Genomic DNA, 54,757 nt, shown 5'->3' with positions numbered 1-54,757 from the left:
CTTTGGCCCGTAGGCATCATGCGGTATTAGCCATCGTTTCCAATGGTTATCCCCCACATCAGGGCAATTTCCTAGGCATTACTCACCCGTCCGCCGCTCGACGCCGTTATCGTTCCCCGAAGGTTCATATAACTCGTTTCCGCTCGACTTGCATGTGTTAGGCCTGCCGCCAGCGTTCAATCTGAGCCATGATCAAACTCTTCAATTTAAGATTTTGTCGGCTCAATGAATACTGAACATTACATAAAGTAATGTTTGAATTGACTGTGCTGAATCCGAAGATTCAATGGTCACTTCGTTTCATTGAAACCTAAATTGTTTCCGAAGAAACTATTTGGATTATCATCAACGAGTGCCCACACAGATTGATAGGTTCTTATTTTTAAAGAGCTTTTCTAACATTTTCAGCAACTTAGTTGCTCGTCGTTAGGGGTGCGTATCTTACTTCACACCGTGAGAGAGTCAAGCATTTTTTCAAATTCTTTTTCTCTCTTCCCGACTCGCTGTGTGACTTTCGTCTCACTCCGTGTCGGTGGATGCGCAGTATAGGGAGTTGAGAAATTAGTACAAGTGTTTTTTGCAAATAAAAAACCAACCGGTCACAAATTAGCCAAAAGTGCGATATTTGCATATTTCTTCGTCACATTTGAGACATATCACAGCAATTGGTTGGAAAAACACCAACCATATACGTAAGATTCATGTGTCTATTCTGTTAATGGGCAATCGATCTCTTTATCACTATGTGTAGTAATTAAAATGACGTCTAAAAAAAATCTGATTTTATGTGTTGGGCTGGCCATCGTTGGGGGAATCATCTTCTCTCAATTCATCATCCCACCAGCCTTGAGCTTCCTCATTGGTGTTATCGCTACTGCTTTTCTTTTTTCATTTTCTAGCAAAACACCTGTTCTTCAATCTTCGGACCCTGATCCTTCAACTAAAACGCTGTATGTCGGCAACCTTCCTTATAAGGCCAATGAGAGTCATGTTCGCGATTTGTTTGCTGAATATGGACAGGTCTACGCGGTACGCTTAATGAAAGATAAGCGTACTGGAAAAAGAAGAGGGTTTGGTTTTGTAGTGATGGCTGCGGCAGATGCCAAGCCAGCTATCGCTAAACTTAATGAAAAGGAATATATGGAGAGAACGCTAAAAGTGAGAATTGCGAACGATCCTAAACATCCGGATGGTGGTAAACCTGAACAGGATTAAAACCTAGCTTCTTTAAACAAATGTTCAGTGCATCTTCCTGCCAAGGAGTTGCACTGGCATAAATCGACTTACTTCCCTCTTCTGTATCCTCAATTTCATCACTTAATAGCAATGCTTTTACTCGACGTGCAATCGCTGCGCCTGAATCAATTAAAGTAACGTCCCCACCCAAAGCTTGATGAATCTCCTCTTTGATTAAAGGGAAGTGAGTACAACCGAGCACCGCAACATCGACTTTATCGCGAAGGGGAAGCAGGATATTTGTCAGTTCGTCGAGAGAAACGCTGTTGCCTCGCAACTTCTCTTCGGCCATATCTACCAAGCGAGTTGATCCCACCATCTCAACTGGTTTGCCTTGCGCAAAGTCCCGTATTAACTCGTGAGTATATTGGCGTGTTACTGTCGCCGGAGTGGCGATCAGCCCTACTCCTTTTGATGCTAAAAGCGATGCGGGTTTAATCGCAGGGACAACACCAACAACGGGAATCGATAAATTTTCGCGTAAGGAAGGAAGCACTATGGTGCTCGCCGTGTTGCAAGCAATGACAACAATGTCGACTTGGTGTTCTTCGACTAATGAAGAGACCAGTTGGTTAACTCGTGAAATGAGTACAGCCTGATCGAGTTCACCATAAGGGTAAGCCTGATTATCGAATAAGTATAAGTAGTCTAGCTGGGGCAATAGGCGATGTATCTCTTGGAATACAGAAAGGCCACCAACACCGGAGTCAAAAACTAGGACTTTTTTCTTACTTGCTACTCGCACGAGCCTTACCTAAAGAACAGAAACGTTGCGATCATACTGCGTAGATTTGTTTTGGCAATGCTTTAGCATGGTATCTTTGATGGCTGAATCTATCTCCAGATTCTACATCTCGCTTCGTCAACTCGATATGTCCTTGAAAAGATGGCGAACACGTGACCAATGTGTGAAATTCACCATTTTCCCCACAGGGATCAATTTGACTTGGTAATGACTCTATTAGGGCTTTGTCATACCAGCGACCACACCATTCTGGAGGGAGAACTCTTCCGTCGATGGTGATTAACATAGTTTGAATACCACGCTCTATGATTTCCATCGCTAGTTTTTCGCTGCTCTCCCCTAATAGAGGAAAGACGCATTCCCAGCCAACAGGTTCAATATAGCTGCGTCGGTAATCGGCAATGCCATTACAAAACATATCACCAAATGCGACAGCTTCTATGTTCAGACCACTACTGTGTAATGCATTAACGATGGTTGATTGATAAATGTCGTTACTCGGAAAGACTTCAGGCAGTTCGATAGTAATGAGCGGAAGCGCAAGTAAGTCTGCTTGCATTTGTACGACTTCAAGCGGAGTTGCTTGAAAAGGGACTTCTTTCCCTACGTAAGTCGTGTACAAACCGATAACTTGATAATTTGGATTCTCGTTAAGGCGCTCAAGCGTTAATGTCGAATCTTTACCGCTGGACCAACTGATCACCACTCGCTTGGGTTTCTTCATTCGATTTTCCACCACAAAATATTAAAAACCGCCCGAAGGCGGTTTGTGCTCATTCACGATTAGAATTCGTAGCCAACGTTGAGATAGTACGCTCGCTCTGCAGCAGGGTAACCTTTTGCCATCTCATACTCTTCATCAAGTAGATTATCGATACGAGCGCTAATAGAGGTCGACTCATTCGGATAGTAAGTCACCGCCGTATCAACCAACGAGTAAGAAGAAAGCGTAATATCTTGTGAAGGCCAAGTGCTGTAATCCACATCTGGACGCTTACCGACGTACTGATAGCTAACCGACCAATCCACTTTATCGAAGCTCACTAAAGCATTCCACTTATACATTTCTTTAGCGCGACGCTGCAACTGATGCCCTTTATCGTCTTCAGCATCTTTGTAATCTGCACTCAACTGGTGCTGCACAATCCCTGTATCAAACTCAGCAACAAGCTCCACACCTTGGATATGTGTTTCACCATCGACATTCAAATATTTGTATGTGGTTGGATGGTAATCGATAAGATTCGTGATTTTATAGTCATAACCCGTGACGGACCAAAAAACGCCTTGGACATCACCGCTGAATGCTAGCTCCCAAGCATCTGACTCTTCCGGCTTCAGATCTTTCTCACCGTATGTTGGGTCATACTGCTGATATAGGTTTGGAGCCTTAAACGCAGTACCAAAAGAGGCTTTAACCCCAAACTCTGGTACAAACTGGTAACCAGCCGCTAAACTGTAAGTGAACTCACTACCGTATTCTTCGTTATCATCAAGGCGAGCACTGCCCTCAAGCATTGCTTTATCAATACTGGTGGTTGCCATACCAAACAGAGCGCCATTGGTACGATCAAACGTTTTATTCGCACTCTTGTCTTTATAAGACTCGTTGCGCCAATCAATACCACCAGCCAACGTCGTATTGTTGTTTAGCAAGTAACTGTTGGTCCACTGGACATTTTGCTGCTCAAGTTCATCTTCAGTACCTGAGTGTTTGCCTTTTGCTTGCTCATAGTTCCAAGACTTCTGTTTCTGTGCTGTTACTTGTAGTTCTGACATCACATTATCAGACTGATACTTACCGCCCAGAGTGACAGAAAGATCGTCTTTTTCTGCTTCGTAGTAACCGCGACTGCCGTAGCTGCTGTCATATTGATAAACATTTTCGTAAGCACGTAGGTTACCAAATGCAGACCACTGGTCATTGAAGTTGTGCACGTAACCTAGCAGACCATTCTTTGTATCAAAGCCATGGCGATCGCCGTCATTAACTCCCGGTACAGGACGAACGTTATAACCATCATCACTTTCACTACCAAGCGCGATATTTAGCTGGCCGCTCTCTGTGACTTTAATACCAGATGCCACACTCAATTCCTGGTAATCTAAGCTGCCTAAACCCGCACTTAACTTCGTTCCTTCTTCGTCAGCACGCGCAATGGTGATGATATTGATCACGCCACCAATCGCTTCTGAGCCGTAAAGTGACGCACGCGCACCACGCACGTACTCAATACGTTGAACGTAAGTAAGTGGGATTTGGTTAAAGTCCACAGCGCCCTTCGCTGCTCGTGCAAAACGTACGCCATCAACCAGTACTAAAACTTGGTCGGAACTGGTTCCACGAACAAATAAAGACGCTAACTGACCACGACCACCATTTTGTGAAACTTGAATTCCGGTAAGGCGACGCAATACATCTGGTAGGGTTTTCGCTTGAATGCGATCGATGTCTTGTCGAGTAACTACTTCGACATCTGCCAACGTACGGCTTTCGGCTTGCTCAAAACGGTTTGCCGTAACAACGATGGTTTCGTCAGTGGAGGTTTCTTGGGCCTGTAGATAAGAGACAGGTGAAAGCAGCGATGCCAAAGTGATCGCCAGTGCGGATTTTCTCATTGTATTGTCCTAAATCGCGTAATTCCTTCCGAGCCCTGTCATCATGACAGTCCAGTGCTGTGGCTCAGTTGTTGGCAGGTATTCGGACTCAAGAGCACGGGTGTACCGCCTACTTGCTCGACTTCCCACATAAACTAATGCAGTGTCTGATGAGCGTTCGTTCTCTTTTACCGCTGCGCGTCAGTTCTGGATTCACACCAGATTCCCATTTCAGCCATCTAGATTGCTAGATAGCACCAACTTGAGGCAAATATTATTCAGCTATTGATTATTTGTCCAGCCAATATTGCCCTTAGAAGTTGTAACGTTTTGATTGATTTTGCTTTCTACTCTGCCTGTACGCACTATCTTTAAATCAATTCCAGTACAAAACTGGACATCCTATTGAGATTGAATAAAATCTGCGCTCTTAAATTGAATGCACCATAAAAGGTAAGATCATGGCTACTCTTGATGTAAACCCACAACGCTACCAAGAACAACTGGCTGAAAAAGTCGAACGTCTCACGGATATGTTCGCGCCATACAACATGCCAGAACTGGAAGTGTTTGAATCACCAGAGCAGCACTACCGCATGCGTGCTGAGTTCCGTGTTTGGCATGAAGGCGAAGATCTTTACTACATCATGTTCAACCAAGAAACTCGTGAGAAGTACCGTGTTGACCAATTCCCTGCAGCAAGCCGTCTGATCAACGACCTGATGCCGCTATTGGTTGAAGCGATGAAAGACAACGACTCACTACGTCGTAAACTGTTCCAAGTGGATTTCCTATCGACGCTAAGTGGTGAGATTCTGGTTTCACTCCTTTACCATCGCCAACTTGATGAAGAGTGGATTGAAAACGCGAAAGCCCTTAAACAGCGTTTAAATGATGAAGGCTTTAACCTAAACATCATTGGTCGCGCTCGTAAGATGAAGATTGTCCTAGACCGAGACTACGTTATCGAGAAGCTCGATGTAAATGGTCAAAGCTACATCTACCAACAAGTAGAGAACAGCTTCACTCAGCCGAACGGCAAAGTCGCAGAGAAGATGCTGGAATGGGCGGTCGACTGTACCCAAGAAAGCACTGGCGACCTACTAGAGCTTTACTGTGGTAACGGTAACTTCTCGCTGGCGTTGGCACAGAATTTCGACCGCGTACTGGCAACTGAGCTAGCGAAGCCATCTGTGGTATCTGCACAGTACAACATCGCCGCCAATAAGATTGATAACGTACAAATCTTACGTCTATCGGCAGAGGAATTTACTCAAGCGATCGAAGGTAAGCGTGAATTCCGTCGTCTACAAGATGCAGGTGTGGATCTGAAGAGCTACAACTGCAACACGATTTTTGTCGACCCACCACGTGCTGGGATGGATGTCGATACTTGTAAAATGGTGCAAGGTTACGAGCGCATCATGTACATCTCTTGTAACCCTGAGACTCTAAAAGAGAACTTGGACACTCTATGCGAAACACACAACGTAACGCGTTTTGCTCTGTTTGACCAATTCCCTTATACCCACCACATGGAAGCGGGCGTGCTATTGGAACGCAAAGCGTAACCCACCGCGTCAAATACAAAAAAAGCGAGCTCAATGGCTCGCTTTTTAATTTGATTCGTTTGCTTATTCCGCAGAAGTCTTCTTGCTGACAAAACCTAGCTTCTTACCAATCCATGCGAGTAAGATCATTGAAACCATGATCGCAAAGAAGTTTGAGCCTGCTTCTGGGTATTGCGCTTTAATAAACGCAGAGTGACCAAACGCACCTACGAAGAAACACGCCAAGCCAACTAATGGGATATCTTCTGATACCGGATTATTTAGGTACTCTTGGTAAAGAGCTTGTACAGCCAGTACGAGTGCAATCAATGGGAAGATTGAAAAAGACACTTCACTCATGGTCAACCATGACAACAAAGCATCACCACACATACCTGCAACCAGTGCCAAAATCAGCGTTTTCTTTTCAGATTTATTTCCATTCGACATTATTCTATCCCGCCTTTTAATCGGTTACGTTCACGTTCTTTGCGATACCAATAGGCCCCTTTGGCTATCATTCGCAATTGCATGATCAATCGCTCGGCGAGTTCATCGCGCTCACGTCGATCTAAATCTAAAGCTTCAGCCCCCGAACTGAAAACCAAAGTCACAGACGCTTCTGCTTGAGTATACGCCTCTTCTCTGGTCACGCCGGTGCTCATTAAATACTCGGTTAATTCTGCCGCAAAATGCTGGATTTCTCGAGCAACAGCGGTACGAAATTCAGCAGAAGTGCCGGAGCGCTCACGCAACAACAAACGAAAAACGTTCGGACTACTTTCAATGAATTCCATAAAGGTTTCGACCGAGGTACGAATTACGCTACCTTCTTTCACAATACGTTGACGCGCCTGACGCATCAGTTGGCGTAGTAGCAAACCGCCTTCATCAACCATGGTTAAGCCTAGCTCATCCATATCTTTGAAGTGACGATAAAAAGAAGTCGGTGCAATCCCTGCCTCTCGGGCGACTTCTCGCAAGCTAAGGCTGGAAAAGCTGCGATCCGCACTTAATTGACTAAATGCCGCATCGATCAATGATCGACGTGTCTTCTCTTTTTGCTGTGCGCGGATTCCCATCGATTTCATTCTTAACTTGCTCTTTTTCTGTAGGGTACAAGAGCCTCAATATAACGCAATTTGCTCCTACGGAGAAAGATATGTTGCTTCGCTCGCTCTGAGCGCCGAGAACGTTACTATTGGCATGCATCTAATTGCAATGTTCTCGATGCAATTTATAGACATACAACATACCAAATCACCCTTTTGGTCGATTCTGCGTGATCACTTCCACTCTCTAACAGGCATTACGTGTACCAATAGAGTAAATGAGTTAAAATCGCGCTAAAGCAATGTTAAGCAAATATAACAAGGAAGGCATCATGGCGCATGTTAATCACTATGACGTGATCGTAATCGGTAGTGGCCCTGGCGGAGAAGGGGCTGCAATGGGATTAACCAAAGCGGGACTGAATGTTGCCATTGTCGAGAAAGAAAGCAGTGTCGGCGGCGGTTGTACTCACTGGGGAACTATTCCATCAAAAGCACTGCGTCATGCCGTTAGCCGCATCATCGAATTTAATAGCAACCCGCTATTTTGTCGAAACAACACCAGCGTTCATGCAACATTTTCTGACATTTTAGGTCATGCTAAATCGGTCATTGATAAGCAAACTCGACTTCGTCAGGGCTTTTATGACCGTAACTCATGCACACTTTTGTTCGGAACCGCGCGATTTATCGATAACTACTCAATTGCAGTGATGCAAAGCGACGGTACAGAAGAAATCTATTCAGCGGATAAGTTTGTCATCGCGACGGGTTCTCGTCCGTATCAGCCTAACGACGTAGATTTCTTGCATGAGCGCATCTACGACAGTGATTCCATTTTGAGCCTGAAACACGACCCTCGCCATATCATCATTTACGGTGCGGGCGTTATCGGTTGTGAATACGCTTCTATCTTCCGCGGCCTTGGAGTGAAAACCGACCTTATCAATACCCGCGACCGCTTGTTGGAGTTTTTGGATAACGAAGTGTCAGATGCGCTGTCTTACCACTTCTGGAACAGCGGTGTGGTAATTCGTAATGATGAAACCTATGAAAAAATAGAAGGCACAGAAGATGGCGTGATTATTCACCTACAATCTGGCAAGAAGATGAAGGCAGACTGCTTGTTGTATGCGAATGGTCGAACAGGTAACACCGATAAGTTGAATTTGGGTGCAGTGGGTCTGGAAGCGGACTCTCGCGGACAACTAAAAGTAAACCGTAACTACCAAACCGATATTGAACACATTTACGCTGTAGGCGATGTCATCGGTTACCCTAGCCTTGCAAGCGCCGCTTATGACCAAGGGCGATTTGTCGCACAAGCCATTACGAAAGGTCAGGCAGAAAACTATCTGATTGATGATATTCCAACGGGTATCTACACCATCCCAGAGATTAGCTCTGTGGGTAAAACCGAGCAAGAGCTAACAGCTGCGAAAGTACCGTATGAAGTAGGACGCTCTTCCTTCAAGCATCTAGCTCGTGCACAGATCGCAGGGAAAGACATCGGTAGCTTGAAGATATTGTTCCATCGTGAAACCAAAGAAATTTTAGGAATTCACTGTTTTGGCGAACGTGCCGCGGAAATTATCCACATCGGTCAAGCCATTATGGAGCAAAAAGGCTCAGCGAATACCATCGAGTATTTCGTCAATACCACCTTCAACTATCCAACAATGGCCGAAGCGTATCGTGTCGCTGCGTTGAATGGTTTGAACCGCTTGTTCTAATCTATGCTTCTTGATAGCAGACAGAAAAACAGCAGGCTTGGACCTGCTGTTTTTATATCAACATTGTGCTAGGAAGGTATCCTTGTGCCATTGGTAGAGAAAGATAACCCCTAAACCAATACCCCGCATCAACATAAAGCTCGTCATTGCAAACCACAGCGCGTGATTTTCCCACTCGGCGAACAAGTAAAAGACAACAAAGAAACTGCTAGTCGCGACAAACATACTATTGCGCATGTCTTTGCCTTTGGTTGCACCGACAAAAATGCCATCCAATAGAAAGCACCACATCGACGCAAGTGGCATCACCACCAGCCAAGGTAGATACACCGCTGCTTGCTGTTGTACCGCCTCAATTGAAGTGATCATGGCGATCAACTGGGATCCCGCCAAACCAAAGAGCGCGGTCAGTCCTAAACAAATAATCAAACTCCAAAAGAAAGTGCCGACAAGCGATTCACTCAATTGTTGCCTATCTTTGGCACCAATCGCCTTCCCGACCATGGCCTCCATTGCGTAAGCAAAGCCATCCATGCCATACGAGATAATCATCAGGAAGCTCATCAGAACCGCATTTGTAGCGACAACCTCATCACCAAAGCTCGCACCTTGGAACGTCATAAAGCTAAAAGCCGCTTGCAGACACAAAGAGCGCAAGAAAATATCGCGATTCAATTTCACGAAGCGCCCTAAACCGTGTTGAGTGCTGGCTAGCAACTTTTGAGGTGATGGTAATTGTCTCTCTCGCCAGGTTTTCCAGACACACATGAGACCAAAACCCATGCCTGAGTAGTCAGCAATCACTGATGCCAGCGCAGCGCCTTCTACTTTCCACCCCAAACCAATCACAAACAACAAATCGAGGGCAATATTAGTCACGTTGGTGATGATCACCATCCACATTGGTGCTTTGGAATTTTGCGTTCCGAGCAGCCACCCCAACAACACAAAGTTCATTAGCGCTGCGGGGGCACTCCACACTCGGATAGAGAAATATTGCATGCCATAGTGTTTTACCTCTGCGCTGGCGTCACTCCAGCCAAAGATCAAATCAGCAATCGGGTTATGGGCAATAAGGAAGACTAACGCAAACAGCAGCGCCATAAGTGAGCCTTGCATAAACACCAAGGCAAGTTGCTTTCGGTCTTCACCGCCGTAGGACTGCGCCGCCAACCCAGTAGTCGACATACGCAAAAAACCAAGCAGCCAAAACGTCACGCTGATCATGGTGCTGCCCAACGCAACACCACCCAAATACCAAGCGTGGTCTAGATGACCAATCACCGCTGCATCGACCAAACCGAGCAATGGAACAGTAATATTCGACAGCACCATAGGTATCGCTAAAGCTAAGACTTGGCGATGAACTTTTGGGTTAGATAAAGGAGAGAAGATTGAATTTGTCACAGGCACCTCATCAGTAAGATCGACGAGTGTACCTGAGCGCTTAACGACTAGCCAATTACCACTTGATGTGAACGAGGACTGGCGTGAGGCGATGCTTCAACATTGGAATCTTATTAAGCCAACGCTGCCAAGCTTTCCAACGAGAACAGAATCTATCGAATGGCGAGAAAGCTTTCACCCATTGTGCCCATGGTAACCATTGCAATATCTGTGCTGCAGGCGCTTCAAAGCCATGAGCATAACGATCAGAGCCAAGCTTTTGCCCCCACTTGGTTTCCGTTAAATCTCCTGCCAGCACCATACACAGTTCAGCAGAAACAAAATGTCGACCTAAGGTTTGAATAAATTTCGCGACTTGACGCTCTGTGCAATCGAGCAGTGCCATTTCACATAAAATGAGTACCGGTGCTTGCTCTGGAATGGCTAACGTCTCTAGCCACGACATTTCATCCACACTGCCACAGCGATGTTCATAACGTTCATTTTTGTGGAACAAACGCTGACGCCATACCAAATTTTCCGTCACATCCAGCTCTATCCAATGGCAGCGTCCATTATCCAAACGATAAAAGCGGGTATCCAGCCCCGCTCCGACATTGATTATCCAGGCATCGGGATACTGCTGTAAGAAGTGGCTAACCTGCTGGTCACAAAGCTGAGTCAGCGTCACGTGCAGCAATTGCTTCTGCGCAATATCACCACTCAAACAATCCGGCGCCATCTTACAGCTCAAACACGCTTTAGCAGCTATCGGATCGTACACCAAGCCATTGTCGACCATGCTTTCACGGCTACGCAATAACAGTGGCTTCAATAGATGGTTAGGAACTTGATGTTTAGACTGAGACATGGGCATTTCCTGCGCCAGAGAGAAAACATAGACATTAATAAAGATGATAATGAATATCAATTACATTATCAAGCTTATAAATTGGTCAAAACAAACAAGGTCAAGATGATGAGCAAGCTTTTGGAGGAAGTAGAAAAAGAGAAAAGAAGAGAAAAGACAAAACAGCCCAGATCAACTGGGCTGCTTAAATACACTTACATCCAATCGGTATTACGAATAATACCAACGGCTAAGCCTTCAATCGTAAGGTGCTGAGACGTTAAGTCCACTTGAATTGGGGCAAACTCTTCATTCTCAGCATGCAGTAATATGGTTGAACCTTTGCGCTCCAAACGCTTCACAGTCACATCATCATCAACACGCGCAACGACAACTTGACCGTCTCTCACGTCTTGGGTTTTATGCACCGCGAGCAGATCGCCATCCATAATCCCGATGTCTTTCATACTCTCGCCATTTACACGAAGTAAGAAATCCGCTTGCGGTTTGAACATCGCAGGATCGACTTGGTAGTGCGCCTCTACGTGCTCTTGAGCCAAGATTGGCTCACCCGCTGCGACTTGACCAATCAAAGGCAAACCCTGCTCATCATTGGCTGCGTCTTCAAGCAGGATACGAATCCCACGAGAAGCGCCTGGAATAATTTCAATTGCTTGCTTACGAGCAAGCGCTTTTAGGTGTTCCTCTGCGGCATTCGCAGAGCGGAAGCCAAGCTCACGCGCAATCTCTGCACGAGTTGGTGGCATTCCGGTGTCGTCGATTTTACTTTTAATCAAATCGAAGACTTGTTGTTGGCGTGGCGTTAACGGCTTCATGTCTCACCTGTCTTTTTATACAGTTAACTGTGAGTATATCCAGTAAATGCTCAAATGAAAACCCAATTGGTTGTTTTTTAATTTATTTGTGGGGAGCTTTCAGCTTACCAATTAAGTTCATTCTTTATTCGTTTAAAACACCGACTTTTCAGTTAATCAAGTCAAAGCAATAACTTAGGGGTTCGACTAATTTACAGCCAATAAAATTAAAAGGTTTGACCAGTTTCTGGTATCCTTGCAGCGCTTAAATTTTATCGCCTAGGCTTATTTCTATTGCCGTACTCATCTCTTTTTATAGAGAAGACATGCAAAGCGGAAACTGAAATAAGGTTAGGCCTGTTTGAATACCTATTGAGGCTGTGAACTTTATGTCTTCTGGACAATCATTTTCACGTTCATTACTAAAACTACCTTTATCGGTACTGGTAAAGGGCACCGCAATCCCGTCGAACCCGATTGAAGATCTGAACATCGACCTAACTAAACCGATTGTATATGCCCTGCCGTTCCGCTCGAACGTGGATTTGCTGACACTGCAAAAACAAGCCATGAGCCTTGGTCTACCCGACCCGCTCAGCCCGCTGGAAATCAATGGCAAAACGCTGAACCGTTTCGTCTTTATCGCTGCGCGTCCAACTGTGATGAACAACGATAATGATGTCCCAACCGATTCTGTCTCTCTGTTCACTGACTTACTGGAACTGCACAAGCTGGATAGTGAGTTAGATGTTCAAATGATCCCTGCAACCGTGCTTTGGGGTCGTAAGCCAGGTAAAGAAGAGAACCAAAAGCCTTACCTTCAACCGATGAATGGTCCGCAAAAAGCCAAAGCAGTAATGGCGGCGGGACGCGACTGCTTAGTTCGCTTTAGTCCCGTGGTATCTCTGCGTTATATGGCAGACTCTCACGGTACCGACAGCGCAATTGCGCACAAACTGGCTCGCGTGGCGCGTATCCACTTCTCACGCCAGAAACTGGCTGCTTCAGGCCCAAACTTGCCACAACGCCAAGTGTTGTTTGCTCGTTTACTAAAATCTCCAGCTATTGAACTGGCGATTGCTGACGAAGCCAAGAGCAAAAACATCTCGATTGATAAGGCACGTAAAGAAGCCCACGACATCATGGATGAAATCGCCGCCGACTTCTCCTACAGTCTGGTGAAAAACGGCGACCGCATCCTGAGTTGGTTATGGACAAAACTATACCAAGGTTTGCACATCAATAACGCCTCGACTGTGCGTCGTTTAGCGCAAGACGGCCACGAAATTGTGTACGTTCCGTGTCACCGTAGTCACATGGACTACCTGCTGTTGTCTTATGTTTTGTACCATGAAGGCATGGTGCCTCCGCACATTGCGGCAGGCATTAACTTGAACTTCTTCCCGGCCGGTCCTCTTTTCCGTCGCGGTGGGGCGTTCTTTATTCGTCGTAGTTTTAAAGGCAACAAACTGTACTCAACCATTTTCCGAGAGTATCTAGCTGAGCTGTTTGCCAAAGGCTATTCAGTCGAGTACTTCAGTGAGGGTGGTCGTTCACGTACAGGTCGCTTACTGCAAGCGAAAACGGGTATGCTGGCTATGACCATCCAAGCAATGCTACGTGGTCTAAACCGCCCAGTAACACTAGTGCCGGTCTACATCGGTTACGAGCACGTAATGGAAGTGGGCACTTACGCGAAAGAGCTGCGTGGCAAACGCAAAGAGAAAGAAAACGCAGGGCTTGTACTGCGTACTCTGCGTAAACTGCGTAACTTTGGTTTGGGCTATGTGAACTTCGGTGAGCCAATTCAGCTCAACCAATACTTGAACGAGCATGCTCCTGAGTGGACGAAAGACATCGACAGCATGGGTGGTAACAAACCACAATGGATGAATCCTGTGGTCAACGACCTTGCTAATAAGATGATGACACACATCAACGATGCGGCGGCAGCAAACGCGTTGACCTTGTGTGCAACCGCACTGCTTGCTTCTCGTCAACGTGCACTTTCTCGTGACTCGCTGATCAATCAGATTGAGTGTTACTTAAAGCTACTCAAAAATAATCCGTACTCAAGCACCTCCACTATCCCTACCGAAAGTGCTGAGGAGTTGGTCGATCATGCAATTTCGCTTGATAAGTTCGTGATTGAAACCGATAGCATGGGTGACATCATTTCGCTGGACCGTAGCCAATCGATCCTGATGACTTACTATCGCAACAACATCATTCACTTGTTCGCTCTGCCGTCATTAATTGCCCAAATGCTCATTCGTCAGCGCAACCTTTCGGTAGCCAAGATTCAAGCGAATGTCGCGCAAATCTACCCATTCTTGAAGAAAGAGCTGTTCTTAAGTTACCAAGAAGACGAGTTGGATGAATTGGTCGTTAAAACACTGCATGAATTTGCCGATCAGAAAATGATTAATTTTGATGGTGATAAGCTGGAAATCAATCAATCGAACAACCAGCCTTTGGTTCTGTTAGGTCGAACGATAACTGAAACGCTGCAACGCTACTCTATCGCGATGAACTTGCTTGTTGCTTACCCTGAACTCGGTAAATCGGACCTAGAGCAGAAGAGCCAAGATATTGCTCAGCGCCTAGGGCGTTTGCACGGTATTAATGCGCCAGAATTCTTCGATAAAGGTGTGTTTACCGCGATGTTCAATACGCTCAAACAGCAAAAATACCTCGATAACGATGGTAACTGTGACACGAAGAAAACGCAGCAATTTGCACGGCTACTGTTCACTCTGCTTTATCCAGAAGTGAAACTGACGATCGAAGAGAGTATTCACCAACTTCGGTCGTAACCGTTTTACCTTCGTCCAATAAGAAAAAAGGCATCCAATCGGATGCCTTTTTCTATTTCTTCGCTTACCAAAATGCGACCAGTAACCCTATCGCTATCACCATGCCAACATAATTGTTGTTAAGGAAAGCCTTAAAGCACAACTCACGCTCACGGTGACGAATTAAGTGCTGCTGATAAACAAACAACGACGCTGCAATCAAAAGGGTCCAGTAGTAACTTTGTCCCAATTGATAGAACTGCCCTAACCAAACCAACATCGCGAGTGTAATCAGTTGCAACACGCCAATAATAAGCTTGTCATGACGACCAAACAGAATTGCCGTCGATTTAATGCCAATCTTTAGATCATCATCTCGGTCTACCATCGCATATTGAGTGTCGTACGCAATGGTCCACAAAGCGTTAATGAGGAACAAAAACCAAACAATCAATGGTAATTCCCCAGTTTGTGCAGCCCACGCCATTGGAATCGCCCAGCTAAAAGCCAAGCCTAAAAATAGCTGTGGAATATGAGTGTAACGCTTCATAAATGGATAGATGAACGCCAACACAATACCAGCGAAGGATAGCTGAATCGTCAGCGGGTTCATGGTCAGCACTAACAAAAACGAGCTGATACCCAAAACCAAAAATAATCCAATCGCTTCTTTTGCTGTCACTTTCCCTGATGGCAGTGGACGTTGCTTAGTACGCTTTACATGGCCGTCGACTTTGCGATCTGCAAAATCATTAATCACGCACCCCGCACTACGCATTAGGAATACCCCCAATACAAACACGATGAATACATCCCAACTTGGCATCCCTTGGGCTGAGATAATTAGCGCCCAAATCGTTGGCCACATCAGTAACAGTGAACCAATCGGGCGATCCATGCGCATCAGTTGCCAATATGCTTTGGCTTTTTCTGCGGACATTTACACTGTCTCCTTAGCGTAAACTGGTGAATTAGATAAGAATAACTCAGCAACTAGCATCGGTTTGTGATTCATCCACAACCTTGAGCGTCGCGCTAACAAACGTCCTTCTGGTACAGCTACCCATCCCATTTGCAAAGAGTCCCGCTCAACGTTATCTGCGCTGAACACCGTTAGTCCTAATGGGATATCCCCTTGTTGAGCCAAATCATACTGCTGATCAACTAAGGTTGAGCGAGGAATCAATGTCCGCCCAATAACCCAGTTATTATTGTCACCGCACAAAATTACCTCTCTCAGTAAGCAATCTTGTTCGGACAATAACTGGCTTTCGTCCTGTTTTAATGTCGCTGCAGTGACGATCTGATTTTGTAGCAATTCTACCGTTAACGCTTGGCAGTGCTGTTTTAAACGACGTGACAAAGACCCTTGCTCTTCAAGCCAGTGCTTGGCAAATTCATTTGGAAATTCGAATTCTTCGGGGTTTTGCCACTCTACTTCCAATAAAGAAGCAAGATAGAGTGATGTTGGCTGATTCATACTAGTATTCAATTGGAGGCTTTATGCGTACAATAAAGCAACAACTTACCGTCCATAGTAATGTATGTAACCGTAAGTTCCGTTATTTGTTATAGACGGCCCATTGTATCAAGACTGAAGCGATTCGAATATCGCGATCCAGAGAAAGAAAAGTTAGAAATATGTACAAACGTTATATAGCCCAAATTATTTTTGCGTTAACCATACTATTCGCCGCACCAAGTTGGGCTGAAACGGAAGAAGCTGGACCTAAGTTGGCATACTTTACCCTAGAGCCTGACCTCACTACTAACTTTTACACCAAAGGCAAAAAGTTAGGTTATGTGCAAGTGCGCATCGACATCATGGTAATGAGTCAACAAGATTTATCAGTTGTTGAGCATCACCAACCTTTGATTCGCGATGCAGTGATTGAATTATTGGGTAAGCAAACAGAAGATACGATTAAGTCCCTGTCTGGCCGAGAAGATCTGCGCAAAACCTTAGTGACGACCCTCAACGAAACGCTTTTGCCTGAAACAGGTAAAACCATCATTGCCGATTTGTTGTTTACAAAATACCTTTATCAATAAACCCAAATCCGTTTTGAACATAAAAAAGACCGCTCTTGAGCGGTCTTTTCATTTCATCTGCTTTAGGCTTGCTGTTGGTATTTCATCTTGCCTGAATCAAACAGCGCAATCGCCATCCCCGACAGTAGCCCAACTAAGTGAGCGGTGTTTGCAATCGCCATAAATGGCTGCACAAAACCAAGAACTAACCATACCAACATAAAGACGATAATTGGCTTGGGTAGTGTAAGGCCTAAATGTGGCAAGCGGTAACCCAATATCCACAAATAACCAAGCAGTGCATAGACCACGCCAGACAAGCCACCGAAGTTAGCCCCTTCAACATAGAACTGGCCTGCCCCTGAAAGCGCTGCCGACACCACAAAGAGTTGCAATAGCTTACCGGAACCGAGACGACGTTCGATGTCGCCCCCCAACTGCCACCACCATAGTAAGTTAAACACGATGTGAGTTACTGAAAAGTGCAGTAACGCATGACTTAGCCATCGCCACACTTGCCATTGTTGCCCCTCAAAAGCTGGGAAGTGCAACAACTTAAACACGCCATTGCCAAAGCCAAACATTTGTAACAAGTAGATGATGATACAGACTGTCATGATCAGCAAAGTCATGGGGCCAGCTTTCGCTTTGACCATGCTTATGATACTCGGGCTGGAATAATGAAATGTGCTCTTACGAGTATCGGCAACGTCCCACGAGGCGGCGCTGTATCTTGAATCAGACGGGTTAGCAAGGAACAGCTTAAGTTCGGCTTCCGCTTCTATTTCATGCTGGCTATCAGTCAGCCACAGCACAAATTGCCCATCCCCTTCAGGCATCATTTCGATGTCAATTTGGCGAGAGGCCATATAATCAATAAAGGCTTGCGCCATACGTGGATTATTTAACGTTACCAGTCTCTTCATTAACTTCTCACTATCGGTAGTTCTGCTCGATACCAGGCTTCAAAGCCACCATCTACACTGTACACCTGTTCAAAGCCTTGGTTAACTAAATATTGCGCCGCACCTTGGCTACTAATGCCGTGGTAACACATCACCAGAATAGGTTGTTCGAACTCCACTTCATCCATAAACGCAACGATCGTATCGTTAGTTAAATGATACGCGGACTCCGCATGCGCAACGGCAAACGATTGAGGGTCACGGATATCTACAAGCTTCGCATCACCCTGCTCGAGCAGCGCTTGCGCACCTTGTACATCGATATGCTTAAACTGATCCATTTACTTTCTCATTGTCTTATTAATATACCCAAGCAACCTCGAACCTAACGTACTAATCAGCACCCGTGGTACAGCATAAAATCCATATTTGAAGCTGCTTGGGTATACTGCCGCTATTGTAACCTATCCAACGGCAAACTTAGACACATGGATAATCAGGGTTTTCAAAAGTGTACACATTCCAACCATTTGTGGATAAATCTGTGAATTGCGTTGATAAAGTGTATTTGGATCTTTTGATCCACAATATGTAGTGATGATCCTGATCTAACTGTGTGTATATCTATAACTATCCCCAGATGGAAAAGTGCTTGAATCCCTTATTTTGTCCAGGTTTCGAACAGTTGATAAATAATTACTTCACAGAGTTATACACAGGTAGCACATAAAATCCGGATCGCAAACGCTATCGATTTTCGATCGACAATAAAAAAGCCGAGATCACATGATCTCGGCTTTCTATGAAAATCTTACTTTCAATTAGCAGTGGAAATTAAAATTCACCCACAGCCAATTTTAGTTTCTTCATTGCATTTTTTTCTAGCTGGCGAATACGCTCGGCAGAAACACCGAACTCATCAGCTAAGTCTTGCAATGTTGCTTTCTCATCATCTAACCAACGAGAACGCACGATGCGCTGACTACGCTCATCCAAACTCGCTAATGCATGACCCAAGCGATTGTTGGTATGCATTTCCCAGTTGGCGGCTTCAATGTTGTCGGCCACATCAGACGATTTGTCTTCTAGGTATAGCATCGGCGCTGTGTAAGCGTTTGAGCTGTCGTCTTCATCAGTTGGCATATCAAAGGTTGAATCCACCGCCGCTAAGCGTGATTCCATCTCGCGAACTTCAGAAGGCTCAACACCTAACTCGCGCGCAACGGTTTCTACTTCACCGTTGTTAAACCAACCCAAGCGCTTTTTCGACTTACGCAGGTTGAAGAACAATTTACGTTGCGCTTTAGTGGTCGCAATTTTCACGATACGCCAGTTACGTAGCACGTATTCGTGGATCTCTGCTTTGATCCAGTGGACAGCGAAAGAAACCAAGCGAACCCCTACTTCTGGGTTAAAACGCTTAACGGCTTTCATTAGACCGATGTTACCCTCTTGCACAAGATCCGCCATTGGCAAACCGTAGCCAGAGTAACCACGAGCAACGTGAACAACGAATCGTAGGTGCGAGAGAATTAGACCTTTTGCAGCCTCAATCTCACCTTTATAGTGTAATCGTTCTGCCAGCTCACGCTCTTCGTCTGCAGTCAGCATTGGGTAGCTGTTTACTGAGCGAATATAGCTATCAAGGCTATCTTGCGTGACTAGAGCCATCGGATACGCTTCTTTTGTCATTCAATTCCTCATCAATCTCTGATCTGGAGCATTACATTGCAATTTAGCTTCGATATCTTGAACTCAAAATGAACAAGTTTCAAGAAGGGGAAGCAATTATCCATAAACATTTGGTCTAAGCAAGGGTTCAAAATTAGCTAGTGCTAATGAAATCCAAGTAATAAGACCGCCATCACTTAAACTGGTTCAATTTCTTTTAAATGTCGTTGCGCAGAAAAACGCGCCGCAATACATCCCAAAAGACTCCCAATGATGATTAATAACAAAGATTCATCCCAACTTAGACCAATCAGGCGGAACTGGCTATCGTACAACGCAGCAAGGTCTTTCACCGCACTATTCATGACAATGGTCACTAAAGCCGTTACCAACCACGCAATAGTGGCACCTAACACGCCAAACCACATACCTGTGTACAAGTAAGGGCGCAGAATAAAACTGTCCGTCGCACCGATCAGTTTCATGGTTTGAATCTCTTCTTTATTCGCCAGCACATTAAATCGCAATGTATTGCCAACGATTAAAAATACCGCACCGAGCATCAGCACTGTCAGGGTAATGACAATAATACTCGCGAGAGTTTTGATGGCATCAAGACGCGCCAGCCAGTCTTCGTCAAGTCTCACGTCGGTCACATCTTGTTGCTCTCGAACGTCTTTGGCTAATGACTGAATATCACTTTTTAGCTCCGAATCTGGCGTAATCACCAACACACCAGGAAGCGCATAGCCACTTAAAAGACTGATAGCTTGGTCGAACCCTGCATATTGGCTTAAATCAGATAGACCTTGTTGCGGTGAAATATATTCTACCTCTTTTACCAAAGGCCAAGTTTCAATTTGATCTTTGAGAACCATCACTCGCGCATCCGGCATGCCTTCAACTAAGTAAGCACTAACTTGTGAAGGAGAAGCGACATCTTCCGCTGCCCCTGCAACGTTTTTCCCCAATAGATACAAACAAGCTGGCATGGCAAGTGCCATGGAGATGACCGCTAGGGTCAGAATGTTGCCTAGTGGTCGTTGCCATAAGGCGCTAAAAGAGGATTTAGCTTGTTTTGCGTGGACAGAGAAAAAACCATCGGTATTCGCACGCTTGGCACTGCGGCCTTTCCCCTTCTTTTGGGAGTGCTTGTTACCTGCCATAGTCTTCTACCTCACTTAGGAAGCCTTGGTTCAATTCAAAATGACGATACTGTGGGCGAGTGTTTACTAACCCCACATCGTGCGTGGCAAGTAGTATAGTCACGCCCGCACGGTTAAATTCTTCGAATAGACGCAACACACGGTTGGATAATTCTGGGTCAAGGTTACCCGTCGGCTCATCAGCCACCAGCAACGTTGGTCGATTAACCACAGCACGGGCAATACCGACGCGCTGTTGTTCACCACCAGAAAGTTGACTAGGTAGACAACGAGCTTTATCGAGTAAGCCCGTTTTATCTAACGCCGCAGAAACACGGCGTTTGATTTCGTTTTCAGAAATCGATTCGATACGCATTGGCAGAGCGACATTGTCGTACACACTGCGATCCATCAATAGGCGATGATCTTGAAAAACAATCCCAATATTGCGGCGCAAAAAAGGGATGTCTTTGCCTGGAATACGCGTGATGTCGTGGCCATTAAAATGGATTTTGCCATCGGTTGGTCGCTCTATCGCGCAGATCAATTTCAGCAAGGTACTTTTACCAGCCCCGGAATGTCCGCCTAAAAACGCCATTTCACCGCGCCTCAGGTGAAAATCGACTTTTTGCAGTGCTTGTCGACCACCTCGGTAAGCTTTGCTTACTTGCTGAAATTTGATCACCGTTGATTTCCTCTAACTCTTTTTATTCTTCACGACTAAACAGTGCGTCAATAAACTCTTGAGTTTCAAATGGACGCAAGTCTTCGATACCTTCACCCACACCAATGTAACGAATTGGAATACCGAACTGATCAGCAATAGCGAAAATTACGCCGCCCTTGGCTGTACCATCCAGCTTAGTCAAAGTAATCCCGGTTAGAGGGGCAACATCACTGAAAAGTTTCGCTTGGCTAATGGCATTTTGTCCTGTACCTGCATCAAGCGTTAGCATGATCTCATGTGGTGCAGAGTCATCAATTTTCTTCATCACACGTACAATCTTACGCAGCTCTTCCATTAGGTTCGCTTTGTTCTGTAGACGACCTGCTGTATCAGCAATCACCACATCCACACCACGCGCTTTTGCCGCTTCAATCGCATCATAGATAACAGAGGCACTGTCTGCGCCAGTATGTTGAGCAATCACAGGAACATTATTACGTTCACCCCACACTTGTAGCTGCTCAACCGCTGCGGCACGGAAAGTATCGCCCGCTGCAAGCATCACTTTTTTGCCTTGAGTTTGGAACTGCTTCGCTAACTTACCGATGGTCGTGGTTTTACCCACGCCATTTACACCCACCATCAAGATGACGTAAGGCGTTTTGTTGCTATCGATTTCTAGTGGCTGTTCGACTTTAGAAAGAATCTCGGCCATTTCTTCTTTCAACAAACCATAAAGGGCTTCGCCGTCTTTCAGATCGCCACGTGTGGCTTTTTCTGTCAGGTTGTTGATAATTTTTGTTGTGGTATTCATGCCCACATCAGCAATAAGCAGTTGCTCTTCTAGCTCTTCAAATAAGTCTTCATCGATTTTCTTACCGCTGAACAGACCGAAGAAGCCAGCACCAATATTTGCTTTTGTTCGGCTTAGGCTGCGTTTAAGACGAGCAAAAAAGCTTTCTGTTGGCTTTTCTTGTTCTTGAACACGAGGCGCGGCCGATACGACTTCTGGCTCCTCTGCCTCTGCCTCTGCTTCTGCTTCTGCTTCTGCTTCTGCTTCTGCTTCTGCTTCTGCTTCTGCTTCTGCTTCTGCTTCTGCTGGGGCAGCCTCTGATTGTTTCTCTTCTTCTTCAAGTTCTAGCGTAGCTTCCGCTTGCTCAGCAACCGCTTCGGTTTGCTGCTCTTCAGAAGGCGCTTCCACTGCTTCTTCTTTTACTGTTTCTTCAGTTTTTGGTTTTGGGCTTTGTTCTTCGTCACCAAAACCTAGCCACGAAAGTAATCCGCGCTTCTTTTTTTCCGTCATCTGGGGCTATCCTAGATTGTTCTTTTATCTATTAATGACTCTTTTTTGACAAGATTATTATCTGTCTAAAAAAGGCTAATGACAAAGTTCTGAAAACTTTCCGATTAGGTAATTCTAATCTTATTAGTGTTACACTCTGTCATCTTGAATATTCTGGGCTGTATCCAAGCTCCAAGCTCATTGCTTGGGCGATTAGATATAGTATCACTTTATTAGCGGTCAAAAAATCTATGGTAAGACGTCGCCAGCAAAACTCATCACAAAAAAAGCCAACAACGGGCTTTGTTCGCATTATTAGTGGCTTATGGAGAGGCAGAAAACTTCCTGTACACGATGCTGAAGGCTTACGCCCCACGACCGATCGCGTCAAAGAAACGCTGTTTAACTGGTTAGCTCAAGATGTACCACAGGCAAAATGTCTCGACTTGTTTGCTGGCTCTGGCGGCTTGGGATTTGAGTCAGCTTCACGCCAAGCAGAGCAAGTGACCATGGTTGAGCTAAACCCACAAGCTTTCCAACAGTTACAAAAGAATGTTGCCTCTCTTAACGCGAACAACATCCAAGTGGTAAATACCGACGCACTGAGTTTTTTGAAGCAACCGGGTTCTGCTCACCATGTGGTGTTTATTGACCCACCGTTTCGCAAAGGTCTATTGGATGAGACCGTGGCTCTGCTAGAACAAAATGGCTGGCTCGCGGAAGATGCGATGATTTATATTGAAACAGAAAAAGAACTCAATATTGCCGACTTACCAGAAAACTGGCAATTACATCGAGAAAAAACAGCAGGCCAAGTGAGCTATCGTCTGTACGAACGTACCTCCGCATAACGCCTCGATTTAAAAGGATACTTAAATGAAAGCACTAATTATGCTGGCCAAAGCGGCTATCGCCTTTGTTTGGTTAGTATTAATCCTAAATATTTTTATGCCCTTTCCCGGCAATGCCGCGATTGCGCTATACATCATGACCGCTTTTTTGTTCATCATGCACGGTTTACAAATGGCCATCTTCATTGGTGCATTTGGCGACAAAATAAAAATGAGCAGTTGGGAAAAATATTCAATCCTGATTTTTGGTATTTTTGCCCTACTCGATATTCGTCGTAAACACATGATGTAATCGCTCAGATACGAAAAAGCCGCTCTTGTGAGCGGCTTTTTTTCTGCGTTTCGTTCGTCACCCAATGTAACTTTTTACACCATCCAAGAACATTTGAGTGGAGATCATCACCAGTAACAAGCCCATTAAGCGTTCTACCGCCTTCAACCCACGTTCACCCAACAAGCGATTAAAGAAGCCATAAAACATCAGTATAAAAAATGTTGCGCCCCACGCAATTACGACTGATGCTGACATTTCCAACATTTTCTCTGGATGTTGCGAAGACAGTAAAAGCAAGGCTGCAATCACTGAAGGGCCCGCGATCATAGGAATGGCCATCGGAACAATAAAGGGCTCCTCGCCTGCTGCCAGTCCAGTGATGCTGCCGGCACTCGGGAAAATCATCTTAATCGCAATAATGAAGAGAATAATGCCACCTGAAATGCTGAGCGTTTCTGGCTGGACATGCAAAAAACTTAAGATGCTTTGTCCTGCAAACAGAAACAGCATCAAGATCAGTAAGGCAAACAGTAGTTCACGAATCAATACCTTACGACGACGCTTGGGATCGATATGTTTGAGAATAGACAACACAATCGGCAAGTTACCGAGAGGGTCCATGATTAGAAACAGCATGGTCGCTGCAGAAAGAATGTCCATATTCTGGCCTCACCTAAAAAATGGCGGCCAGTGTATAGCAAACTGACAACATGAGCATATGACTGAGGGCGAAAACACCATATTCACCCTCGATCTTAGCCGCCGTTTAGTGATTGCAAACTCGCACCATATTGACCACAAACTTACGTTCAAGCTCACGAATTTTGTCGCGCTTGAGCAAAAATGCTAGTAATGCATCTAAGTCTAGATCATTCAGTTTACAGGTGTGAAAGCGAACGCTAGCGCCAAAGTGCTGTGTGAGGGCTTCGCGCTCCATTGGCGTTTCTCTAAGTAGGTTTAGCAGCTCGTGAGCATGGATTTCACTCATTATTGACTCCAGTTATTAAGAACAATGCGTTCAGTTTACTGAAATCCTCAAGAGCTGCTTTGACTTAAATTAGTAAATGATTGAGGCAACAATGAGGGCATGAGCAAAAAAGTAACTACCACTCACCCACAAATAGGCGTGTTTCATCGGTTTTCGATAACCGTGTATCGCGTATGCCAGCGCCGAATAGATCAGAACTAAGGTTCCGCTAAAACCGATAGCATTGGCGTAACTCGGCACTTGTAACCAAACTTCACCGGCTGCCCAAGCAAGTTGAACCAGCATCATCCCCATGATCACAACAGGGAATACCAGAGAGTCGAGTTGAGGTAGCAACAAAAAGAACGCCACGATACTCGCTGCAAGCAACAGGGCCAACAGCCACCAGACAATCTCACCATTAAGCTGCACCCAAAATGACTTGCTGTAGCATACCTGAGCGACCAGATAAGCCGAAAAATAGATTAGCTTACGAGTTTTAAACGAGTGCAGCGTATCTGCCACCATAGACACAATCAGCCCACCCGCAATCCAGTAGGTATATGTTGCGGATGCACCTTGAGTTAACACCAACACAAGAAGAAGTAGCAGAGTAAAGATTTTAAACACGAGGGATTGTGTCGGGTTAGCTTGCTTTGCTCCCAACACGGAATACACACCTGATAGCCCTATCGCCAGCCAACTCCACATGCAGTATACACCTTTTACTTAAACTCGCCGCTAGTCTAGGTAGACCAGTTTTGATGTAAAGACACAATCTACGAAAGTTGGATCTCGCTAGCGATTCGAAACATTTTGTAACCCTCAGCCTACGTAATAATAAAGCCGATGAGCCTGAATGATGCCACTAAACATTGGGGCCAAGCTTTGCTCATCAGCCGAACCCATCAAATCACACGACACAATAACCAGCGCTTTCTAAAACTATTTAACTGAAAAACAGATAAGTGCTCCAGGTAAGCCGCCATTTCACAAACTGACGATTAAACCACCAGGATGTATGTAATGCAGGCAACAAGAATAAATAACAGACACAAAATAGAAAATAGTCTTAGTAGCGCTCTAAGAGAGGAGGAGCTACTGATGATTAGGGGTAAAAACTAAGAAAACTGACCTTAATTCAGTAAAAAAAATATCAGACAAGAAAAGTAAGTCAATGATAAATAAAATCATAATTTCAATAACAGATAAAAGTGCGGACTTCATAAACCATAAAATCACTAAACACTTTTGAAGCCCATATTTTCTCATAAGGTACGAAAATCTCACTCCATGCTTTCGATTTGACGATGTAACCTCATAGCACATTTTTTAATTTTCTCAATTTTTGAGAAATACAGACAAAATAAAGACCCAACATACCATTCGAAACAAAAAACAATTACAAAGCCAACACCACAAACCATTTAACATTATAAAATCAAACACTTAAAACAAGAAAGGATAAAAACAAAACAATGTGAACACTTTAAATACAGGACAAAAAACATAGTTTCATTAGTCAGAATCACGTAAAACCAGACAAGTTAAGTGTGGTTTTTGAAAAGATTAACGAGCATATGTTGATCAAACCCCAAAAACAGTGCTATATTAAATTCATCGAGTTCATCAAAGATTAAGGGGTAGTGTTATGATTTCATCTTCTCAAAAACAAGGGCTGGTTATGATTGCAGTGGTTGTGGGTTTAATGACACTGCCAATGATGTACTAACCCAATGATTTAAAATAAAAAAGGACGCAAATGCGTCCTTTTTTATTTATCTGTATAGCTCTACTGAATGTGCTTAGACAAAATATCCCAGTGCATATAGTAGAAACCAAGAGCGGCCAGCGTAATCAACGTCATTAGCAAAATTGCTGTACGCCAAATAAAGCGAGAGCTTCTTGGTGTCAGCTCTTTTTCACAAGCATCACATGCCGCCATAAAGCCTTTACGATCATCCAGCTTGTAATCGTCTTCGTGCACCACTTTATTACGCACTGTCGCGATGAATCGAAGCTTTGCTATCACGTCATGCGGTAAACGTTCTTCACAACTATTAATAAGTTGGTGCAACCCTTTCCCTTCTGCATGGTACTGAGTACGCAAAAGTTTTTCGATCGTTCGGGTACGCATGACTACTTTTTCAATATCTGACATCGTAACCCTCCTTACCAGACCCTTCCTATGTTCATTATTTTTATTCTTCTATAAATTTAGAGCTTTTTCGAGCCGTTAAGTGCAATTTTACTTTCAATTTGTGCCCTTGAGCTCATATAGCCAGACAAGTGAAAGCTGCTTAGTTCAGCTTTAGTGACGTAGCTTGCAGATGAAGCAACGATTTCATCGCGTCCCCATTGAGATAAACCGTGAAGTGCGCCGAATAAAATTCATGTCCCTTTCATTAGATTATGAATAAGTTACCTCAACTCATCGTTTCGTCAGCGAGTTCTGTAGAATGGGACCCGATAAAACATTGGAGGTTAATATGCCAATCTCACTTATTGTCGCCCTATTCGCCCTTATTGCTTTGGGCGCGTGGGTGTTTTTCCGTTTTTATAGTAAGCACTATGTGGGCGAAGACGCTCCAGAGCAAAGCGCGCAGGTAACGGTTTTAGATAAACAAGCGATAGACATACCAAACGCACCACCAGGTCAAGACGATCAAGAGTATTGGATTTACGTTCAACGTGGTTCTATCGGTCCAAAGCGTGAATTCCAAATTGGAGTGCATTACTACCATGCACTCAACCCTGGAGATAAGGGAACACTGACCTATCGCGGCAACAAGTTCCTTCACTTCGCTATCAAACGTTAAGGCAGTAACCAACGAGTCTTGGCAGAACGAGAAAAGAGATAGCTCATCGCCAAGGCTCCAGCTCCACTTAGAACGATCCAGACTGGAATCACCCACGCAGGATGTCCTGTGTACCAACCGAACTCTTTCATCGGCCATAAGAAAATAGGGTGAAGTAAGTAAATCCCTAAGCTGTGCTGACTGATCACACTAACCACTTTTTGTACTTTTGGTGATAAGCCTTCACCGAAGTAACGCCCGATCATAAAAATCATCGAAGCCGCTAGAATCACATTCAGTGTTTTATAAGAGAGCCAACGCCCAACCGTATACTTCTCCGCCTCTAAGCTATTTGTCACAACCATCGTAAAGGTCACTGACAACGCCACGAGTCCTAGCCCAACAAATAAGGTCACCATAGAGCGATTCGAAGGTACCTTTTGAAATAAAACATACCCCAGTGGAAGGTAACCCATATAAAGCCACATCTGATTACTCCAAGGGCCATCAATCTTGAACAAGAACAGTGTGCTGGTGAAAAGCCAAAATGCGAGATAGGTATACAAGACGTTGTCATCCACGTTGCGTACCATCCATTGAAACAGCGGAATCACAAAATACAGTGGTATAAAGTAATAGAAAAAGCCGAGATGGTAATACGTTGCGTGGAATGGGCTATTGCTTAATACCTCTTTTACGGTTTCAAAATCAAAGCCTTGAGAAGTCCAGCCTGAAAGGTATGCATAAAACATCGACCAAATAATAAATGGAACTAAAACTTTGCCCAAACGCCTTTTGATATAATACTTACCGTCAAATGGTCGAGTGTCACTGAGCATTAGCGCTCCGGTGATCAAAATAAAAACTGGCACTGCCCAGCGGGTTACGCTATTCACGCCTACCGCTGTCAGCCATTGGTCAAATGGAATCACTCCTAACTCATTTCGATACGGTGCCAAGACGTGAATGGCGATCACTGCTACCGCTGCGAAGCAGCGCAATAAATCAAAAAACAGAACCCTTTCTCTCATACCTTTCCCTACTTTAAGTCGCTTATCGTTTATAGCATAGGGTAAATCTCAACCAGTGAAATGGTTAACAATCTGTTTTTGCTTATTTTTAACTCAACAATGACCTACAACGGGGATTTCATCACCACTCTAATCACTTAACGAGAACCAAAAACCAAGCATCAGTATTCACTCTCCATGCCAAACCGACACAATCTGATTACACCAAACGGCGCATAAGAAACAAAAATGGCTCCGATTTGGAGCCATTTATACCATCTACAGATAGCGATACTGGGGGTAGTTACGCAGTAGCAACATTAGCTTTTGGCAACTTAATTGAAATCAGCGTCGTCAGTGCCAAGAAAGCAAAAGAAACCCATAAGCACGCTGTAAGACCAGCCTCTTGGTAGATCCAACCCGATAATACCGTGCCAATCAAACGTCCCATCGCATTGGCCATGTAGTAAAAACCGACATCCAACGAGACGCCATCGCCTTTAGCGTAGCTCACTATCAAGTACGAGTGCAGCGAAGAGTTAATGGCAAACACAGCGCCAAAAATCATCAAACCTACCACAATCACCAATTCAGGCTGCCAATCGATTTGCACACCATAAGCAATACCAGCCGTAATTAACGCTAGGATTCCTGCCCACACCAATGCTGCACTACCATCAGGCACACGACCTTGCGCTTTGCCAGTAATACGCGGCGCAAAGCCTTGCACAAACCCATAAGCAATGACCCACGCAGCGAGAAAGCTACCAACCCACAAGTGATCCCAGCCAAACACGCTACCAAGATAAATAGGCAGAGCAACGACAAACCACACATCACGAGCACCAAACAAGAACATGCGTGCTGCGGATAAAATGTTTATCGATTCAGACTTGGAGAATATTTGGCGAAACTTAGGTTTACTCTTTGCTTTACCCATGTCCGCTTCTAGCCAGATCATGCTGCAAACAAACACTAATGTAAGTACACCCGCCATAATAAACATCGAGTTTTGAAAACCCACCCAAGACAGCAGCAAGCCACCAACAAAAAAGCCCGCTCCTTTGAGTGCATTCTTCGAGCCAGTCAAAATCGCTACCCATTTGTAGAGCGCACCTTGCTGCTCGTCTGGTACTAGCGTTTTAATCGCGCTCTTAGCACTCATTTTGTTCAGATCTTTGGCAATCCCCGACAGAGCTTGCGCTGCCATCACCCAAGGAATGGTCAGCCATGCATTTGGTACTGCGAGCATCAGCAACGCAAACACTTGCATCGCTAAACCAATGTTCATGGTTTTATTTAGGCCTAACCTTGCGCCCAACCAACCACCAACCAGGTTTGTCACCACACCAAAAAATTCATAGAAAAGAAACAGTGAGGCAATAGCTAACGTGGAATAACCTAAGTCATGAAAATAGAGCACCACCAGCATACGCAGTGCGCCATCGGTCACCGTAAAGTTCCAATAGTTAAACGTCACTAACATGTACTGACGAATACTTTTGCTTAATTGAGAAATCATATTGACCTCATATGTACAGCGATAGAAGTATTTAGATCATCATGTTCTAAATACTTCCTAACCTGTACAGCAACATTGACCAATACAATGTTGCTGTGATTTTCAAAAAATGCCCCAACATCAATAAAAAGAAAAATACAATTTAAAAACAATGCATTAGTTAATGTTAATGGCATTTTTTGTAAACAGTCGTATCCTGAAGAAGCTCGAATTTAGCTTTTGGATCATGATGAACCAAAAGCTATTTAAGCTGATCAAGCGTCTTGAGCCACGCGTTCGATGTACTCAACTTGCACAGGTTTTGTAAATGCACCAGGGCGCAATGCCTGCACTTCTCGCACGATATCTTCTAACTGCCATTCCTTTTCTAGGAGTAGGTGAGCAGCGAACAAACCTGTGCGCCCCGAACCACCCATGCAATGCATCGCAACTTTGCCACCTTGAGCAAGAATCGCGTGCAGTTCCGGACTGGCTTGTCGCCACTTCACCGCAAACTCTTCATCTGGTGCGCAGTCGTCTTCAATCTCGATCTGGAACCATTTCATACCCAGTTGCTGAGTGGCTTCCCCCAATGCAGAGACATTCTTCGCAGCTAATTCACTATCATCTAATGCAGTAACGACCGCTTGAACACCCTGCTCTTTCAACTGTTCTAACGACGCATGCAAATCGACACCTTTCGTTCCTGGGCACGGTGTTAAGATTAAAGCACCGGAGTCCAAATCTAATTGCCATGTAGGATGAGACATTGTGACCCCCTTTTAAGCCAAACCAACGTTACGAACCAGCTCTGCTGTGCGCGTTGCATAACCCATTTCGTTATCGTACCAAGCGTAAATCTTAACCATACGAGAACCCACAACCATGGTTGATTGCGCATCAACGATGGTTGAACGTTGGTCGCCTTTATAATCGATAGAAACTAAAGGACGCTCTTCGAAGCCAAGGATGCCTTTCAAATCACCTTCAGATGCTTCTTTTAACAGTGCATTCACTTCTTCTGCTGTGGTATCACGCTTCACATCAAAAATGATGTCTGTTAACGATGCGTTTGCTAGAGGTACGCGAACCGCATGACCATTAATTTTGTCTTTTAATTCTGGGAAAATTTCGACAATCGCCTTCGCGCTACCCGTCGTGGTCGGGATAAGGCTCATGCCACATGCTCTTGCACGGCGTAGATCTTTGTGTGGCGCATCCAAAATAGTTTGCGTATTCGTCAGGTCGTGAATGGTCGTAAAAGAAGATTTTTCGATACCCAATTTCTCATGAATGACTTTAACCACAGGTGCGATACAGTTAGTCGTACACGAAGCTGCTGTCACGATACGATGTTTTTCAGGGTCGAAAATATGGTCGTTCACGCCCACCACAATGTTCGCGATACCTTCTTCTTTCACAGGTGCGCTTACCACGACACGTTTCACACCTTGCTCTAGGTATTTATTTAGGAATGATGTTTTGCGATGTACGCCTGTCGCTTCAATCACAACATCACAATCAGACCAGTTCACCGCATCGATATCGCGTTGTTGAGTCGTGGCGACACGCTTGCCGTTGATGACGAGCTCACTGCCTTCGACCTGAACTCCATGATGCCAACGACCTTGCACTGAATCGAATTCTAATAAGTGACCAAGCGTAGCTGCGTCACCTGCGACATCGTTGATTAACACAAACTCCAATTCTGGCCAATCAAATGCCGCTCGCAGCGCTAAGCGACCAATTCGGCCAAAGCCATTAATTCCTACTTTAATTGTCATAGTTTTACCCTCTAATCTTCTACCTTGAATCTCTATTCGCTGTTAACAGCAAGCCTCACGACTTTTATCGTGTAAGCGTGTGATGTCGTCTTGGTATTCCTGCTTCAAACAGTTTGATGCCACTAAGTCTTCAATTAACTTTCGCATCCAACCTGGTAATTGCTGTGATAACTCGTAATACACCCATTGTCCTTGGCGTTTATCCACCAAGATGCCACTGGATCGTAACTGAGCAAGATGACGAGAAACTTTCGGCTGGCTCTCTTGCAGAGCAAACGCCAAATCACCAACGCAAGTTTCACCTTCACGGGCCACGAGCATTAAACAACGTACGCGTGTTTCATCGGATAACAGCTTAAAAAACTGATGTGGAAGCATAATGAACATACCTATATATGGATATGCGTATATGTTTATTTAATTAAGGTATATCGTCAAGAGGAAACCGTCCATCGTCATAAAAGTTTCACATCTAACGAACAGCTTGATTGTAAAGAGAGAGATTCAAAGAGATAAAAGATAAGACCAGAAATTATGCAGTCGCGACGCTTTGACTCCAGCGAACCGCTTCACCTAAGGAGAGCTTCACTTCCTCTAAAGGCAACCCCAATTGCATCGTGATTTTTTCAACCCCTGACCAATCGGCACGCTCGTAGCACTCTTCAAGGGAAATAAGTGCACCATAAACCCCTTTGCGATGTAATAGCGCTTGTTGTACTGAATGACTAAGCGGTAACTGCCTAACTAAAGATTCCACCGAAAGATCCAGCAACGCATCTAGAATCGACAGCAAACCAACCATGAAACCTTGTTCGTTGAGATGAGAGAATGGCTGATAGCGCGACATCAATTGGCAAAATTGAGCTCGTTGCAATGAAAGGTGATACAGCTCTCGAGGCTTGTTACTGGAGATATACGATGCCACAACCAAAGAGACAAACTGCTTAAGGTTATCCTGGCCAAGATAAATCAATGCCTGACGAAAAGAGCTGATTTCGACAGCCAAATTCGGCGCTTGCGTATTTACAAAACGCAATAATTTATACGACAACGCGACATCTTGCGTAATGATGGACTCGATACGAGTAAAGTCAGGCTCAGGAGCACAAACTTCACGAAACAGTTGCAATGCCAACACTTGCTCAGGACTGACGTATTTAGTCTGCGAGACGAGTGGCTTGCTAAAAAAATAACCTTGGAAAAATTTAAAGCCAGCCGCTTTCGCTTGCTCAAACTCTTCTGCGGTTTCAACACGTTCTGCTAAAAAGTGGTATTTGACGCGTTTGGCAAGGTGTGTTTTGACCAGTTCACAGGCCTTTTCAAGCCCCATCGCCATAATGTCGAGCTTCACAATATGCACATATGGCAAAAAACGGCGCCATTCTGGTGTTAGGGTGAAGTCATCCAAAGCGATCAAGTAACCTTCTCGATAAAACTCACGAATCGCATCAAGAAGCTCATCCGTAGGTTGGCACGTTTCCAACACTTCGATGACAATTTTGTTTTTCGGCAAACTGCGCGGCAAACGTCGCACCAAGCTTTGATGAGGAAAGTTAATAAAGCATCTAGAAGAGGCAATCACTGGGTTAGTACCCAGCGATAGGAAGTTTTCGACGATCAGTCGGTATGTCGCTCGATTTGAATCAATATGTGAAGGGTATGCGTTACTCTCCCCGTCTCGAAACAACAATTCATAACCCAGCGTCTGTCTTTTTCGGTTAAAGATCGGCTGGCGAGCGACATACGTTGTATTCATGCTAAAGAAGGACCTATAAATGGCTTATGACTTTGCAGCTGCTAATAATGCACCACAACCCATGAACATTGAACCGAATACTTTGTTTATTTTTCCCATGATTTTATCGGAGCGAATAAAGCGTCCCATTTGTGCTGCCAAGCTCGTGTAACCCAACATTACACACGCATCAATCACGACCGTAGTGACGCCAAGCACCAACAGTTGCGTGATTTGGTCTTTTGCCGGGTCAATAAACTGCGGGAACAACGCCACCAGAAAAACAATCGATTTAGGGTTGGTGAGGTTAATTAACACTGCCTTGTACAACAGCGCCGTGCCTGACATCTCGTTGTGGTTTTCAGCTGCGACTAAGCTTGATGTGTCGCGCCATTTCTGAACCCCCAGCCAAACCAGATAAGCGGCACCAACCCATTTAATGACAGAAAATGCGGTTGCTGACTGCGCGACAAGCGCACCAATACCCGCCCCCACCAGCGCGATGTGGATAACTAAACCAATTTGTAAGCCAATAATGGCACCCAGTGATTTACGGGTACCGTAACTCAAACCATTACTGATTGAGTTCACCGTGCCAGAGCCCGGAGCCAAACTAAAAACGATTGCTGTTACTACATAAGCTAACCAGACATGGGTATCCATTGCATTTCCTCACTAATTCTTCGATGATACATCGCGTAAACAACGTATCTTCAGGTAATCAACTAATGGCGACTAACCATTCACCTTTGACTTATACTCAAGAGACATTATTTGAGCAAGCAATTGGTGGTCCGATCGCAGCACTTTGGCAAACTCGCCAAGAGGGCTTTGTTAAAGGGACTGAGAAAAAGAACATTTACTGGTGCAAGCTAACCAACCCAGAGCATAAAAAAGCCGTGCTCATCGTAAATGGACGCATTGAGTCTTCCTGGAAATACCAAGAGCTGTTTTACGATCTCTACCGCCAAGGTTTCGATGTCTATTCCTTTGACCACCGCGGACAAGGTTTATCAGATCGTTTATTATCTGACTCAGATATGGGTCACGTCTATGACTTTACTGATTATATTGATGATATGGACATCGTCGTAAAAAAACACGACCTTAGCGAATATCAACAATGCTTCATCATCGCGCACTCTATGGGCGGCGCGATCGCCACACGTTACCTGCAAACTCACCCAGAACACCCTTTTACTGGTTTGATTCTAAGTGCGCCCATGTTTGGCATTAACCTGCCATGGTACCTATCACCAATAGCGATTCCGGTCACACAAATTATGTCAGCGGTATCGACTTTGCCACGCTATGCACCAGGACATCAGGCCTACTTCCCTAAGCCCTTTGAAGATAACCCACTTAGCCAAAGTTACGGCCGCTACCAATGGTTCCGAAACCTATATACGGAAAAACCGGAACTGCAAGTCGGTGGGCCAAGCACTCGCTGGGTTTGGCAAGGGCTCATGGCCGCTAAGCAGTGCTTTTTATTAACTCGCCAAGTCAAAATACCAGTAATCCTAATCCAAGCCGGAAACGATCGGATTGTTAGCAACCTCGCGCAAAAGCGTTTTATTGATAAATTGCGGAAAACCAACCCGCACGCGGAGCTGCTTTCCATCGAAGGCGCACAGCATGAAATCTTATTCGAGACCGACAAGTATCGTAATCAAGCGCTCGATGCGATTTTCCGCTTTATGAATGACCCTAAATCGCCATCAAACGAACAAGCACAATAAGAACTCTAGGCGACCATTTCACGACTAAGATTAAAGAGGAAATGTCTACACATCGATTTACCCTCTTTTTCATCCTCATTTTGGCGTACACTGCTTGAACTTGGCTACTTTGACACAGTGTTTAACCGCATAGTGCTACGGGCCCAAGTTCCCCCGCATTCGGAGCAGTACGATCTAGTCAGTCTGCTGTACTCCGTTTGCAATTCACCTGTTCCACACTATCCAAACCGTTTACGAGGACTTCATGAGCACATCGCTACCTTGCAAAGAGATCACCAAAATCGTTGCCTCTGATCTGGATGGCACGTTACTCGCACCAAACCATCAGCTCAGTGCTTACTCAAAAGAGACGCTAAAAGCGCTGCATGAAAAGGGTTATACCTTTGTCTTTGCAACCGGCCGTCACCACGTAGACGTTGCGAGCATCCGTCGCCAAGTTGGCATTCCAGCTTATATGATCACGTCGAATGGTGCCCGAGTGCATGACCAGGAAGATCAGCTAATGTACAGCGAGAATGTCCCTGCGGAACTGGTACAAGGCGTGATCGACACGATCAAACATGATCAAGAAATACTTATTCACATGTATCAAAATGATAGCTGGTTGATGAACAAGGATGATGAAACGTTACGTGACTTCCACGATGAATTCACTTACGTCTTATTTGATGAAGACCAAGCCCCAACTGACGGTATTGCGAAAGTTTTCTTCACGCATCCAGGAGAAGACCACGAACGTTTGGTCGTATTTGAAAACAAACTACGTGAGCAGTTTGGTGATAAGCTGAACATCGCATTTTCAACGCCTTGGTGTTTGGAAGTAATGAGCGCTGGCGTATCTAAAGGCCATGCTCTTGAAGCGGTAGCGAAAAAACTCGACCTCACGTTAGAAAACTGCGTAGCATTTGGTGATGGCATGAATGACGTAGAAATGCTGTCGATGGCAGGTAAAGGGCTAGTTATGGGTACATCACACGAAAAAGTGATGAAAGCTCTACCAAATAATGAAGTGATTGGCAGCAATGCGGAAGATGCGGTTGCACACTACCTACAAGAACACTTGCTGTAAGCTTCAATACTCCAAATAATGAAGGGCTGCACATTCGCAGCCCTTCTCTTTTATCGCTGACTTGGCAGCTTCTCTTTGCCAAGAATCGCGTCCCATTCTTCTTCTGTCACGGGCATAATCGACAAGCGATTTCCACGTTTCACCAACGGCATGTTCTCAAGTTCTGGCATCGCTTTCATCACCGACAACGGAATCACTCGCGCCGTTTTACGTACAAACTCGACATCCACCATAATCCAACGCGGGTTGTCTGGGTCTGACTTTGGATCGTAGTAATCGCTTTCGGGATCGAATTGGAAATGATCGGGATAGGCTTCTCTCACAACTTTAGCAATACCTGCCACGCCAACATGTTTACAGGAAGAGTGGTAAATCAGAACTAAATCGCCCACCTTCACTTGGTCACGCATCATATTGCGCGCCTGATAATTACGAACTCCCTCCCAACATGAAACCTTTTGGGTTCGAAGCGTGTCAATAGAAAAGGTATCTGGTTCAGTTTTAAATAACCAATATGCCATAATGCCATCCGATGCCGATTGAGTAACAATAATGAGGAAGATATAACATGAAGGCTTTGAAAAACCCAGTGGCGCTTGCCACCCTGCTGGTTCTGCAAGCATGTAGTTCACAGCCGCCACAATCTGGTGCTGCTGACCCAACCTCTCCACCAGCAACCTTAGATAAGCCTGAAACCATTCAACCTCAAACTTTTATGCTACGCGGAAAAGTGATCGTCGGTCACGAGAGCCAATACATCATGCCTTGCGGCAGCGACAAGCAATATTGGTTGCAACTATCACCACAACAAATGCAACGAGCAATTCAGTTAAATAACGAGCCTTACCAGACTATGTATGGCGAGGTTATCGGCCACCTCAACCAACCGGGCATCGATGGGTTTTCTGCTGATTTCGATGCTAACTTTGTCGTGGAACAAGTGAACTTCCTCACAACGGAAAATCCAAACCGTTGTCAGCAACCAAACAAACCAACTCGCGTGTTTGGTAATGAGCCTTCTTGGTCGGCAAGCTTTGAGGCTAATGGACTAACATTCCAGCAAATCGGCAAACAAACCACAAAATTAGCGATTAAAAGCAGTCAGCTTCAACCTCGCCAGCGCACTTATCAACTACAAGATGGTGAGCTTCGCTTAACAGAAAACCTCTGCTCAGACACAATGAGCGATTCTTTGTATGGCTGGAAAGCAACACTAAAACATGATGGCGAGACGTATCAAGGTTGTGGTATGGCTGCAAACGTCGATGCAACGCTTGGCTGGGCTAATACCTATGTCGCGACCTCAACCCAATCACAAGGCTTTGAAGTACAAATGACCTTAAACCCAGACCACAGCGCCACAACAAAATACCGTTACGCCAATGGACAAGCACCATTAATCGAGCGTGGTTACTGGCAACAGTTAAGTCCGTCTCAGGTTCAAGTTGTCATGACGCATCATCAACAGCAAAGGCTAATGTCAGAGCGACTGTTTACTCGAGAAGGCAATCAGCTCAAAGCGACCAAAGAAAAAGTCGGTAACTTAGTATACCCAATCGCCGATGGTGGTTTAGTCCTTTATCCTGCCACCGTTCGTGATGAAGGCATCATGCAACCAGCCGAAAAACGCACCAACAACCCCATCGGTAGTGCTGACGTCCCTTCTAGTGCAGAGTTTGATTCAAAAGTAGATGCCGCGGTGCGCAACTACTTCTTTATCCATCAAACCACCCCCAACAATAACCAATACCGTTGGCTAACTTACGACCTCAACAGCGATGGTAACGAAGAGCTATTGGTACAGTTGGATTGGTGTGGTTCCGGAGGCTGTACATTGCTGATATTTGAACATCACGAAAAGGAATGGCGATTTAATAGCCGCATTACACTAGTGCAAAGCCCGATTATGCTCGGCCAACAAACCTCTCATGGTTGGCGAGATCTGATTTTTAATGTCAGCGGTGGCGGAGCTAAAGCGGCTCAACACGTGATGCAATACACTGGGGTTAGCTACCCACTCAACCCAAGCATGGCACCAACGGCAACGCCGAACCAAGTCAGTGGTGTGCGTCTGTTCTCTGATGGGATAAGCCCGGTGCGCGAAGGAGTTCGTCTGTAATGTCACAACCGTGTCCAACCTGCGGTTTTCAATTCAATTGTATGTGCTCGCTAATGCCGAAACTTACCAGTGAGCACAACATCCTGCTGTTAATGCATCCGAATGAACTGAAGCGTGATACTAATACCGGCCAGCTACTAGAGCAGTGCCAACTCAACATTGAGCGAGTAATCTGGGATCGCAAACAGCCACCAGCAGAATTGCTCACTCTATTAGCTGATCCGTCGCGGTATCCGGTGTTGCTCTTCCCCTGTGAAGAAAGTATCACACTCGAACATGTGGTACTCCAAAGCCAGCAACAAACCAAAACTCCGCTGTTTATTATTTTAGATGCCACCTGGCAAGAGGCGAGCAAGATGATCAATAAGAGCCGTTGGTTAGAAGGTATCCCTACTATGGGATTGTCTGCGTCGGCGGACTCACAATATCAGCTGCGACGCAACCAACAACAAGGTAATTTGTGTACGTTTGAAGTCGCTGCACATTTGCTCGGGCAACTTGGAGAACAAAACAACCAACAACAAATGCAGCGCTTTTTTGCCCATTACCTCGCTCTGTTCCAAGCAGAAAAGAGTGGACACGCTCTTAAGCGTTAACCATTAAGCTCAGTAGAAGAACCAAACAAAAAACGCAGCCTACGCTGCGTTTTTTACGACAAGAAGTTTCACGTGAAACATCATTAAAACAGTCGAGTCGGCTCGCCAAGATAGTAACCCTGCAAATAATCCACCCCCATGTCTTGTGCAATGGTACACACCTCCTGATTGTGGACGAACTCCGCCACCGTCTCCGCGTTAAACACCTGGCACAAACGCACCAACTGGGAAGCGATCTTGCGCTGTTTTAAGTCTTTATCAATATCACGAATCAAGCTGCCATCGAGCTTTATGACTTCTGGCTCCAACTTTAGGATTTCATCGATATTCGAATAACCGGACCCAAAGTCATCAACAATGATACGCGCCCCTAAGCTTCTAAAATGACTGCACACTTCTATCATTCGGCCGTAGTCTTTGATCTGCTCAGATTCCAACACTTCTAAACCAATTCGCCTTGGGTCATTTAGCTGGCTAATTTCATGCTCTAAAAGCATTAAAGTTTTATCACTGAGCAAATCTTGCGGCGATAAGTTTATAGAAAAGTCACCTTGCTTATCTCGCATATAATGCAACGTAGAATGAATCATGTGCCGACTTAGTCGAGTGTAAAGATGCGTATCAGAGATAATCGGCAGAAAACGCCCTGGCGCAATCACCGTTCCATCGGCTTCCAGAATACGAACCAAACATTCTTGGCTTGCCAATTTGTGGCTACCCGCATGCACAATAGGTTGGCTATAAGTGATGATATTCTGTTTAAGAATGGCTCTACTGACGCAACTTAGCCATCCAAGTTGCTCTTTACGCACATCCTCACTGACTTCAATATCTTTCGCATTACAGATATGGGTATTACTGCGTACACCGGAGCGCCTCGCTTCGATGCCTTTGAGTAAGAGCTCATCTACTGAAGCGGATGGAAAGTCTCGACGACTCACTAAGCCGCCGCATAGCGAGATAGAAAGATAATCTATTTCACGTAGGCCAATTGGCTCAAAATTAGTTTGTTCTACCGCGTCAGCAAAACGCGTAAAGTGCTGTTTGATGGTCTCGCTGCTTTGATCAGCTTTAAATATGAACGCCCACTCACCAACCCCAATACTATAAAGCTGCAAAGCCGTTGGCATGCCGAAACGCTTTCGTAGTCGATTCGTAAAGTGCATTGAGAGATCTTTGAGTAATTGATCTCCCACTCGGTAGCCGTATTTTTCGTTGATATGACTAAAGTTAAGTAGCTTTAGAGTCAACAAATGCTCATCCAAATCGATGTTACTCAGCCGCTCTTGCAATGCGACCCGGTTTTGTAACCCCGTACGACTGTCGCGTCGATAGCTTTCTTGTAACTTGCGCGTTTGGCGATCGAGTTGATATCCCATATGCGCGTTCATATGGTTGAGATCGCCGATCGCATTTCGAATCAAGCTAAACAACGGTGAAATAGAGGAGCTAACGGGCGACTTAGGCAAGTTCAATGTTTGCACTTCGTCTCCCTCTCGCATCGCTAAATACGTCAGGCTGTGATGAAGAATTTCGGGCTGACCAATACCACCATGCAGTTCCCCCATACAGTAACTACCAAACGTCGTCGCAATATCTTTGAAGGCTTGGACTTCGTCGCTGCTGTCAATAAAGTCTAACCGTGACGCGCAGTTAAAAATCATAACGACTTCAGGTTGGTGCATGGCTAACTCAACCACACCATGCCGCACTTGCTCGAGCGTTAACGAGGGATGGTTATAGCAAAATTGCACTTCGTCACCAAGACACCAGGGCCTGTCGAAGCTCATACTGCCATCAGCGTGTAGCTCCGTTACCGTACAAACTTCCTTTCGCCCTAAGCTTTCTCGATACAAAGGAAAGCTGAGCAGTTGACTCAGCGTCACGTCATGGCCATCCGCCAAGTAACGCTTGTATACTTCCAGCGCTTTCTTCTCACCTAAACAATACAAGCGCGTACCTTTTGCATGAGTGACTTTGTGTGGCATGCCAATCGGGTTCCATTCCGAATACGCATCAGTCCATAACTTCAAAGTATCACTGTGCAAAGCTACGGCAACCACAGCGTTATCGTAAACTCGGTTTTGATATAGCACCCAGCAGCCATCGTCAATACTCTGCGCCAACCCTCCAGAAATCACTACTTCTTCACTGGCGAAGGTTTGAAACAAGGGATAGTCACGTCGTTCAATTTGCACAGCAAAGCTGAGGATCACCTGTGAATTATGCTGCATTAGAAGAGAGCGCTTGAGCTCCCCGCCATCAATGTCAGGGGAGTAAGAGTATGTTTGTACCGCAGAAGTCAGCGTGGTTTGCTCAAATTCAATCACACTCACTAGGCAACCAGAGGTAAATATCTCCCCTTCCAGAATCACATTACGCGTACTATGCCCCATAACATGAGCATTCGGCAGCGACGACAAAACGGCGTCTGCAAGTGTGGTCGTAATTTCGCGCGATTGCGTCGACAATATTTGTACTAAATATTGTTTATCTGAGGAAGTCGGAAAAGTGACTAAAAAGTCATTCAGTTGACTGACATCGTGAACCAGTTTTGAAAAAGCTCGCATGGACCTACCACTGCCGTAACACTATCTTCACCACGACGTGTGGCGTTACTATTTTTATTTAATAGAGAATAATTTACGTTGCTTTGCGCTGCTTTTCTAGACACAAAATGAGATTAGAATGGATTAATGCGAAAGCAATTAAAAAAGTGTGAGTAACGGCTGCAAACTATTGATTTCAATATCAGGTAAAGTACGTGTTTTTGAATGGTTAATGACATTTTTATTCATATCATTAAACCAACAGGCTGCAAAACCAGCCAACTTTGCACCATGCACATCCGTGGTTAGATGATCACCGACATGCAGAATATTCTCCGCAGGAATATCCAAGAATCGCTTCGCTTTAGTAAACATATCGGTTGCGGGTTTCGCCAATCCATCTGGTCCTGCTTTAAGTACCTGTTGGAAATAAGGCGTAAGACCGATGCGGTCTAAATCCACATTACCGTTGGTGATTGCCACCAACGGGATGTGCTGCGCGAGTTCCTCCAGTACATCGAGGCTTTGCTGCGGCACTTCAAAACGGTTACGCCAGTCTAACGCAACGTCTACTGCGGCTTTCGCGGCGGCATGTGCTGCGTCTTCGTCGTAGCCTACTTGGGAGAAGGCTTGCTGAAGTTGCACTAAACGCCATAAAGTGACATCGCTCTTCAGCTCGGGTTGTTGCTGCACAACACGCTGCTTGAGAGCAAACCAATCCGCTTTGTTCATATGAGCAACCGCTGGATGATGGTGCTTGAGCCAAGATAGCAACTCACGCTCCATGCGAACTATCACAGGATAGTTGTCATAGAGGGTATCATCTAGGTCAAAGGTCATTGCCTTAATAGGCTCGATACGGCGATAAAATTTCATACTTCGGCTCACTCCCCGTTCTTTTTACGTGCGCGTGGGTGGGCTTGGTCGTAGGCTTGCGCCAAATGTTGGAAATCCAAGTGCGTGTAGATTTGGGTCGTCGAAATGTTCTCGTGCCCTAAAAGTTCCTGCACCGCACGTAAGTTATTGCTTGATTCGAGCATATGTGTCGCAAATGAGTGACGCAATTTATGCGGACTAATATGGCTTGCGACAGACTGTTTCTGCCCCCATTCAGCCATGCGCTTTTGCACGCTACGATGCGAAATACGCGTTCCGAGCTTAGATACAAACAAGGCGGGCTCACCTGGAGCGGCTAAATCACCACGAACGCGTAACCACTTCCCGACCCACTCGGTTGCCATCCCAGAGAACGGCACTTTACGTTCTTTATCGCCTTTACCAATAACACGAAGCTCACCACTACGCAGTTGTACATCACGTACATCCACACCCACCAACTCAGCCAAACGTAAACCGGCGCCGTACATCAGCTCCATCATGGCGCGATCGCGCACAGCCAACGGGTCGTCCTCGTTGACTTCAAGTAATTGGCTCACTTCGTCAACATCGAGGTTTTTGGGCAACGGGCGTTTTTTGCGAGGTGCTGAAACCCCTTTGGCTGGGTTAGCCGACATCTCGCCACGCAGAATAAGGAAATCGAAAAAGCTACGCAGCGATGAGAGTCGCGTTGCCAAACTGCTGGCTTTCATGCCTTCTCGCATGCCCTTACCTGCTAATTGGCGCACCCAACCAGCATCCACTTGAGACCAATCTTTGAGCCCCATTTCAGCTAGGTGCTGCGCCATTGTTTCTAGCTGCTGTTTGTAATTGCGCTGAGTATGTAGGCTAAGCCCCTTTTCGCTTCGTAAGAATTCATAGAAGCGCTCAAGAGGCTTTTGCAGACTATTTGGCAGAGGAGTGTTGGGAGTTGTCGTCATCGTAACTTTGCCATACCAGTGTTTGAGCGAGATGTGCCACTACTAATGATAGGTGACGCAAAAACAAGGTATCCATATCTGGCTGAAAATGGCCGCCATCTTCACTAGAAAAAGCAAGCACGCCCAGAGTTTGCTGTTTCACGAGCGGCAGTACCACATAGGACCCCATTTCCGGTACTTCCATGTTGCCAAACAAAGCTTCACGATCCACTTTGCGAAGGCGTCCTAAGTACGCATCTTTGCCATTTAAGTGAGTGGTCGCAAAGCGTTGATAACTTTCCTTACTCAATTGAATCGATGCGTCGCATTGACTAAACAATCGAACAAACGCACGTAAGCCCAATGCTTTGGCTTTCTCTTCGATAGAATGAATGACTTGTTTAAAGTCACCACACTTTAGAATCTGCCCCTGCAAATCCATAAATTCGTAAAAGGTGCGATCATTGTTCGCCGCAAGCGACATTAGTGTAGTGATCTCTTCCTCTAACTCTTCAATGCGCTGACGTTGGCGATTCATTTGGATGTGCACCAAAGATACCGCGCCTAAGTCTGAGTGTGGGAAAGATAAACGATCCACAAGCTCCGGACGTTGCACAAAAAAGTCTGGATGATCTTTGAGGTACTCTGCCACTACTTCAGCCGTTAAGGCATCTGCTTCTACTTGAGACAAACCGTTTCCTTTTTCTTCAACTAGCAAGATAATTGACCATCAAATACATGCGTTGTAGGTCCGGTCATAAACAACGGCTTGCCAGGACCTTGCCATGCAATTCGCAATTCACCACCAGGTAGAGAAACCTTAACGTTTTCATCCAACAAGCCCTGCAGAATCCCAACCGCGACTGCCGCGCATGCACCACTACCACAAGCTTGTGTCTCTCCTGCGCCTCGCTCGTAAACTCGAAGACGAATATGGTCACGACTCATCACCTGCATAAAGCCAGCGTTGACGCGCTCTGGGAAACGCTCATGCGACTCGAGCAGCGGACCGAGAGTTTCCACTTCTGCCGTATCCACATCGTCGACCACGGTCACTACGTGCGGGTTACCCATGCTCACAGCACCACAAAACAAGGTATTGTCGCCTGCTCGCATGATGTAAGTTTTCTCTTTTTGCTTCGCTTTGAAAGGAATTTTGTTCGGTTCAAACTCTGGCACGCCCATGTTGACCGTCACTTCCCCATCATCTTCGATGTTGAGAATCATCTTTCCTTTCTTGGTGCTCACGCTGATGCTGTATTTATTGGTCAGCCCCTTCAAGCGAACAAAGCGGGCAAAACAGCGTGCACCGTTACCACACTGTTCAACTTCACTACCATCGGCATTAAAAATCCGATAATGGAAGTCGGTTTCAGGGTCGTAAGGGGCCTCTACCACAAGCAATTGGTCAAAACCAACGCCAGTATGACGATCCGCCAAGCGGCGGATCAGGTCTTGCGAGAAAAACACGTTCTGGGTAATACAGTCGACGACCATGAAGTCGTTGCCCAAACCGTGCATTTTGGAAAAGTGGAAATGCATTTGTTGTGTGTTACTCCGGTAGAATCTGTTCCAGCTGCCACAAACTGGTCAGCTCCTCACGCTGGCGAACTAAGTGGCTTTGTTTACCGTCCACCATCACTTCTGCCGCTCGGGTACGAGTATTGTAGTTCGAAGACATCACAAAACCATAGGCACCTGCTGAACGAACCGCGAGTAGATCACCTTCTTGCAAAACGAGTGCGCGATCTTTACCCAAGAAGTCGCCGGTTTCACAAATAGGACCAACCAAGTCGTAAGTCTGTGCTTCACCCTTTCGCGGTGAAACTGGCACAATATCTTGCCATGCTTGGTATAGCGCAGGACGCATCAAGTCGTTCATTGCAGCGTCGATAATCGCAAAGTTTTTATGCTCAGTATGTTTTAAAAACTCAACACGCGTTAGCAAGATACCTGCGTTCGCAGCAATTGCACGGCCTGGCTCAAAGATCAGCTCCAAGTCTTGGTGATTTTCAAGACGGCCTAGTAACGCTTTGGCGTAATCAGAAGGCTGAGGTGGTAATTCATCACGATAGACCACACCCAAACCACCGCCGACATCAAGGTGACGAATGTTAATGCCTTGCGCTTTTAAATCATCAATCAGGGCTAATAAACGGTCTGTCGCGTCGATAAATGGGTCTATATTGGTCAGCTGAGAACCAATGTGGCAGTCGATACCTTGCACATTCAAGTTCGGCAGGCTTTGCGCGAATTTATAAACATCTGGCGCACGATCAAACGCAATGCCGAATTTATTGTCGCGAAGACCAGTCGAAATGTAAGGGTGTGTTTTCGCGTCGACATCTGGATTGATACGCAGAGAAATTGGCGCAATCACACCAAGCTCACCCGCAACCTTGTTCAAACGTTCTAGCTCTGGCTCAGATTCAACGTTGAAACATTTGATACCTAGCTCAAGAGCGCGCTTCATCTCTGCCGGTGTTTTACCAACACCAGAGAAAACGACTTTTTTCGGATCACCGCCTGCGGCAATCACACGCTCAAGTTCACCACCCGACACGATGTCAAAACCCGATCCCAAACGCGCTAGCGTGTTCAATACGCCTAAGTTTGAGTTGGCTTTCACCGCGTAGCAAACCAGGTGAGGATGCTGACCCACAGCACTATCAAACGCCTTCCAATGGCGCTCTAGCGTGGCTCGAGAATATACGTAAAGAGGAGTGCCATATTGCTCTGCAAGAGCTTGAAGTGGGACGTCTTCGGCCCAAAGCTGGCCATCATCCTGATAGTTGAAGTAATCCAAAATTCGCTTCCCTTATTTTATTCGACTGCTGAACCCTAATTTCACCCTAAGGTGCGGTTATTTATTGTGATTGCTCATTCTGTTGAGTGTCATCTGGAATGTATAGTGAGCCAGACTGACCACACCCCGCTAAGGTCGCGGCAACCATCACAAACAACACAGTAACTAATTTTTTCATTTCGCATATCGTGATTATTGAATCAATGCCCCCTATAATCGCACCACACTCAGGAAAAGCAATAGGATAGACGGATGAACGATACTGAATTTCATCAACTGGTGGATGCGCAGATGCAAATCATCGAAGAATCCATCGATGATTCAGGCGCAGACATTGATTACGAAGTCACTGGCAACGTAATGACATTGGAATTTGAAGACCGCAGCCAAATCATCATTAATCGCCAAGAGCCGATGCATGAGATCTGGCTAGCGTCCAAATCTGGTGGTTTCCACTTCAAGCTTATTGAAGGTAAATGGACCTGCTCAAAAACGGGTATGGAGCTATTTGAAATGGTGAAGCAAGAGTGTGAAAAGCACGCAGGCGAAACCATTGATTGGGCATAATTCTGGTCAATCGTCACCAAAACAAAAAGAGCACCGAAGTGCTCTTTTTGTTTATTGATACGGGTTTAATTACGCATTCACAGTTTTGGTCGGGCGACTCGGTGAACAACCGTCATTACGGTAAGGAATGATATACGCATTCCCCTCTTCAGGGTGAATAATTTGATAGTACTGAGGCAGGTTAAAGTTAATAAACTTCGACGCGACGCGACTATCGTCTTTTACCGACGTGTAGAAACTGTTTACAGACGAAATCATTTCATCTTTGGAGCCACTAAATTGGTGATACACTTCCACTTGATTTGACTCATCCAACACATAAATATTGAAGCCATCTTCGTTATCTTCAAAGAAGAACTGCACTAGACCTTCACTGGCAAACCCATCCACCGCCTCAGGCATTTGATATTCTTGCTCACGATCGAGCATTAACAGCGGCGAGCCTTTGAGTTTGTTAGTGGAAATGCTGCGGTAGAAATCGATGGAATTTTCTAGCTTCTGCACCGACACACCACGACGTTCAAAGAACAACCCATAAGTCTGGTTACCAAGGCGCATCGCTTTAAAGCGGCGACGTTTCTCTTGCTCTACTGGTTTCAAGCGTAAGTCGATACATTCAGCTAAAAGCTGGTAAACCATATTACGCATCACACCACGCATGTTCTTCGCATAGCAGAACACATCCACTGATTCTGGTGGCAACGCATCTTGGTGCATTTTGCCCAAAATGGTTTTCAGTGCATCCAGCATCGCCGTTTCCCCTTTGAAATGCAGCGTACGCACTTCATGCCAAGAGTTACGGTAAACAAGGTCAACACTGCCGACTAAATTTTTATGTTCTGGACCAAAGCTAAAAATATCGGTGTTCTTAACATCCACTTTCAACGAACGACCAGAAAGTTCAGACGTCGGATCATTTTCAAAGTTGATGAACATCGCAAGCTGGCTTATTTCACAAGGACTCGCTAGCGCCTGCATAGATGGACGACGCTTACGCAACGCAAAAGTATTTCGTAAGTCACTCACCATTTGGTAAAACTTATCAATATCTAGCTGCGCTTCACGTACCACGGCATGTAAACGAGTCGATTCAGTGATCAAGCCATTGAAGAATGCCCAAGCAACCAACTTACTCAAGTATTCATGATGCTCTAGATATGGTTGCCCCAAAATGCGGTGCGCAATAAGTGGTTGTTTATAGAGGTACCAACCAGACTTGTTCACTCCCCCTTTTTTCACTTCGATAAAGCTCAAGTCAGGCTCGTGCAGATCAGGTGAAATCTGTGGGTTTAGTAACGTTACTTTGCCCGGCAATACTTCAAAAGCCGCGTAAAGTTTACGGGCCAAAATACTGATGTCTTGCGGACTAATAGCAGAAGTGATGTCGTTACGACGCGCAAATTGAATCAAGTTACGGTAGCTTTGCATCAACGCATCCAGCAATGCATGATGTACCACCTTCACTTGTTCAACCTTCCAATTACGGCGGTCATCGAGCTCTGCAACGACACTGGCATCCCAATTCCATTTTGCAATCATATCGCTCAGCGCTTCACGACGCCAAGCTACTGAGCCAACATTCGGCTCACGAGATAATTTTTCATGGGTTTTGAGATAGAAACAGCGACGCACCAAATCCAAACGTGTATCGTCTTGAATTCGCTCTAAGTAACGGGTTACTTTTTCCAACATTAAGTAGTACGCATCCATGCCATAGAGATCAGGCTCATGGGCAAAGAAACGACGTTTAGTGTCGATGCTTAACAATTGAGTATGCGGGTATTCCCACGAGTAAGCTTCTAGCAAGATGGCTTTTAATACCGATTTGTAGGGAGAGTCGATGCTTTTGTATAACTGCCACAAGTTCGAGCCGAAGTATTCTTCAGCAGGAATGCAGTTCAATTTACCAAAGTCGATCCATTCACTACAGTCGATGTAACCATCACTGCACAGTTGAGAAACGTACTCGTCGTAACACTCTTCCATTTCTGGCGGCACGATTTGCCATAACAAACGCTGTCCGGCAATACGCACCGCACTACGATAGAATTCATCGAGCAAAAGTAAGTGCTGAGATGAACCACAGTTATCACCTGTCATCTCCTCAGAATGATTGCTTCTAAAGCGCTCTTTATCCATTAAGAAAAAGTTCGCTTCCACGCCTTTGCTTTGTGCCCAATCCGTGATGAGTAAGCATTTATTGGTCAATAACTCGCGTTCGTCACAATCCATCTCTGGTGAGATACACACCCAAATATCCAAATCACTGGAAGTACTTTGACCAATCGAGGAGGTACTGCCCATGGTGTACAAACCCAATATAGCGGGCTTTTCTACCGTCTTGAGCGGCTGACCAATGGCAAGTTGAATATCATCTATGAATTGTTGCTGAATGCTATTTAGTTCAAGCCCATGCACACCAAACGGGACATCGGCATCATAATAGCCAGGAATTACAGGATGGTTGTAGTTCAACAAGGCAGGAATCAAATGGAAGACTTGCTGGCTTTGCGAATCCATAAGCGCCAGCGCGCGATCAACTCGCTGCTGATTCAAATTATCTAGTCGCTGGATGATTTTTTGGGTGTAAGCCTGCAAGGGGAATTCCTTGGTTGAACAATCACGAAAATCTGCTGACGTTTTAAACCAAAATGGCTTAAAAACGTGATCAATTTAACACTTTTATTGGTGCGGGTAAAGCTTCACGCCCGCGTATCACTCTGGATACAAAACCATACTTTAGTCACAAAATTAATCGCGCGGTAGTGTCGCTCTTATTACCTATTACTAATAATAGTCCTTAGTCTAATTGAGAATCCAGTCACACTATTTTCATAACGTCATGTAATTCCATTCATAGCCTTCAGAGATAACGAACTAACAGTAAGCATTTCTTGATGAGAATGGTAGGATAAACCCAAATCCAAACAGCATTGAGAAGATCATGACACAATCCACACCGATTCGCATTGCAACTCGAAAAAGCCCTCTTGCTTTATGGCAAGCTTACTTTGTTAAAGACGCCCTTCAAGCCGCTCACCCTAGCTTGGAAGTCGAGTTAGTAACCATGGTGACCAAAGGTGACGTGATTTTAGATACACCACTAGCAAAAGTTGGCGGCAAAGGCTTGTTCGTAAAAGAGCTTGAAATCGCGATGCTAGAAGGACGTGCAGACCTCGCCGTTCACTCAATGAAAGACGTACCCGTCGATTTCCCAGAAGGCCTTGGCCTCGTGACCATTTGTGAGCGTGAAGATCCTCGTGATGCGTTCGTCTCTAATACCTATAGCCACATTGATGAGCTCCCTCAAGGTGCCGTGGTTGGTACTTGCAGTTTGCGCCGTCAATGCCAACTGAAAGAATATCGTCCGGACATCATCATCAAAGAGCTTCGCGGTAATGTGGGCACTCGCCTTGGTAAGTTAGATGCGGGTGAGTATGATGCAATCATTCTTGCTGCGGCTGGCCTCAAACGATTGAAGCTTGAAGAGCGCATTCGTAGCTTTATCGAACCAGAGCAATCACTACCAGCGGTAGGCCAAGGTGCTGTCGGTATTGAGTGCCGCCTTGACGATGAAAGACTGCTTAAGCTGCTTGAGCCACTTAACCACCAAGACACCGTAGACCGCGTTTTGTGTGAGCGCGCAATGAACCTGACGCTAGAAGGCGGCTGTCAGGTACCTATCGGCAGCTATGCCCTGCTAGATGGCGATAACATTTGGCTACGCGCATTAGTTGGCGAACCAGATGGCAGCGAAATTGTTCGTGGTGAAATCCGTGGCCATCGTAAAGACGGCGAAACGTTAGGAGTGCAGTTAGCCAATGAACTACTGGATAACGGCGCTCGTGAAATCCTAACTAAGCTGTACGCAGATCACGAATAATCATGGCAGTGTTGGTCACTCGGCCGGGAGAGCAAGGCAGCGCGCTTTGCTCTCTGCTCGAAAGGCACGGCATTTCTGCACATCACCATCCTCTGATCGACATTGTCGCCGATCTCACGGACACGCACCTCTCTAAACACCTGCATCAAGCTCAAATTGTTATCGCTGTTAGTCGACATGCCGTGCAATGTGCACAGCAAATCTTAGCCAGCAACGAGACATCATGGCCGAAACAAGCCATTTACCTTGCCGTTGGTCAAAAAACAGCACACTATTTAAGCAAATGTACCCAACAGAAAGTACACTATCCCCAAGTCAGTGATAGTGAACATTTATTGCGACTGCCAGAGCTCAATAATGTTGCCCAACAACAGGTTCTTATCCTTCGTGGGAACGGTGGAAGAGAGCTGATCAAAGATGCATTGGTGAGACGTGGCGCAAAAGTTCACTATAGTGAGACTTACAAGAGAGAATTCATCCCATTCGATCCAGTAAGCTGTGTCTCACTATGGAAAACCCTACAAATTGACCAGATCATCGTCACCAGTGGTGAGCAACTGGATTATTTGTGCAGCCAATTGACGTCAGAGCAATTGACTTGGCTTAATCAACAAGAGTTGTATATCCCCAGTCAGCGTATCGCTGACATCGCACTTCAAAGGGGGTTCACTCGGGTGAGATGCACGGGAAGCGCATCCAACCAAGAATTACTGGCGGCTCTCCAGCCCTAGCTACACAGGATATAGGCATGACAAGTAAAAATAACGACCAAAAAAATAACGATAAAAACCTTTCCGAAGAAACCTCATCGGCACCGATAGCCGAAAAAAGCACATCGCAGCAGGATGCGGCCCCTAAAAAAGAACAGCCAAAAGTGGCCGAGCCCCCAAAAACAGCCGAGCCAGCCAAAGTCGAATTTGAAGAAAAACAAGGCAAGCGCGGAGTTAAACTAGGCACAGTCGCTATCATCTTATCGATTATTTTTGGCGGTGGCCTCGCATACAAACTACATCAGCAGCAAGCCGATTACCAAGCGCAGATCGCCCAACTAAAAAGTCAGCTAGAAAGCACTCAAGCTTCCATGAAGCAAGAGCTCAGCCGGGTACAAGAAGAAACCATCGAGAAAGCAACGACCGTGACACACAAAGCGGAAGTGGTACTTGGACAGCAACAGAAGAGCATTGAAAGCTTACAGCTCGCCGTTGCCGATGTGAAAGGTCGTAGACCAAACGACTGGCTACTTGCTGAAGCCGATTACCTCGTCAAATTAGCAGGTCGTAAACTGTTCTTAGAGCATGACGTAGAAAGCGCCACTCAACTAATGGAAAGTGCTGATCAACGCATTGCCGCACTGAATGACCCTAGCCTCGTCAAACTACGTAAAGCAATGGCGAACGATATCACCAAACTTCGTACTATCCCGCTGATTGACCGTGATGGATTGGTACTACGCTTAACTGCTCTGCAACAGCAAGTAGACAAGCTACCTCTCGCCAATGCACTACTCCCAGAAGCAGAAGTCGTAGAGAACACTGAAGTGTCTGAAGATATTGCAAACTGGCAAGATAACTTAATGATCTCTCTGAAGGACTTTTCAGAAAACTTCATTACCTTCCGCACGCGCGATGGTAACGTCATTCCACTGCTTTCTCCTGAGCAACACTTTTACCTAAAAGAAAACATCAAAGCCAAATTGGAGACCGCAATAAAAGCGGTGTACCAAGAGCAAGGTGAAATTTACACCATGTCTCTAAAAACGGCCGACAAATGGGCATTAGCTTTCTTCAACCAAGACGATAATTCCGTTAAAGAGTTCAACAAAACTGTTAACCAGTTAAGCCAGCAAAACATTCAAGTGGAATACCCAACGAAACTGCAAAGTCAATCTCAACTATCAGATGTCATCCGTGAGCGCCTACGTCGCGAAGTCACAACGATGACAGGTATGGAGGATAAGTAATGTTTCGTCTTATTTTCCTATTTGTTGTACTAGGTGCAGGACTATTTGTTGGTACTCAATTTTCAGGTCAGCAAGGCTATGTACTCATCTCCATCGCTGAGAAAACGATCGAGATGAGCGTAACGACATTGGTCATATTCGTTATCGCAGCACTCGCAGGTCTTTTTCTACTTGAGTACCTAATTAAAAAGCTAGTTTACGCAAGTTCTACAACATGGAACTACTTCAGCGTGCGCAAAATGCGCCATTCCCGTCGATACACCAATGAAGGCATTATTAAACTCCTTGAAGGAGACTGGAAAGGTGCCGAGAAAAAAGTGACTCGTTGGGCGAATCATCACGATATGCCGCTACTTTGTTACTTAGTCGCGTCTGAAGCTGCACAAGGTCAAGGTGATAAAGCAAAACGTGATCACTATCTGGAGCTAGCGAGCCAGCAAGAGAATGCTCATCTCGCAGTAGAGCTGACTCGAGCGAAACAATTTATCCGCGACAACGAGTTCGAGGCTGCTTTCGATACTTTGCAATCGTTAAAAGGTCAGTATGCGAGTAATTCGATTGTATTGAACTTGCTGAAAACAACGTACATGCAGCTAAAATTGTGGCAACCTCTTATTGACCTCTTGCCACAATTAACCAAAGCAAAACTCATCACGGAAGAAGAACACGCAGAGCTGATTCAAAAGGCGCAATGCGGCTTACTCCATAAAGTAGCACAGCAGCAAGGTAGCGAAGGGCTTATCTCTCATTGGAATGGCCTTGCACGCAAAGTAAAACAAGACACACACCTAGTCGCCTGTTTTGCTCGTGAGTTGATAGCCCGGAAAGCAGATGCTGAAGCCTTTACTGTGCTAAAAGAAGCATTGAAAAAACAACCGGCTCCTGAGCTTTATCAACTACTGCCAGATCTAAACCTGCCAGATATCCACCCTGTCGTGGTTTTCTTAGAGGGAGTAGTGAAGAAAGAGCCAGATAACGCCGCTGCGCATAGCGCATTAGCGCACTTCTATTTCCGTCAAGAGAAGTGGCAAGAAGCCCAAGACCACTTCGAGATCGCCTTAAAGCTTCGCTCTGACGTCTCTGATTATGCATTCCTAGCAGATACACTAGAGAAGCAGAATCTAACTAAAGCCGCTCACGAAGTCTCTCGTAAAGCTCTCACGCTCGTCCAGAACGACTAAGTAGCGGTCATCTAACCAAGCCGGCAGTTTACTGTCGGCTTTTTTATTGCCTGTCACTCATCAACACTACACAAACCTGCAATATCCACTAGAGCTAATGCCCTGTAATCGCCTAAACTTCTTTGGGAAGCCCCAGCAAAGCTTCTTTAGTTCGTTCCCAGAAGCACTCCATTAAGCTCACTAAAATCCTCTAAAAAATAGCTTGCTCACTTTCTTCAAAATCTAAGCTTCTAGGAAGGAGCTCTACTAACAAAATGTAGATAACTTGGAATAGAGTAGGAAGAAAAAATAGGCACATAAGCTCCGATACTCTCCATTCTCTTTAGTGAGGACTGTCCTATACAATACTTAGAACGTGTTTATTGTACCAACCAGGGCAAGATAGCGAAGAGCCACTAGGTAACACTAAGAGCGAAGAGCGCTAACGCACGCAACATCGAGTAAAGGGTAAAGAGTAAAGGCAAGTCTCTTGTTAACAGAAACACTTTACCCTTAGAGGTAGGAATGCCAATACTCAGACTTGATGGCTCTCGTTAGAAGATAAAGTTATGAACTTCTGTCGCAGCACAACCCGTGAATAGCGAGAACGCGCTTAAAGCAAGGCTTCTCAAGTGACATAGTGCAGGGATACCTAGTCCGGGGATACGATCAGCTAAGGGATTGATTCCAGTCCCTAACGAATTTCCAAGCGTCAGAAACGAAGAAAGCCTCGCTATTTCTAGCGAGGCTTCTGAATAGTGGCGGAGAGATAGGGATTTGAACCCTAGATACGCTATTAACGTATGCCGGTTTTCAAGACCGGTGCTTTCAACCACTCAGCCATCTCTCCACAAATTGTCATCAACAGATTAGTACACTGATGATGTTGTTACTTGTCTATGCAAATAACGATATTTAAAGCCTGGCGATGTCCTACTCTCACATGGGGAAGCCCCACACTACCATCGGCGCTATTTCGTTTCACTTCTGAGTTCGGCATGGAAGTCAGGTGGGTCCAAAACGCTATGGTCGCCAAGCAAATTCTTTAATCTGGAAAGCTGTTTTTTAATTCTCGTTCTTACACATTCAATGTTCTTTCATTGAGTCCATCAAAACCCCTTGGGTGTTGTAT

52 protein-coding genes, 1 tRNA gene, 2 rRNA genes, 1 pseudogene and 1 riboswitch are annotated in these 54,757 nt (G+C 45.4%); of the genes and pseudogenes, 17 read left to right on the top strand and 39 right to left on the bottom strand.

Annotated elements, in window-relative coordinates:
- Positions 1 to 208, bottom strand: a 16S ribosomal RNA gene (locus tag L3V37_RS22280); the annotation flags it as partial.
- A 551-nt stretch (positions 209 to 759) separates the two neighbouring features.
- Here L3V37_RS22280 and L3V37_RS22275 point away from each other — a divergent pair.
- Positions 760 to 1,215 carry an RNA-binding protein gene (locus L3V37_RS22275; RefSeq protein WP_017636066.1) on the top strand — a complete coding sequence of 152 codons (456 nt, stop codon included), beginning with the start codon at positions 760 to 762 and terminating at the stop codon, positions 1,213 to 1,215.
- On the opposite strand, the gene murI is transcribed toward L3V37_RS22275, so the two are convergent.
- The 3 genes from murI to btuB are packed head-to-tail and all read right to left on the bottom strand — an operon-like array spanning position 1,178 to position 4,600.
- On the bottom strand, positions 1,178 to 1,981 hold the full coding sequence (gene murI, locus L3V37_RS22270) for a glutamate racemase (RefSeq protein WP_104975671.1): 804 nt from the start codon (positions 1,979 to 1,981) through the stop codon (positions 1,178 to 1,180). The genes L3V37_RS22275 and murI overlap by 38 nt on opposite strands.
- Positions 1,982 to 2,012: 31 nt before the next feature.
- The gene (locus L3V37_RS22265; protein WP_213898963.1) at positions 2,013 to 2,705 is read right to left on the bottom strand and encodes an adenine nucleotide alpha hydrolase; all 693 of its coding nucleotides are present in this window, start codon (positions 2,703 to 2,705) and stop codon (positions 2,013 to 2,015) included.
- A gap of 59 nt (positions 2,706 to 2,764) precedes the next feature.
- Positions 2,765 to 4,600, bottom strand: a complete 1,836-nt coding sequence (gene btuB / locus L3V37_RS22260; RefSeq protein WP_005389692.1) for a TonB-dependent vitamin B12 receptor — start codon at positions 4,598 to 4,600, stop codon at positions 2,765 to 2,767.
- Between the two features lie 55 nt (positions 4,601 to 4,655).
- A riboswitch (cobalamin riboswitch) is annotated at positions 4,656 to 4,856 on the bottom strand.
- A 184-nt stretch (positions 4,857 to 5,040) separates the two neighbouring features.
- Here btuB and trmA point away from each other — a divergent pair.
- The gene (trmA, locus tag L3V37_RS22255) at positions 5,041 to 6,150 is read left to right on the top strand and encodes a tRNA (uridine(54)-C5)-methyltransferase TrmA (protein ID WP_025768174.1); all 1,110 of its coding nucleotides are present in this window, start codon (positions 5,041 to 5,043) and stop codon (positions 6,148 to 6,150) included.
- Between the two features lie 63 nt (positions 6,151 to 6,213).
- Here the strand turns inward: trmA and L3V37_RS22250 are convergent, their stop codons facing one another.
- Positions 6,214 to 6,579 carry a YijD family membrane protein gene (locus L3V37_RS22250; protein ID WP_005378634.1) on the bottom strand — a complete coding sequence of 122 codons (366 nt, stop codon included), beginning with the start codon at positions 6,577 to 6,579 and terminating at the stop codon, positions 6,214 to 6,216.
- Complete coding sequence (gene fabR, locus L3V37_RS22245; RefSeq protein WP_005378632.1) at positions 6,579 to 7,220, bottom strand: HTH-type transcriptional repressor FabR; 642 nt, start codon at positions 7,218 to 7,220, stop codon at positions 6,579 to 6,581. The genes L3V37_RS22250 and fabR overlap by 1 nt, the downstream gene beginning before the upstream one ends.
- 263 nt (positions 7,221 to 7,483) lie before the next feature.
- Here fabR and sthA point away from each other — a divergent pair, with 263 nt between their 5' ends.
- A complete protein-coding gene (gene sthA, locus L3V37_RS22240) occupies positions 7,484 to 8,914 on the top strand; it encodes a Si-specific NAD(P)(+) transhydrogenase (RefSeq protein WP_005389689.1) in 1,431 nt (476 codons plus the stop codon).
- Positions 8,915 to 8,971: 57 nt separating this feature from the next.
- Here the strand turns inward: sthA and dinF are convergent, their stop codons facing one another.
- The 3 genes from dinF to lexA form a co-directional block, all read right to left on the bottom strand.
- A complete protein-coding gene (gene dinF / locus L3V37_RS22235; RefSeq protein ID WP_237307140.1) occupies positions 8,972 to 10,321 on the bottom strand; it encodes an MATE family efflux transporter DinF in 1,350 nt (449 codons plus the stop codon).
- A gap of 55 nt (positions 10,322 to 10,376) precedes the next feature.
- A complete protein-coding gene (locus L3V37_RS22230; RefSeq protein WP_005378679.1) occupies positions 10,377 to 11,171 on the bottom strand; it encodes a class I SAM-dependent methyltransferase in 795 nt (264 codons plus the stop codon).
- 194 nt (positions 11,172 to 11,365) lie between these two features.
- The gene (lexA, locus tag L3V37_RS22225) at positions 11,366 to 11,986 is read right to left on the bottom strand and encodes a transcriptional repressor LexA (RefSeq protein WP_005378682.1); all 621 of its coding nucleotides are present in this window, start codon (positions 11,984 to 11,986) and stop codon (positions 11,366 to 11,368) included.
- 368 nt (positions 11,987 to 12,354) lie between these two features.
- Between lexA and plsB the strand changes: the two genes are divergently transcribed.
- Positions 12,355 to 14,781, top strand: coding sequence for a glycerol-3-phosphate 1-O-acyltransferase PlsB (plsB, locus tag L3V37_RS22220; protein WP_237307138.1), 2,427 nt, complete (start codon positions 12,355 to 12,357; stop codon positions 14,779 to 14,781).
- Between the two features lie 64 nt (positions 14,782 to 14,845).
- Here plsB and ubiA read toward each other — a convergent pair whose 3' ends face one another.
- The gene (gene ubiA, locus L3V37_RS22215; RefSeq protein ID WP_005378684.1) at positions 14,846 to 15,700 is read right to left on the bottom strand and encodes a 4-hydroxybenzoate octaprenyltransferase; all 855 of its coding nucleotides are present in this window, start codon (positions 15,698 to 15,700) and stop codon (positions 14,846 to 14,848) included.
- Positions 15,701 to 16,240, bottom strand: a complete 540-nt coding sequence (locus L3V37_RS22210) for a chorismate lyase (RefSeq protein WP_005378686.1) — start codon at positions 16,238 to 16,240, stop codon at positions 15,701 to 15,703.
- A 161-nt stretch (positions 16,241 to 16,401) separates the two neighbouring features.
- On the opposite strand from L3V37_RS22210, the gene L3V37_RS22205 reads away from it, so the two are divergent.
- Entirely contained in the window at positions 16,402 to 16,812 is a 411-nt protein-coding gene (locus L3V37_RS22205) for a flagellar basal body-associated protein FliL (protein ID WP_005378687.1), read from the top strand.
- Between the two features lie 62 nt (positions 16,813 to 16,874).
- Here the strand turns inward: L3V37_RS22205 and glpG are convergent, their stop codons facing one another.
- The 6 genes from glpG to ftsY form a co-directional block, all read right to left on the bottom strand.
- Positions 16,875 to 17,717, bottom strand: coding sequence for a rhomboid family intramembrane serine protease GlpG (gene glpG, locus L3V37_RS22200; RefSeq protein WP_130545159.1), 843 nt, complete (start codon positions 17,715 to 17,717; stop codon positions 16,875 to 16,877).
- Positions 17,717 to 18,037 carry a thiosulfate sulfurtransferase GlpE gene (glpE, locus tag L3V37_RS22195; protein WP_237307136.1) on the bottom strand — a complete coding sequence of 107 codons (321 nt, stop codon included), beginning with the start codon at positions 18,035 to 18,037 and terminating at the stop codon, positions 17,717 to 17,719. Before glpE ends, glpG begins: the two co-directional genes overlap by 1 nt.
- Before the next feature lie 493 nt (positions 18,038 to 18,530).
- Positions 18,531 to 19,388 (bottom strand): RNA polymerase sigma factor RpoH, encoded by an 858-nt coding sequence (rpoH, locus tag L3V37_RS22190; protein WP_005378693.1) that lies wholly within the window; start codon positions 19,386 to 19,388, stop codon positions 18,531 to 18,533.
- A 176-nt stretch (positions 19,389 to 19,564) separates the two neighbouring features.
- Positions 19,565 to 20,533, bottom strand: coding sequence for a permease-like cell division protein FtsX (gene ftsX, locus L3V37_RS22185; RefSeq protein ID WP_130545160.1), 969 nt, complete (start codon positions 20,531 to 20,533; stop codon positions 19,565 to 19,567).
- Positions 20,523 to 21,197, bottom strand: a complete 675-nt coding sequence (ftsE, locus tag L3V37_RS22180) for a cell division ATP-binding protein FtsE (RefSeq protein ID WP_005378697.1) — start codon at positions 21,195 to 21,197, stop codon at positions 20,523 to 20,525. Before ftsE ends, ftsX begins: the two co-directional genes overlap by 11 nt.
- Positions 21,198 to 21,219: 22 nt before the next feature.
- Positions 21,220 to 22,482 (bottom strand): signal recognition particle-docking protein FtsY, encoded by a 1,263-nt coding sequence (gene ftsY, locus L3V37_RS22175; RefSeq protein WP_237307134.1) that lies wholly within the window; start codon positions 22,480 to 22,482, stop codon positions 21,220 to 21,222.
- A 230-nt stretch (positions 22,483 to 22,712) separates the two neighbouring features.
- Here ftsY and rsmD point away from each other — a divergent pair, with 230 nt between their 5' ends.
- Together rsmD and L3V37_RS22165 are read left to right on the top strand one after the other, a co-directional pair.
- The gene (gene rsmD / locus L3V37_RS22170) at positions 22,713 to 23,312 is read left to right on the top strand and encodes a 16S rRNA (guanine(966)-N(2))-methyltransferase RsmD (protein WP_005378702.1); all 600 of its coding nucleotides are present in this window, start codon (positions 22,713 to 22,715) and stop codon (positions 23,310 to 23,312) included.
- Between the two features lie 25 nt (positions 23,313 to 23,337).
- Positions 23,338 to 23,604, top strand: coding sequence for a DUF1145 domain-containing protein (locus L3V37_RS22165; RefSeq protein ID WP_005378704.1), 267 nt, complete (start codon positions 23,338 to 23,340; stop codon positions 23,602 to 23,604).
- A gap of 57 nt (positions 23,605 to 23,661) precedes the next feature.
- On the opposite strand, the gene L3V37_RS22160 is transcribed toward L3V37_RS22165, so the two are convergent.
- The 4 genes from L3V37_RS22160 to L3V37_RS22145 form a co-directional block, all read right to left on the bottom strand.
- On the bottom strand, positions 23,662 to 24,246 hold the full coding sequence (locus L3V37_RS22160) for a YhgN family NAAT transporter (RefSeq protein WP_005389671.1): 585 nt from the start codon (positions 24,244 to 24,246) through the stop codon (positions 23,662 to 23,664).
- A 106-nt stretch (positions 24,247 to 24,352) separates the two neighbouring features.
- On the bottom strand, positions 24,353 to 24,574 hold the full coding sequence (locus L3V37_RS22155; protein WP_237307132.1) for a YecH family metal-binding protein: 222 nt from the start codon (positions 24,572 to 24,574) through the stop codon (positions 24,353 to 24,355).
- A gap of 69 nt (positions 24,575 to 24,643) precedes the next feature.
- A complete protein-coding gene (locus L3V37_RS22150; protein ID WP_213965860.1) occupies positions 24,644 to 25,264 on the bottom strand; it encodes a lysoplasmalogenase in 621 nt (206 codons plus the stop codon).
- A gap of 1,081 nt (positions 25,265 to 26,345) precedes the next feature.
- On the bottom strand, positions 26,346 to 26,714 hold the full coding sequence (locus tag L3V37_RS22145) for a hypothetical protein (RefSeq protein ID WP_005378717.1): 369 nt from the start codon (positions 26,712 to 26,714) through the stop codon (positions 26,346 to 26,348).
- A gap of 328 nt (positions 26,715 to 27,042) precedes the next feature.
- Here L3V37_RS22145 and L3V37_RS22140 point away from each other — a divergent pair, with 328 nt between their 5' ends.
- Positions 27,043 to 27,372 (top strand): DUF2500 domain-containing protein, encoded by a 330-nt coding sequence (locus L3V37_RS22140; RefSeq protein WP_005389668.1) that lies wholly within the window; start codon positions 27,043 to 27,045, stop codon positions 27,370 to 27,372.
- On the opposite strand, the gene L3V37_RS22135 is transcribed toward L3V37_RS22140, so the two are convergent.
- From L3V37_RS22135 to rhtB, 7 genes are all read right to left on the bottom strand, one after another.
- The gene (locus tag L3V37_RS22135; protein WP_237307130.1) at positions 27,369 to 28,382 is read right to left on the bottom strand and encodes an acyltransferase; all 1,014 of its coding nucleotides are present in this window, start codon (positions 28,380 to 28,382) and stop codon (positions 27,369 to 27,371) included. The genes L3V37_RS22140 and L3V37_RS22135 overlap by 4 nt on opposite strands.
- A gap of 283 nt (positions 28,383 to 28,665) precedes the next feature.
- Complete coding sequence (arsJ, locus tag L3V37_RS22130; protein WP_130545162.1) at positions 28,666 to 29,883, bottom strand: organoarsenical effux MFS transporter ArsJ; 1,218 nt, start codon at positions 29,881 to 29,883, stop codon at positions 28,666 to 28,668.
- 254 nt (positions 29,884 to 30,137) lie between these two features.
- Positions 30,138 to 30,632 carry a cyclin-dependent kinase inhibitor 3 family protein gene (locus L3V37_RS22125; RefSeq protein WP_130545163.1) on the bottom strand — a complete coding sequence of 165 codons (495 nt, stop codon included), beginning with the start codon at positions 30,630 to 30,632 and terminating at the stop codon, positions 30,138 to 30,140.
- Between the two features lie 12 nt (positions 30,633 to 30,644).
- A complete protein-coding gene (locus L3V37_RS22120; protein ID WP_130545164.1) occupies positions 30,645 to 31,646 on the bottom strand; it encodes an ArsJ-associated glyceraldehyde-3-phosphate dehydrogenase in 1,002 nt (333 codons plus the stop codon).
- 42 nt (positions 31,647 to 31,688) lie between these two features.
- Positions 31,689 to 32,024 (bottom strand): metalloregulator ArsR/SmtB family transcription factor, encoded by a 336-nt coding sequence (locus L3V37_RS22115; RefSeq protein ID WP_005378730.1) that lies wholly within the window; start codon positions 32,022 to 32,024, stop codon positions 31,689 to 31,691.
- Between the two features lie 154 nt (positions 32,025 to 32,178).
- A complete protein-coding gene (locus L3V37_RS22110; RefSeq protein WP_130545165.1) occupies positions 32,179 to 33,402 on the bottom strand; it encodes an EAL and HDOD domain-containing protein in 1,224 nt (407 codons plus the stop codon).
- Positions 33,403 to 33,426: 24 nt separating this feature from the next.
- Positions 33,427 to 34,044: a homoserine/homoserine lactone efflux protein gene (gene rhtB, locus L3V37_RS22105; RefSeq protein ID WP_054729573.1), complete on the bottom strand. Its 618-nt coding sequence runs from the start codon at positions 34,042 to 34,044 to the stop codon at positions 33,427 to 33,429.
- Between the two features lie 65 nt (positions 34,045 to 34,109).
- Between rhtB and L3V37_RS22100 the strand changes: the two genes are divergently transcribed.
- Both L3V37_RS22100 and L3V37_RS22095 read left to right on the top strand, forming a co-directional pair.
- Positions 34,110 to 35,120: an alpha/beta fold hydrolase gene (locus L3V37_RS22100; protein ID WP_005378733.1), complete on the top strand. Its 1,011-nt coding sequence runs from the start codon at positions 34,110 to 34,112 to the stop codon at positions 35,118 to 35,120.
- A gap of 244 nt (positions 35,121 to 35,364) precedes the next feature.
- Positions 35,365 to 36,189: a Cof-type HAD-IIB family hydrolase gene (locus L3V37_RS22095; RefSeq protein WP_005378734.1), complete on the top strand. Its 825-nt coding sequence runs from the start codon at positions 35,365 to 35,367 to the stop codon at positions 36,187 to 36,189.
- A gap of 50 nt (positions 36,190 to 36,239) precedes the next feature.
- On the opposite strand, the gene L3V37_RS22090 is transcribed toward L3V37_RS22095, so the two are convergent.
- The gene (locus L3V37_RS22090; protein ID WP_005378735.1) at positions 36,240 to 36,710 is read right to left on the bottom strand and encodes an EVE domain-containing protein; all 471 of its coding nucleotides are present in this window, start codon (positions 36,708 to 36,710) and stop codon (positions 36,240 to 36,242) included.
- Between the two features lie 47 nt (positions 36,711 to 36,757).
- Between L3V37_RS22090 and L3V37_RS22085 the strand changes: the two genes are divergently transcribed.
- Entirely contained in the window at positions 36,758 to 38,308 is a 1,551-nt protein-coding gene (locus tag L3V37_RS22085) for a COG3650 family protein (protein WP_213894347.1), read from the top strand.
- Positions 38,308 to 38,904 (top strand): tRNA-uridine aminocarboxypropyltransferase, encoded by a 597-nt coding sequence (locus L3V37_RS22080; RefSeq protein WP_237307127.1) that lies wholly within the window; start codon positions 38,308 to 38,310, stop codon positions 38,902 to 38,904. The genes L3V37_RS22085 and L3V37_RS22080 overlap by 1 nt, the downstream gene beginning before the upstream one ends.
- Positions 38,905 to 38,987: 83 nt before the next feature.
- Here L3V37_RS22080 and L3V37_RS22075 read toward each other — a convergent pair whose 3' ends face one another.
- From L3V37_RS22075 to L3V37_RS22045, 7 genes and pseudogenes are all read right to left on the bottom strand, one after another.
- Entirely contained in the window at positions 38,988 to 41,474 is a 2,487-nt protein-coding gene (locus tag L3V37_RS22075) for an EAL domain-containing protein (RefSeq protein WP_053350820.1), read from the bottom strand.
- Between the two features lie 138 nt (positions 41,475 to 41,612).
- Positions 41,613 to 42,329, bottom strand: coding sequence for a 5-amino-6-(5-phospho-D-ribitylamino)uracil phosphatase YigB (gene yigB, locus L3V37_RS22070; protein WP_053350826.1), 717 nt, complete (start codon positions 42,327 to 42,329; stop codon positions 41,613 to 41,615).
- Positions 42,330 to 42,337: 8 nt separating this feature from the next.
- The gene (gene xerC / locus L3V37_RS22065) at positions 42,338 to 43,270 is read right to left on the bottom strand and encodes a tyrosine recombinase XerC (protein ID WP_005378742.1); all 933 of its coding nucleotides are present in this window, start codon (positions 43,268 to 43,270) and stop codon (positions 42,338 to 42,340) included.
- Positions 43,236 to 43,967 (bottom strand): DUF484 family protein, encoded by a 732-nt coding sequence (locus tag L3V37_RS22060; RefSeq protein ID WP_005383398.1) that lies wholly within the window; start codon positions 43,965 to 43,967, stop codon positions 43,236 to 43,238. The genes xerC and L3V37_RS22060 overlap by 35 nt, the downstream gene beginning before the upstream one ends.
- On the bottom strand, positions 43,961 to 44,791 hold the full coding sequence (gene dapF / locus L3V37_RS22055) for a diaminopimelate epimerase (RefSeq protein ID WP_005378744.1): 831 nt from the start codon (positions 44,789 to 44,791) through the stop codon (positions 43,961 to 43,963). Before dapF ends, L3V37_RS22060 begins: the two co-directional genes overlap by 7 nt.
- 10 nt (positions 44,792 to 44,801) lie before the next feature.
- Positions 44,802 to 46,055 carry a diaminopimelate decarboxylase gene (gene lysA, locus L3V37_RS22050; RefSeq protein ID WP_005378745.1) on the bottom strand — a complete coding sequence of 418 codons (1,254 nt, stop codon included), beginning with the start codon at positions 46,053 to 46,055 and terminating at the stop codon, positions 44,802 to 44,804.
- Between the two features lie 61 nt (positions 46,056 to 46,116).
- Positions 46,117 to 46,328: pseudogene (locus L3V37_RS22045) on the bottom strand (lipoprotein).
- Here L3V37_RS22045 and cyaY point away from each other — a divergent pair.
- The gene (cyaY, locus tag L3V37_RS22040; RefSeq protein WP_042523922.1) at positions 46,308 to 46,622 is read left to right on the top strand and encodes an iron donor protein CyaY; all 315 of its coding nucleotides are present in this window, start codon (positions 46,308 to 46,310) and stop codon (positions 46,620 to 46,622) included. The pseudogene L3V37_RS22045 and the gene cyaY sit on opposite strands and share 21 nt — an antisense overlap.
- A 69-nt stretch (positions 46,623 to 46,691) precedes the next feature.
- On the opposite strand, the gene L3V37_RS22035 is transcribed toward cyaY, so the two are convergent.
- On the bottom strand, positions 46,692 to 49,220 hold the full coding sequence (locus L3V37_RS22035) for a class I adenylate cyclase (RefSeq protein WP_053350817.1): 2,529 nt from the start codon (positions 49,218 to 49,220) through the stop codon (positions 46,692 to 46,694).
- A 346-nt stretch (positions 49,221 to 49,566) separates the two neighbouring features.
- Between L3V37_RS22035 and hemC the strand changes: the two genes are divergently transcribed.
- From hemC to L3V37_RS22015, 4 genes are read left to right on the top strand one after another with little or no spacing between them, the layout of a single operon-like run.
- Entirely contained in the window at positions 49,567 to 50,505 is a 939-nt protein-coding gene (gene hemC / locus L3V37_RS22030) for a hydroxymethylbilane synthase (RefSeq protein ID WP_237307125.1), read from the top strand.
- Positions 50,506 to 50,507: 2 nt separating this feature from the next.
- Positions 50,508 to 51,236, top strand: a complete 729-nt coding sequence (locus L3V37_RS22025; RefSeq protein WP_237307123.1) for a uroporphyrinogen-III synthase — start codon at positions 50,508 to 50,510, stop codon at positions 51,234 to 51,236.
- 17 nt (positions 51,237 to 51,253) lie between these two features.
- Positions 51,254 to 52,465, top strand: a complete 1,212-nt coding sequence (locus tag L3V37_RS22020; protein WP_237307121.1) for a uroporphyrinogen-III C-methyltransferase — start codon at positions 51,254 to 51,256, stop codon at positions 52,463 to 52,465.
- Positions 52,465 to 53,646, top strand: coding sequence for a heme biosynthesis protein HemY (locus L3V37_RS22015; protein ID WP_237307120.1), 1,182 nt, complete (start codon positions 52,465 to 52,467; stop codon positions 53,644 to 53,646). Before L3V37_RS22020 ends, L3V37_RS22015 begins: the two co-directional genes overlap by 1 nt.
- 738 nt (positions 53,647 to 54,384) lie before the next feature.
- Here the strand turns inward: L3V37_RS22015 and L3V37_RS22010 are convergent.
- Together L3V37_RS22010 and rrf are read right to left on the bottom strand one after the other, a co-directional pair.
- A tRNA-Ser gene (locus L3V37_RS22010) sits at positions 54,385 to 54,475 on the bottom strand.
- Positions 54,476 to 54,545: 70 nt separating this feature from the next.
- Positions 54,546 to 54,662 (bottom strand): 5S ribosomal RNA (gene rrf, locus L3V37_RS22005).
- Between the last annotated feature and the right edge of the window lie 95 nt (positions 54,663 to 54,757).

Source organism: Vibrio sp. D54 (genome assembly GCF_021728075.1).
In the GTDB taxonomy this organism is placed as follows: Bacteria; Pseudomonadota; Gammaproteobacteria; order Enterobacterales; family Vibrionaceae; genus Vibrio; species Vibrio alginolyticus.
This window is presented reverse-complemented; position numbering and strand designations above follow the sequence as displayed.

Excerpts from the sequence above, each read along its gene's own strand:
- L3V37_RS22275 (WP_017636066.1), top strand. The coding sequence starts at position 760 with ATGACGTCTAAAAAAAATCTGATTTTATGTGTTGGGCTGGCCATCGTT.
- L3V37_RS22265 (WP_213898963.1), bottom strand. The coding sequence starts at position 2,705 with ATGAAGAAACCCAAGCGAGTGGTGATCAGTTGGTCCAGCGGTAAAGAT.
- btuB (WP_005389692.1), bottom strand. The coding sequence starts at position 4,600 with ATGAGAAAATCCGCACTGGCGATCACTTTGGCATCGCTGCTTTCACCT.
- trmA (WP_025768174.1), top strand. The coding sequence starts at position 5,041 with ATGGCTACTCTTGATGTAAACCCACAACGCTACCAAGAACAACTGGCT.
- L3V37_RS22250 (WP_005378634.1), bottom strand. The coding sequence starts at position 6,579 with ATGTCGAATGGAAATAAATCTGAAAAGAAAACGCTGATTTTGGCACTG.
- fabR (WP_005378632.1), bottom strand. The coding sequence starts at position 7,220 with ATGAAATCGATGGGAATCCGCGCACAGCAAAAAGAGAAGACACGTCGA.
- sthA (WP_005389689.1), top strand. The coding sequence starts at position 7,484 with ATGTTAAGCAAATATAACAAGGAAGGCATCATGGCGCATGTTAATCAC.
- L3V37_RS22230 (WP_005378679.1), bottom strand. The coding sequence starts at position 11,171 with ATGTCTCAGTCTAAACATCAAGTTCCTAACCATCTATTGAAGCCACTG.
- lexA (WP_005378682.1), bottom strand. The coding sequence starts at position 11,986 with ATGAAGCCGTTAACGCCACGCCAACAACAAGTCTTCGATTTGATTAAA.
- plsB (WP_237307138.1), top strand. The coding sequence starts at position 12,355 with ATGTCTTCTGGACAATCATTTTCACGTTCATTACTAAAACTACCTTTA.
- ubiA (WP_005378684.1), bottom strand. The coding sequence starts at position 15,700 with ATGTCCGCAGAAAAAGCCAAAGCATATTGGCAACTGATGCGCATGGAT.
- L3V37_RS22210 (WP_005378686.1), bottom strand. The coding sequence starts at position 16,240 with ATGAATCAGCCAACATCACTCTATCTTGCTTCTTTATTGGAAGTAGAG.
- L3V37_RS22205 (WP_005378687.1), top strand. The coding sequence starts at position 16,402 with ATGTACAAACGTTATATAGCCCAAATTATTTTTGCGTTAACCATACTA.
- glpG (WP_130545159.1), bottom strand. The coding sequence starts at position 17,717 with ATGAAGAGACTGGTAACGTTAAATAATCCACGTATGGCGCAAGCCTTT.
- glpE (WP_237307136.1), bottom strand. The coding sequence starts at position 18,037 with ATGGATCAGTTTAAGCATATCGATGTACAAGGTGCGCAAGCGCTGCTC.
- rpoH (WP_005378693.1), bottom strand. The coding sequence starts at position 19,388 with ATGACAAAAGAAGCGTATCCGATGGCTCTAGTCACGCAAGATAGCCTT.
- ftsX (WP_130545160.1), bottom strand. The coding sequence starts at position 20,533 with ATGGCAGGTAACAAGCACTCCCAAAAGAAGGGGAAAGGCCGCAGTGCC.
- ftsY (WP_237307134.1), bottom strand. The coding sequence starts at position 22,482 with ATGACGGAAAAAAAGAAGCGCGGATTACTTTCGTGGCTAGGTTTTGGT.
- rsmD (WP_005378702.1), top strand. The coding sequence starts at position 22,713 with ATGGTAAGACGTCGCCAGCAAAACTCATCACAAAAAAAGCCAACAACG.
- L3V37_RS22165 (WP_005378704.1), top strand. The coding sequence starts at position 23,338 with ATGAAAGCACTAATTATGCTGGCCAAAGCGGCTATCGCCTTTGTTTGG.
- L3V37_RS22160 (WP_005389671.1), bottom strand. The coding sequence starts at position 24,246 with ATGGACATTCTTTCTGCAGCGACCATGCTGTTTCTAATCATGGACCCT.
- L3V37_RS22155 (WP_237307132.1), bottom strand. The coding sequence starts at position 24,574 with ATGAGTGAAATCCATGCTCACGAGCTGCTAAACCTACTTAGAGAAACG.
- L3V37_RS22150 (WP_213965860.1), bottom strand. The coding sequence starts at position 25,264 with ATGTGGAGTTGGCTGGCGATAGGGCTATCAGGTGTGTATTCCGTGTTG.
- L3V37_RS22145 (WP_005378717.1), bottom strand. The coding sequence starts at position 26,714 with ATGTCAGATATTGAAAAAGTAGTCATGCGTACCCGAACGATCGAAAAA.
- L3V37_RS22140 (WP_005389668.1), top strand. The coding sequence starts at position 27,043 with ATGCCAATCTCACTTATTGTCGCCCTATTCGCCCTTATTGCTTTGGGC.
- L3V37_RS22135 (WP_237307130.1), bottom strand. The coding sequence starts at position 28,382 with ATGAGAGAAAGGGTTCTGTTTTTTGATTTATTGCGCTGCTTCGCAGCG.
- arsJ (WP_130545162.1), bottom strand. The coding sequence starts at position 29,883 with ATGATTTCTCAATTAAGCAAAAGTATTCGTCAGTACATGTTAGTGACG.
- L3V37_RS22125 (WP_130545163.1), bottom strand. The coding sequence starts at position 30,632 with ATGTCTCATCCTACATGGCAATTAGATTTGGACTCCGGTGCTTTAATC.
- L3V37_RS22120 (WP_130545164.1), bottom strand. The coding sequence starts at position 31,646 with ATGACAATTAAAGTAGGAATTAATGGCTTTGGCCGAATTGGTCGCTTA.
- L3V37_RS22115 (WP_005378730.1), bottom strand. The coding sequence starts at position 32,024 with ATGCTTCCACATCAGTTTTTTAAGCTGTTATCCGATGAAACACGCGTA.
- L3V37_RS22110 (WP_130545165.1), bottom strand. The coding sequence starts at position 33,402 with ATGAATACAACGTATGTCGCTCGCCAGCCGATCTTTAACCGAAAAAGA.
- rhtB (WP_054729573.1), bottom strand. The coding sequence starts at position 34,044 with ATGGATACCCATGTCTGGTTAGCTTATGTAGTAACAGCAATCGTTTTT.
- L3V37_RS22100 (WP_005378733.1), top strand. The coding sequence starts at position 34,110 with ATGGCGACTAACCATTCACCTTTGACTTATACTCAAGAGACATTATTT.
- L3V37_RS22095 (WP_005378734.1), top strand. The coding sequence starts at position 35,365 with ATGAGCACATCGCTACCTTGCAAAGAGATCACCAAAATCGTTGCCTCT.
- L3V37_RS22090 (WP_005378735.1), bottom strand. The coding sequence starts at position 36,710 with ATGGCATATTGGTTATTTAAAACTGAACCAGATACCTTTTCTATTGAC.
- L3V37_RS22085 (WP_213894347.1), top strand. The coding sequence starts at position 36,758 with ATGAAGGCTTTGAAAAACCCAGTGGCGCTTGCCACCCTGCTGGTTCTG.
- L3V37_RS22080 (WP_237307127.1), top strand. The coding sequence starts at position 38,308 with ATGTCACAACCGTGTCCAACCTGCGGTTTTCAATTCAATTGTATGTGC.
- L3V37_RS22075 (WP_053350820.1), bottom strand. The coding sequence starts at position 41,474 with ATGCGAGCTTTTTCAAAACTGGTTCACGATGTCAGTCAACTGAATGAC.
- yigB (WP_053350826.1), bottom strand. The coding sequence starts at position 42,329 with ATGAAATTTTATCGCCGTATCGAGCCTATTAAGGCAATGACCTTTGAC.
- xerC (WP_005378742.1), bottom strand. The coding sequence starts at position 43,270 with ATGACGACAACTCCCAACACTCCTCTGCCAAATAGTCTGCAAAAGCCT.
- dapF (WP_005378744.1), bottom strand. The coding sequence starts at position 44,791 with ATGCATTTCCACTTTTCCAAAATGCACGGTTTGGGCAACGACTTCATG.
- cyaY (WP_042523922.1), top strand. The coding sequence starts at position 46,308 with ATGAACGATACTGAATTTCATCAACTGGTGGATGCGCAGATGCAAATC.
- hemC (WP_237307125.1), top strand. The coding sequence starts at position 49,567 with ATGACACAATCCACACCGATTCGCATTGCAACTCGAAAAAGCCCTCTT.
- L3V37_RS22025 (WP_237307123.1), top strand. The coding sequence starts at position 50,508 with ATGGCAGTGTTGGTCACTCGGCCGGGAGAGCAAGGCAGCGCGCTTTGC.
- L3V37_RS22020 (WP_237307121.1), top strand. The coding sequence starts at position 51,254 with ATGACAAGTAAAAATAACGACCAAAAAAATAACGATAAAAACCTTTCC.
- L3V37_RS22015 (WP_237307120.1), top strand. The coding sequence starts at position 52,465 with ATGTTTCGTCTTATTTTCCTATTTGTTGTACTAGGTGCAGGACTATTT.